A 57,671-nucleotide genomic window follows, 5' to 3' on the forward strand; every position below is an offset into this window, starting at 1 on the left:
GCGCCATGTCTAAGGTGGCTTGCTCCGAAGCATCGGCGTTCATGGTCAAACTGATAGTTGGAAAATCATGAGGGATTTTCGGCTGACCGACAAAGCGCACCACGCCGCCTTGATACAAACCCGCACACACTAAAATCAGGCTGATAAACAACATGATCAAGGTATAGCGGTAACCGACCGCACGAGTTAAACAAGGGCGATAAACATCGGTTATCAGCCAATTTAGACCCAGATTGACCTTAGCTTGCAGCCAGTTTACCAGCAGCCTTAGCCAGTCCAGCGGATTACGTGAGCCGGGACGCACTTGCTTCGGCGGTTTCATTGCGGCCAAATGGGCAGGCAAAATTAACTTAGATTCCACCAAGGAAAACAGCAAACACAAGATCACCACATAGCCGATGGCTTGACCAAAGGCGGCAGTCGGGCCGTCATCGAGCACCAAAGGCAAGAAGGCTGCAATCGTGGTTAACACGCCAAAGGTCGCGGGCATGGCCACGCGTTTTACCCCGCTGATCACGGCGTCAATATGATGGCCATGACGCTGGGTTTCACTGTGGGCACTTTCGCCCATCACGATGGCATCATCTACCACCACACCCAATACCAAGATAAAGGCAAACAAGCTCACCACGTTAATGGTGACGTCTATCATGCTCAAGGGCATTAAGAATAAGGTGCCCAAGAAACAAACCGGTAACCCCATCATCACCCAAAATGCTAAGCGCACCCGCAGGAATAACGCCAACATCAAGAACACCAGAACGGCACCACTTTTCATGCTGTCGAGCATGAGCTCTAACCGGCCCTCAAGATAGTATGTCATGTCTACCCAAGGCGCTAGCTCAAGGCCCTTAGGTAACTGAGTTTGCTTGGTTTCGATATAACGTTTAACCGTATCGGCCACCACGTTCAGGCTTTGATCTTCGGCGGCGCCGACGTAAAAGGTGACCGAGTTATGGCCGTTAAAACGCGAATAATGTAGGCCTTGGGCTAGGCCATCGGTGATGTCGGCGACATCACCTAAGGTGAGTACCGAGCCATCACGGTGAGTCAGCAAGGGAATATTGCCAAAATCGGCCGCGCTATAGGCTTGATTGGCAACACGTAAATTAATGTAACCATTTTGCGCACGAATGCCACCCGCCGACATATTGCCGGAATGACTACGCACCGCATTGGCTACTTGATTGAAACTTAAACCGTACTCTCTGAGTTTGTCCTTACTCAAGGCAATGGAGATTTCATCCTCCAAGCCACCGTAAAACTCGGTAATGCTCACGCCCGGCAGTTGGCGGATTTCATCAAAAATCAGCTTACCTGTGTGCTTCAACTCACGCGGGGAAAGATCGCCAAACAAACTGATATACATGACATCTTGGCGCATCTTAATGCGCTCAATTTGCTGGCCTTCCATCTCCGTTGGAAAGTTAGACACGCTATCAAACGCCGCCTTCACTTCGTCCAACACTAAGCTGGCATCATAGTCGTCATTGACCTTGATATAAGTGGTGGCATAACCCAAGTTGGCATAGGCGATAACGCGCTCTAAACCCTGCACTTGCTCGATGGCATCTTCAAATTTGGTGATGATGCCTTCTTCCACTTCTTGTGGCGCGGCACCGGGTAAGGCAGCGGTGAACTTGATCCAATTCACTTCGATTTGCGGAAAGAACTGCTTACGTATCGTGCCCGCTGTGAGCAAACCACCGACGACAATCATGATCATTAACAGATTGGCTGCGACACTGTTACGGGTAAACCAAGCAATGATCCCTTTGTTGGTATCTAGCATGATCAGCCCTCTACCGTCGTCGCACTGGCGGCATCGCCCGCGAGCTTAGTGTCAGGCTCAGGGTTTGGCTCTACCTGCTCTGCACCGCGCTCAGGATCATCGACCCAATCGAGCGGCATGCCCGGTAAGGCATAATCGAGTGCCGAGTTAATCACTTTATCGCCCTGCTCTAAACCTGCGGTGATCACGGCTTCACCGGCATTAAAGCGCAGCACTTCAACATCACGGTAAGCCAAAGTACGCTCCGGCGTTAATACCGCCACCTTGCCGTCGGTCACCAAATGACGCGGCAACACGCTCACCATACCCGCGTTGATACCTTCAATTTCGGCTGTCACATAGCTACCAAAGGGCAAGCTAGCCCCCCCCTTGCTGCGACCATAAGGGTCGGGGATTTCGGCCACCAAATAGGCCATGCGACTGGAATCATCGATGACGCCTTCGTTGCGCACCACCTTGGCATGGAAAATATCCTGACCTAAGGTCAACAGCACTTGGGCGCCCATCCCTTGATTGTCTAAGAAATTAAATTCTTGTTGTGCTAGCGGTAAGCGCACCTCAGCAAACTCGGTGCTTAAGATACGGCCCAATAACGCACCAGGCGCAGCATAACCACCAGGGCCAATATGACGACTAGCAATTAATGCGTCATAAGGCGCACGGATCACGGTGCGGTCAAGGTTACGCTGAGCTTGTTTGAGACTGGCCTCGGCTGACTTTAGACGGGCTTTTTCTTGCTCTAATTGCGGTTTACGCAGGCTCAACTCGGTTGGTAATTTGCTTTTAATATCTGACCATTGCTCCTTAGCCACCTTACCATAAGCCACTTCTTGTACTAACGCAGCTTTAGCGGCAGCCACATTGGCTTTGGCTTGAATTAACGCCACCTCATAATCACTGGGATCAATCTTGGCAAGCACTTGGCCCTGCTGCACCAAACCACCACGAATAAACTCAGGGGCAAGATAAGTTAGCTCACCGCCCACCTGCGCCACCAAATCGGTTTCATACTTGGCTTTAACCACACCGTAAGAGGCAACCGTTAGGGTCATCGGCTGAAATTGGTTTTCAACCACACTGACTTGCACCAATTTGGTTTCCGGCGGCTTTTGCTGCGGCGGTTGCTGCAAAGAAGCGAGGCCCATATAACCTGCAATGCCTAACCCTAACACCACGATAGGTAAAATTATCTTAAGCTTATTCAAAACCTTGTCCTTAAAGAGTTATCCATCCGCCATGCTGAATACGGTACACAGCCATTAAGTCATTCTACGGCTCAAGAGCGGGTTCTCAAGTAGCGAAAACAGCGTTTTAATAAGCTTCACAATTAACCTTAGCGAGCTCATTTGATGAGCTCGCCACGCTACAACCGTTATAACTCTATTGCTATTGGTAGGTGTAAACCCAAGTAACGCTGTATTTTATCAATATCACTAAAGCAATGTTTTTAAGTCACTTTCTGACCAATATCAAAGTAAATCTCACAAATAGCGAGATATTGTTCAGGCATTAAAAACAAAAATATCAAGGCGCTAACATGGTTAAGCCGCAATCGACGCCAGCCATATCAAATCAAGCATTAACAGCCTGGACCCAAGCAAACCAACAATTACATCAAGATTTAATGGCTAACTATGGCGACTTAATCAAAACGACCCCTTGGCCCGCCACCGCCATAGGTGAAGGTAAACCATGCCAATACTATGACAAGCAAGTCACCATAGGCGCGGCTCACTTGGACGGTTGCCCAATTGCATTATTCGACAAGCTAAAACATGAACACATCCATTGGTTAGTTAACACGATTTTAAATTTTCATCCCATTGCGGCTTTCAATGAGGGCATTGCCGTCGCTCTTGCCGATTGGCCAAACCGAGCGCGCAAACTAGGCTTTAATCAGCATCATCTTTGTCGCCAATTGCTATTGCAAAACGCCCTTATCCCGATGGATAAGCTAATTGAGGGCGTTGCCTATTTCGGTTTTCGCCACGATTTTAGGGTCGATGTACAATTTGGCTCTTTTTGCGGCTATTACCTAGATAAGCTCGGCCTCTATGATTGGTGTAAAACCTGTGCCACATTGAGCCAAACGATTACCCAGCAAGAAACCCTGAACTTACTCCAAACCCTGTTCGATGAATGGCAAACTATGCTCGCCACACACATTACCGACAACCTGAAATGCCAAACCTTTGTTGAACAACTAACGCTGGCCAATGAAATCGCATTTGGCCAATTACATTGCCCTCGCTGCTTATACCCTTTACAACAAGAAGCGGCTCAATGTCATCAGTGCCATAATGAGATAGATCAAGGCAGCTTGCCTTCATCTATCTGTATTTAAAATATCATGGCTTAACCAAACACCTGCATCGCCGATAGAAATTGGTACAGGATAAACACGGCCACCAGCAGCCATAAAGCCATCAGGCCCTTCCATAGTCGAATATTAAACCCCATATCGCCTCCTTAGTGACTCGGGAACACTTAAGCTTCGGGCTGCAAGCTGAGCAAGCCAGTATTATTCACCACCATCAAATAAGATTTGCCTAAGCTGGCTTGGCAAAGATCTAGGCTGTGCTCGCCTACCTTTAGACCGGTGGCGCAGTTGTTTACACTGACCATGGCGCTGACTTTGCCTTGTTCTAGGTTAAAGCTCACCGTATCTGCACCGTTTAAATAGACAGGCAGGTTATGGTGGCTGAAGATGCGAACCCGATAAACCGCATCTTGGTTATCCACCCGCTTCGCAAACGCCGTTATCTTATAAGCCTCCCCTTGCAACCAAGCGACCGCCCACACTGGCTTGCTTTGCTTTACTTTATAATCCAGATCGACATGGCCTACACCTTGTCGGGTTTGGCTGTTGCTATCTTGCACACCTAAGTGCAACTGTTTTTTTTGCGGTTGAAAGGTGTATTCATAGGTCGCCATGTCGCCGATATCGACCTGACTAAATCGGCGATTCTGGCTATTAAATACATATTCTTGATCTTTCGAATCCAGAGGATCATCATGCTTAGCATAAAACGCCACCACCTCATAGGTGGTGTTCACAAAGCTAATATCAGCCTTGCTACGGGTGATTTTTTTCACGTCTTCTTTTAACCCACTCGAGCCACATGCACTGAGCACTAAAGCACTTAGGGTTAACAACACTAATAACAAACTCTTTGTTATGACTTCAAACCGACTGAGTTGCATCTGACTATCCTTCCTTTGCGTTATCCATTTGGTTAATGTTCAGTAAGGAAAAGATATCGTTTTTTAATCAAGTTGAGTGTTAGCAATTGTAAGAATGGAAGGGGCTTTTGTAAGGAAGTACGAGGATTACTCTAGGACAGCTAGTTCACGCCAGTTGCTGTGCTAAACTGCCCTATCCAGCATCAACCATGAAGTTAAAAATATGATTAAAATAAGAAAAATGCAAAAAGACGATATCGAGGCTATCGCAACTATTCACCTCGATTCTTGGCAAGCCACTTACGCCAATCAGCTGCCGGTTGAATATATTGAGCAATACACCTTGGAGCGCAGAGCCCGAATGTGGAGCAATATTTACGCAACCTCCGTTGAGACCGTGTATGTCGCTGAAAAAGATAACGAGGTGGTCGGTTTCATCAATTATGGTCCGAGTTTCACTAACCAAGATAACCATGACCTAAAAGAGCTGAGATCGATTTATGTGGCCCCTAGTATGGTGAACCAAGGCATCGGCAGGCAGCTCATTGCAACCATTTCCGATGAACTAAAATCCACAGGTTGCAAAGAGTTAGTGCTTTACGTGCTCAGCACTCACCATCAGGGGCAAAAATTTTATGCCAAACTGGGTTTTAAGCCTACCGGCCACGAAGCCACTGAGATATTTCATGACCACACCATCACAGACCTTGAAATGAAGCTGACCTTTGACCGCCACTAGCTTAGCGCCTCGCCATTCACTCACCTTAGCTATAATACTTCGCCGCTAACTCAGGCAAGATGTTGAGCACATGCGCCATCACTGGGCCTCGGGTGATCGCGGGGGCATAGTAAGCAGCGATGGACATCTTGTATTCGTTTAATAATAAATTGGTGGTGAACGGCTTAATCAGGCCCATGTCAACATAGGGTTTAGCATAACAATGGGGCACTAAACCCCAGCCGACCTTGGCTAAGGTGCGACATAGCTCGTCATTATTCATTACCGCAATATAATTGGCGGAAATTCGCATGTATTCCACATTTTCATCATTGCGCACAATATTTTGATGCAGCACCTGGGGCTCTTGTCGCAAGATAAGCTTGTCTATCATCGCGTTTTCACTTAGTAAGCCTGTGGCTGAGGTATAAAACCCATAGGATTGAAAGCCCAGAAATTTCACATCAATCTTAATCGCACTAAAACTGCTTTTTTTGTTCGGCATAAAGGCGAAATCAACCTCGCCAGAAGCCACTTTTTTCATCGCACTGTTCCAATCATCCACCTGCCAATCCAGCTTTAAGCGAGGAAAGGTTTGGCTCAGTTCAGCCGTTAATTCAACGATCAACGCTGGGTTTAGCATGGGGTCGTACAAGATGGTAAAACTGGCTTCTTCTTGAGCGTGAATAGAGTCGACCAGTTCATTAAATGAAGCTAAATGGGATTGCAGTAATTTTGCTTGAAAGTGCAGCTTTTGCGCGTCGACGGTGGGGATAACTTTACGACCATCCACTTCAAACAGCACCAACGCAAGCTGATCTTCTAAGGTCATCACCAACTCTCTTACCGTGGTTCTGCTCTTGTTTAATTGCTTGGCTGCGGGACTGTAACCTTTTGTTTCATATACCGCGATAAACGCATTGATTTGATCTATTGAAGCCATAACTCTTTATCACGCTAGGAAAACCCGAACATAATTGTATTGCATGATTGAAAATTTAGCCATAGACTTGTCAGTAATTCAGTAAGGACGACTGCTGATGGACGCTGTTTTCGCTTTTATGAACCCTGTCAATACAGAGCATAAAACGCCTCAAGGATAGAGCCGCAACAAACACCGCCTCTCTACATGGATTAAGTAGACCGAATAATTAGTTTTAACTTCAAAAGGTCTCATACAATGAAAAAATTAACTCTAGCACTTGCATGTTCTTCTTTCGCCATCGCTCCTGCAGTATTTGCTGAGGAAGCCGAAGTCGTGACTTCTGCCGCTGGCTCTTCATACATCACAGGTAATGTGCAAATGCACGACCGTAAAGATTTCCACGGTTCTGCAGTAACATCAACTATCGAAGCGGGCCACACGTTCCGCACTGGCACCACAGTATTAGTGGAGTTTGACAATATCCACCTCGGTGACAACCCAAGCAATGGTGTTAATGCCAATTCACCTGTTTACACTACCTTAGGTATTGAGCAATCTTACCGCTTTGACAGCAACAGCTTCTTAGGCGATGGTCTATGGATTGCAGGTGGTTACCACCATGTATTGGCTGACGGCGACAGCATTCAATACCGTCCTTTGATTAAGGTCGGTTACGATTTCGACAACGGTATCTCTATCTCTAACCGTACGCGTTGGCACTTTGATGCTAAAGATGGCAGCAAGCTAGATGATGTTCGCATGGATAACGCCATCGCTTACACCTTTAAAGATATGCCGCTAAGCGTTAAATACAACAACGTATACATGCTTGATTCTGAAGGCTTAGACCACGAATTCCGCGCTACATGGACACGTAACGGTGTACAACCTTACGCTGAGTACCGTTACCAAGGTAGCAACCTAGACGGTGTCACACCTAACAACGCTTTCGTTATTGGTGCTTCTTACGGCTTCTAAACGAAGAAACAACAGAATTAGTCATGATTTACGCTCTGCCTCTAGCCTAGAGTCGTAAACCAAGCTAATAATAAGCCCCTGTGCCATGCATAGGGGCTTTTTTGTATTTGCTACACCTTAATTGAATAGCTTAGGTCGGTGACTTCATCACCCGTCATGCCGCGAAATCCCCACTGATAAGGTGCTTGCTCTTTGATGATCACTTCAATATCTACAGGCTTAATACCCAGCTGGCGCTCAATATCGGCAAACAAGGTTTTGATTAGGCGTTTTTGGGTAGCGATTTCTCGTCCCGCCATCAGGTTTATTTCGATGACAGTGTAGGCATCGGAGCGGCCTCCGGGCGCGTAAAAATCACTCTTATCCATGGGGATAAAACGATGCGCCCGTTTGTCTTCGGGCAGCCCTAACACGCTTTGCATTACGCCGTGGATCACATTGGAAAGCTCGGCCTTAATCGGGTTCAATTGGGTATCGATACCGTAGATAACAATCATTGTCCGCTTCCTTGCTAATGGGTTAAGCGCAAATATCGTGATATAGCTGATCTGCCAGCGCTTGCAGCGTATCAGCACCCGGGTGGGTATGAGCAAAAGTGCGTAAACCATAAATGCCCATCGCTAAATACCGCGCTAAATGGGCACTGTCTCGGCCTGAGGTGAGATCCCCTTGTGTCGCTGCGCGCACTAGGACTTGTTCTAACGCGGCCTGCCAGCGGGCAAGGTTATCGGCAATGATTTGCTGCACTTCAGCGTCTTGTTCGGCGACTTCATTTAACGCCTTAGTGAGCAGGCACGCCTGGCTGCTATCGCAACTTAAACACTGTTGCACCAAATCATCCAGATAGCTTTTTAACTGAGATAATACGGGTCTGCCATCCGCAAAAAACGCCTCGAACTCAACGCTGCGATCCAGACGATACTGCTCCAATGCTGCCAGCAACAAGCCGCGTTTATTGTCAAACGCACAATAGATAGAGCCAGGGTGTAATCCGGTTGCCGCTTTGAGATCCTGCATGCTGGTTTTAGCGTATCCCTTCTCCATAAAGGCAGTCATGGCGCTGCGCAGCACTTTTTCACGATCAAATTCAGCATTTCTCATGGGTTCTGCTCTTGTAATCCTTGATGAATGCAGTGTACTTAATTTTGAATGAGTGTTCAAAATAATGCTTGAACGATCATTCAAATAGCACTATCTTGAATGAGCATTCAAAAACTTTTCCTGATTGAGGCCACAATGACAGACAATCTTTTTCAACCTTTCGCACTCAATGACACCATCACCCTAAACAACCGTATCTTGATGGCACCATTAACTCGTTGTATGGCGGATGATAATCTAGTCCCAACCCAAGCCATGGCCGACTATTACGCTCGCCGTGCCGATGCCGGACTGATTATTTCAGAGGCCGTGATCATTCGCCCCGACGGCCAAGGCTACCCCAATACTCCGGGTCTATTTACTGCAGAGCAAGTAGCGGGCTGGAAGAAGGTGACCCAAGCGGTACACGAAAAAGGCGGGAAGATTTTTGCTCAGCTTTGGCATACCGGCCGTGTTGCGCATCCGCACTTTTATCGCGATGTCACCGGCAGTGATGCCGTGATGGCACCGTCGGCCATTGGCGTTGAAGGCACAGTACCGCGCATGCGTGAACTGGAATACCAAACCCCGACGCCGGCAAGCCATGAAGATATTGAACAATTAATTGAAGACTACGCCCAAGCTGCGGCTAACGCCATGGTAGCAGGATTTGATGGTGTGGAAATTCACGGCGCCAATGGCTATCTGCTTGACCAATTTTTACATCACGGCAGCAATCAGCGCAGCGATGAATATGGCCAAACCCCAGCAAACATGGCGCGTTTCCCCTTAGCCGTGGTCGATGCGATTTGCGCTGAAATCGGTCATCAACGCACCGCACTACGCCTATCGCCGGGTGCCTATTTTAATATGCCAAGCGACCCAAGGGATCGCGCCGTGTTTGACTACCTACTCAAGCAATTAGAAAGCCGTGACTTAGCCTTTATTCACGTTGGCATTTTTGATGATGCATTAGAGTTTGATTATCTCGGCGGCCGTGTATCTAGCTATATTCGCGCCCACTATAGCAAAACCTTAGTCGGCGTGGGCAGCTTGACCGCAGAAATGGGCAGTGCCGCGATTGCGGAAAACAAGTTTGATTTACTCGCCATCGGTCGCCCGTTTATCGCTAATCCCGACTACGTGGCCCGCATACGCGAGGGTAAAGAGCTAGTTGAATACTCAGAAGAAATGTTGATGAGTTTGGTGTAACACATACCAATTCGCGATTTAATAATCGCAGCATGATTGCTGCTCCTACAAGCCACTTTTGTGGAAGCCCCAGTGATGGGGCGATAAAAACTTGGTAGGAGCAGAGCTTTATCGAGGAAAATTATTCCAAAACCACATCTATGATATTGGTTTTGCCACGTGTGATGTCAACTTCACCCGTTGCGTAGGCTTTGGTGTCACTTGCACTCGCTTTCACATAGTACTTCCCTGTGTTCACAATTTTTTTGTCGCCATTTTGGAAAAACACATCGTCATCGATTAAAAAACCTTCTGGTGACACTGGGTAGATACGCGCGTGACTTTTCAAGTTACCACCACTGTCGAGATGAACAGAATTGCGATAAGCAATCTTAGTTAACCCTTGAGGGTTAGCAACCACTTCCACAACCATCACTTGCCCAACATCACGACTCGTGCGGGATGCTCGGTGAGTCTTAACGTCTACTCTCCCCTGCTTAGCGCTAGTAGAGATAGTGGTATCGCCAATCGTCGGTACAGATTTCGCAGTACTTGTTGTTGAAGAAGACGTTGTGGCGTCCAAAATACCACTTACCGCACCACGCGTTGCACTTTCTATTTGCGTGGAAGCACAGCCCACCAGACCAAACGTCAAACCCAATACCACAACCAACTTCTTCATTAAATGTTCCCTCTTAATTTACAAAGTGTTAAATCAATACCAATGAATCAATCATATCGGCGGGATTGTAACCAAAAAATCAAGGAATGATAAGGGAAAGGTATTAAGTGACTTGTGCATCACATCACGCTGATGTCTATCTCGGCAGATTTTACAGCAACTCCGCTTCGTCCTTTCAAATCAGAGTAATAGACAGCCCTGTGGGAGCCCCAATAATGGGGCGATAAATACGAGTGAGAACCTAAGCCACCCCATGCCCTTTGGCTGCGGTCCAAATGCGATACCATTGTTCGTGATTTAGATTGAGTTCAAGGGCTTGTAGCGCCAGTTTCACCCGCTCGATTTTGCCACTGCCAATAATAGGCACAGGATTCGCGGGTAGCTTCATTACCCAAGCGTAAGCGACTTGATCGATACAGCTTGCTCCTATCTCTTGGGCCACTTGGGCTAAGGTTTGTCTCACGCGCTGCGCTTGCTCAGACTCGCCATTAAACAACTGACCACCAGCAAGACAAGACCATGCCATCGGGCGCACTTTATATTGCTGCATTTGCGCTAAGGTGCCGTCTTCGGTGGCTTGCAGATTAAGGGGATTAATTTCAATTTGATTGGTTACCAAGGGCGCATCTAAGCGAGACTGCAGCAAGTCAAAATCGGCTGTATTAAAATTCGACACCCCAAAATGGGCAACCTTGCCCGCTCCTTGAAGCTGATTAAAGGCTTCTGCCACTTCATCGGCTTGCATTAAAATGTCGGGGCGATGGATCAACAATAAGTCGAGTTTCTCCACGCCCAAATTGCGCAGTGAATTGTCAACCGAGCCAATAATCTCTGCCTTTGAGCTATTGTAATGGGCAACCTTGTCACCTTGACCTGGAATAATGCCGCATTTGGAAATCACTTGTAACTGTTGGCGCAAGCTCGGCTCTAGGGCTAACGCTTCACCAAACAGGGCTTCACTTTGATACACGGGGGCGTGATCAACACAGCTCATCCCTAATTCCACATGCTGCTTAATAAAGCTCAAACGCTGCTGCGCCGTCATCTCCCAGTGCGCCATGCGCCAGTAACCTTGCACTAATGGTGATGCAAACGAAAATTCACTTTGACTCATAACAACCTCGGTTCAATATCTAGGGTTCATCCTGACATGCTATTACCCGCTCACTTCGAATTGAAGGGGCTTTAACAAACAAACTATTCGCTATATCAAACAATAACCACATCATCTTCGTTTCTAACGCATATATTTGTTAGATTGTTAGCTATATTGAACAAGCAGATTGAACAGGTGGATATTAGTGCTTAAGCCTCACAAACGTTTTGAACGTTATCATCTCTTTAGTGTGGTGGCCGACACGCTCAATTTTGCCCGCGCTGCCGATATGCTGGGCATTTCAAAAAGTTACTTATCAACCCAAATCAGTAACCTAGAGAAAGAGCTTGGGGTCAGTTTGCTGCTACGCACCACTCGCCATGTCAAACTCACCGCCGCGGGGCATCAGGTATTGCAGCGCATGCGCCAGGTAAATGCCTCGATGGCCGACTTGGAAAAAAACCTAGCGCAAACCGCGGGTGAGATAACGGGGGAAATCAGCATTACCGCGCCTGTGCTGTTTAGCCAACGCTTTTTACTGCCTATGTGCAGCGCATTTCAACAGCAACACCCTGCCATAAGGTTTGATTTAGACATAGGCTATCAAACCGAAAATCTGGCTAGCAGCCGCTTCGACTTTGCCATTCGCGCCACCAATACCCCGCCAGCTAATATGGTGGCGAAAAAGCTCCTTAGTTATCAACATATTTGCTGCGCCTCTCCCGAATACCTAGCTAAATTTGGTCAGCCCAAACAGCTTTCCGATCTAGCTCATCATCATTGCTTATCCGATCCCCATCTCACCCAGTGGCAATTTGAGCAACAAACCATTAATACCCAAGGCAATCTAGGGATAAATGATAACTTGTTATTGATCCAAGCCGCGGTGCAAGGATTGGGCATCATTAAATTACCCGACTTTGTGCTAACGCCGTTAATTACCCAAGGTAAGTTAGTGCAGGTCTTGCCTGACCAAAGTAGCAGCCAGCGCGATATTTATTTGGTGTTTCCACATCTGCCAAAGCGCAGTGCGAAATTACAGGCTTTTATCGAACACACCAACCAGTTTATGGCTAACCATCAAACTTAGCATTTGGAAAAGTTTCTCAGATACGCAGCCAACTTTACTTCTATACTCAGGTTATCTAACCACTAATATGCTTGTGTGATGGCGCTAAAGAAACCTTGCTGGGCCTTACTGTTGTTCGCTTGGGCATTGCTGGTCAATGCAAATGAGGCAGAACCCGTTTTTAGTTATGGCGAAAACTTGCCCGATCTCGATCCCTCATTACCCGCTATTCGCTTTGTCGGCGATCGAGACTATCCACCGATAGAATGGCTAGAAGACGGTCAAGCCAAAGGCATCTTTCCTTCCATTTTGCCTGCCTTGGCTCAAGCCATTAATCGTAGAATTGAATACCGATTAACGGATTGGAAGCAGGCGCAACAGATGGTCAAAGCCGGTCAAGCCGATGTGTTAACCGTGTTTAGCCCCAATTCTGAACGCATTCATGACTACGACTTCGTGCCTAGCTTTCTCGAATTTGAGATGAGCTTATTTGTCACCAGCGACAATGTGACCATTCATGGCTTAAGTGATGTTAAAGGCTTAAAGGTCGGCGTACCCAAAGGCAGTTTTTTGATTGATACCTTAAACCAACAAAGTAAAGCTGACATTGTCGAAGTCCCAGACCATCAAGCCGGGTTTGAAATGTTACTTGCCGGCCAGCTCAGCGCCTTTGCCACCAACAAATGGGTTGGCACTTACAGTATTCAAAAGATGGGCTTAACGGGCATCAAGTTCGTGAAACAGCCCATCTTAACTAAACCCACTCACTTAGGGTTAAAAAAGGGCAATGACCAGCTGGCTAAGCAACTCAACTCTGGGGTTCAAGAGCTTAAACTCAACGGTACCATCGCGCGCCTAACCCAAGACTGGGAAAAGCTCGAAGTTATTTACCTAACCCAAGGCCGGCTAGAAAATATTTACGTTTTGGTAGGCACGACCTTTGTAGGGCTATTACTGCTGATCAGCTTATTCACCATAGTGCTGCTGAAACGCCGAGTGAAGCAAAAAACCCATTCGTTAGTCGAAGCCAATCAACGTTTAGAGCAAACCTTACACTTGCTGCAACAAACCCAAGAGCAGTTAGTGCAATCGCAAAAAATAGCCTCTCTCAATGCCTTAGTCGTTGGCCTTTCCCACGAAATCAACACGCCCTTAGGTAATGCCATCACCCTGTCTAGCTTATTCAATGAGCAAACCAGCGCCTTAGACCAAGCGCTGAGCAAAGGCAAAGATGGCATTAAACTTAAACAAGTCATGCAAATAAGCGGTCAGCTAAATGAAAATACCGAACTGCTAAACAGCATATTGAAGCGTCTTGCCAGCTTAGTGAATAGCTTTCGCAGTGTGGCCCTCACCCAAGGCGATCAACACAGAGAGAAGTTCGACCTAGCCATACTGATCCAACAAGCCGTTGACAACCACAGCATCAAACTTGAGCAGCAAGGCGTCATAGTGCAGGTAAACGTGGCCGAGCCCATCGTGCTAGACAGCTACTGTGATTCACTGGCCTTGGTACTCGACCATCTAGTCCAAAACGCCTTAGTACACGGATTTGCTCAAACCGAACAGCCGCAACTTACCGTCAATGCCACCCTTGGTAATCGCCAAGCCATCATAGAGGTCGCCGATAATGGCAGTGGGATCCCAGCCGATGACTTGCCCAAATTATTTGATCCCTTCTTTACCACCTCCTTAGGTAAAGGCAGCTCAGGCCTTGGCATGTATATTGTTTACACCTTAGTCACCGGCTTATTGGGCGGCCAAGTCAAGGTCACTTCAGAGCAAGGATGCCAAGTCAAACTCACCTTACCTTTGTGTGCGCCCGAGGCAAATTAGCCTCTGCTAATTGTCACTCCTCCTCAAGGTAACTCGCTTATAGGCGGGCGATTCTTTGACACACAGCAATGAACAAAATGATATCTAAAAGATATTTTGTTTATAAAAACTTTTTCCGCTAACCTATGCACAAAAAAATCATTAACAACATCGTTTATATCGTATATATACCATTGTAAAAGGGAAAATCAGGTGAAATCTTTTAATCAAACCATCATAGCTACCATTATTGGCACCACGTTTTTAACCGGTTGTGCATCCAATAAACAAGAAGTTGGCACATTATTAGGCGCAGCAACCGGGGTGTTAGTCGGCAGCGCCTTTGGTAGCGGCAGTGGTAAAGTCGCTGCGATGATCATTGGTGGCGTAGCGGGCTCACTCATCGGTAACTACATTGGCGCTTCACTTGATGAACAAGATCGCCAAGCCATGGCGCGCCATTCTGCCCAAGCAATGAATGAATTAGAAGATGGCCAACCGACTGTTTGGAAAAGTGAAACGTCCAATGCCAGCGCCGTTATCACGCCAGTTGCGACGACCCAAAAAACCAAAACGATGAAGGTAGTAAAACTAAAGCAAGTTGAAGTATTACCTGTCAAAACCATGATCAGCCAGCCCTATCAAACCAAATCAAGCCTAAATGTCAGACCGACGCCAAGCACTGAACATCAAGCGGTAGGCGGCCTTAAACAGGGCGAAGTAGTTACCGCAGTAGGCGCAGTTGAAAATGGTTGGATCATGGTCGCCAAGAACAGTATTACCTTAGGTTATGTACACCCCGACTTTATTCAACCTTATGTCCCAGGCAATCACATCAACGAACAAGAGCGTGAAGTTGCTGCACAGCAAAGCATGCGCACGGCCATCGATCTTGACGCCATCGATACTCAGCAAACCAGCGCACAATTATCGCAAGATACCGGCTTTGATTTAGACAGCATTGAACTGACCGAGGATGAACTGGTCGCTACCACCGAATGTCGCACCATGGAAGCGAAAGTAACCAGCGACAAAGGGCAACAATCAACCGAAACCTTTAATGCCTGTAAAGCTGCCGATGGTGCGTGGGAGCTTGGTTAATGAAATACAGCATAGTGATAACCAGTGCTTCACTACTGCTGGCTCATGCCAGCTTTAGTGCCGCAGCCGAGCAAACTAGATTAGCGTATTCTAAAAAAGACCAAGTCGAAATATTTGCCGACCAACAACAGGGTAAATGGTGCCAAAAGGCGATCAGTCTGAATCTCGTATCAGATAGCCCAACAGAATTACAACAACAAACCGTCGACATCTTGTTAAACAAGCTAACAACCGTTGTTAATCGTGAATGCCCAACTGGCGAGGACATCGCCTTCAAGGTCACCGACCGACAAGAGCAGGTATTGTTTCAGGGTAGTCTATCCAAATCTCAGCAATGGCAACCTCAATATGTTACTGCCACCAACCCAGTAGCAAATACTTCCGTAGCGCCAGCCGCAGCTGAACAAGCCAAAGCCGAGCAAGCCGCTGCAGAACAAGCTGCAGCCGAACAAGCCAAAGCCGAACAAGCCAAAGCCGAGCAAGCCAAAGCTGAGCAAGCCAAAGCTGAGCAAGCCAAAGCTGAGCAAGCCGCAGCTGAGCAAGCCAAAGCTGAGCAAGCCAAAGCCGAGCAAGCCGCAGCTGAACAAGCCGCAGCTGAACAAGCCGCAGCTGAACAAGCCGCAGCTGAACAAGCCGCAGCTGAACAAGCCGCAGCTGAACAAGCCGCAGCTGAACAAGCCGCAGCTGAACAAGCCGCAGCTGAACTAGCCGCAGCCGAGCAAGCCGCATTATTTGAACTGGCGGGTTGGAAGCCTGAGCTAAGCAGAAAAGGATTTGTTTACCAAGGCGACAAACCCGACCAATTGATCAAAGATAAAACGGGGTGCCTGTTATATGCGCCAACTATCCGGGTCGAAGATCGACCCTATGTCAGGGTTACTCGCGAGGGGGGAGAATGTATCGATGGCCACCTTAACGGCGTTGCCAAGCTGAAGTTTAAACGTCAAGATGGTAAAAACCTTGGCAAGATAAAAGCGCACTTCCTCTACGGTTACCCGTTTAAATCCTTACCAAAGGATAAGGAACTCTATCCCGTTGCACGCATCAACCAAGGTCATGACATCCTATTAATGTGGCTGGGTTCCGATCCTAAGCTTAAGCAACACTACTTTGTCCCCGCCGTATATGCCTATAACGGCCTATTTCAATTATCGGAAAGTGCGGGTTATGTCATGACCAGCGAAACCGCGGCGTTTATGGATGAAGACTTATTCAAGCCCTTAATCGCAGAGAGCTTTCGCCCATTCACCGACAATTTAAGAACCCGCGACGGTTATACCGTGTATTTCGTAGACGGCTTCCCTGATGTGAATAAAATCCATGGCTACAGTGATGAGCATAAACTTTATAGCTATCGAGTTAATCATCATCGTAAAAAAGGCACTTATGTCAACTGGGATAGAACTAACAACTTCTATTTCGAGCGCACGCTCAAGCAGCAACAACAACTTGCCCAACAAAAAGCACGTGAAGAAGAGCAAGCCAAACGCTTAGCGGAACAAGAAGCTCGAGAGGCAGAGCGCAAGGCTCAGCAAAGGGCGCAAGAACAAGCGCGTATCGCGTTGGAAATGAACAACACTTATGAACGCTTAACCAAAGCAGACAAATGGACCCGGATTGCCGATGGCTTGCAGCAAGAGCTAAAACTGTTCCAACCTGCGATCTATGTTGCTCACAGCTACCAACATCGACCGCTAAATTCTCCTTACGGCTTTAATCTGGGTGAATTAGCAATGGCCAGAAAGCAACACAAAGGCACATTTGTGTTCAAGATTGATGAAAAAGAAGACGGTTATTACACCACAGGTGAGCCTTATCAAGTGCATGTACACAGTGAAGAACCACTGGAAGAAGGCCATTGGTATGGTGTCACCGCGTTTGTCGGGGCGAGTTACGATAAACTGGATGATAACCAATTATTTATCCCACAGCTTAACGTCGATGCCAGCTACCTTTGTCAGCAAGCCAAGTGTACCGAATTGGATGACCCCGTCATGATAGTGCGCAAACAATATTCCGCTCCACAATGGACGCCTGAATCAAGCAAGGAGGCGCAGTAATGAAGAATAAACTCATCATAGGTGTTGCCATCGCCGTATGCGCCATCATCGGCTGGCACTTCACCGCCCAGTCCATTGCCAAAAGCAAAATAGAAACCGCATTTAAGGAGCACCAGCTCGACCGCTTTATCAGCTACCGAGACATGAGCGTAAACAGCTTCACATTAGATGCCACCTTAGAAAAAGTGACCCTTAACATAACTTTGCCCCAGGTTTTTCGCAAAGCCGTGGTCATCAACCTAGAGGCTGACGCCATCGTGTTGCGTGATTTCAACAACGACGATGATGAGCTCAAACTTGATGCCAGCTTAAACGGGTTAAAGTTCGACTTTAATAGCCCAACGCATATGGCGTTACTGCAAAGCCTTGATTGGGTAGCCAAGCCCTTGCTTGATCTTGCTTACCAAGAGCTCACTCTAGATACAGAGATCGTTTTTTCGCTGGATAAAACAGGTGGTGAATCGAGTCTAGCCATCACCTTAAAAGACGAGAATAAGGCCACTGTTTTCCATCAGTTAACCGGTGAACAATGGCAAAGCTTACCCCTACTCGTAGAAGGAAACCCGTTACAAAACATGCACAAACTGGGTCAAATTGCATTTACCTCTGTGCAAGTTTCGGTGGAGGATCATGGCCTATTTGCACGAAGTTATGATTTATACAGCAAATCAATTGTCATCACCCCCGACGATGTACCCTCTCGTGAACAGCTAAAATTCACCCATGATTTTGAAAAGGCACAAAAAGAAGGCGAGCGTGATGGTATCAACATTGATGTCGCTGAAATCGGCGAAGCTTACGCTGATTTTATCGATGATCCAGACACCTTCGGCCTTAGCATCAGCGCTGATGAGCCTGTGGTCGTAATAGATATATTTAACCTCTTTGCGGGCAGGCCCAATGGGCAAGAAATCATCAAGCTAATCAATCAGCTTGACGTAGAGGTCATTCAATAATCCCAACAGCCCCGCCAATGCGGGGCTTGTTTTATACCCAAAGATTAATCCAACCGCTTAGCAAAGCGTAAACTGGCCACCACCAGCCCAACTAAGGTAAAGCCCAGCAGCCATAGGGCATCAAAGCTTAATTCCATCACCTGTGCATCACGCAGCACGATGGCGCGTGACATTCGCATAAAATGAGTGGCTGGCAGGGCTTCGGCTATCCACTGCGCGGCCACGGGCATGGCTTCGTAGGGGAACATAAAGCCAGATAATAAAATCGACGGTAACAGCACAAAAATGGTTAACTGCATCGACTGCAACTGGGTTTTGGCGATGGTCGAAATCACTAGCCCTAAGGTTAAACTAGCGCAAATAAACAACATGGAGGCCAGCGCCATGGAATCTAGCCCGCCCCGAAATGGCACATCAAATAACACATGACCAGCGCCCAAAATAATGCTGACTTGCACTAGCCCGACAACGACATAAGGCAATATTTTCCCTAACATTAATTCTATCGGGCGGATCGGCGTGGTGATTAAAAACTCCATATTGCCTTGCTCACGCTCACGCACGATGGCCGCCGAGGTAAACATCACCATGGTCATGGTTAAAATCACCCCCAATAAACCGGGCACAATATTCACCACGGAGCGCTGCTCGGGGTTAAAGTATTGTACTACCTCTAAACTTGCGACCGTGGCGCTAACAGGTCTGTCTAACACTTCATTGAGGGGCATTTGCCGCAGCGACTTAATGGTGGCCGCAACCACCGTGTCTGAACCATCCACCAACCATTGCGCCACAGGCCGTGCCAAGGGCTGCGCCGAAATAGGGAGTTCGGCTTGGCCTTGATTGGGAAAACGCAGCAAGCGCTCGGCAAAATCAGGCGGGATATACAGCACCGCTTTTACCTCACCTCGGGTTAGCGCGGCTTCGGCTTCCATCACATTGGCATAATTTCGTTTAAAGTCGACCACTTGGCTGGCTTGCACCGCATTAACTAAACGCGGTGCGTAAGCGCTAGCTGAAAGATTCACCACCCCAGCGGGTAAATGGCGGGCATCGGTATTAATGGCATAACCAAACAGCATAAGCTGCACCAAGGGGATCATCACTATCATGCCAAAGGTCATGCGATCACGAGACAGTTGACGCAGCTCCTTAACCACCACAGCAAATATTCTAAGCAACATCGCCATGCCTCCCTTGTCCGGTGCAAGTCACAAACACATCCTCTAAGTTAGGCCGCACCATTTCAATTTGAGTTTCGATTTGAACACCTGCACCTCGCGCTTCTTCCACCTTAGCCTGTAACCAAGCTAAAGGCTCGCTCACACTATTGGTCACCAACACCCTTAGCCGACTGCCTATTTGCGCGGCAGAAAGTACCTCAGGGAGTTTTATTAAGGCTTGTTTTAGGCTGCGTAAATCTTGCCCTGCAATTTCAAATACCTGCGCCGCCATTTGCTGCATCAATTGCTGCGGCGAGCCATCGGCTCGTTTGACCCCGCGCTCTAAAATCGCCAAACCATGACAGCGCTCGGCTTCGTCCATATAGTGGGTAGAAACCAAAATGGTGGTGCCTTGGTCGCACAAATCAAATAAACGCTCCCAAAACTCACGGCGGTTTTCCGGATCCACCGCCGAGGTAGGCTCATCTAAAAACAATAATTCAGGGTAATGTAAGGTCGCTGCGGCTAAGGCTAAACGCTGCTTTTGGCCACCACTCATCGAGCCTGCCAGCTGCTTTTCTCGTCCCACTAGATCGTATAACTGCAGCAGCTCGGCTAGACGTTGCTGGCGCTTGCGCCATGAAAAGCCGTAAATACGCGCGACAAAAGCCAAATTTTCTAGCACGGTGAGGTTTTCATAAAGAGAAAACTTTTGCGTCATGTAACCGATGCGACGGCGAATTTTATCTTCATTGCCCATTAAGTTCTCACCGAGAACTTTAATCTCACCGGCGCTTGGTCTAAGTAGACCCGTTAGCATTCGAATCGAGGTCGATTTGCCGCAGCCATTGGGACCAAGAAAGCCATAAATACTGCCGGCCGAGATGGCTAAATCCACCTGATCGACCGCCACTAAACCACCAAAGGTGCGGCTCATGCCTTGGGTTGAAATGGCTAACGGCGCACTCATGGCAACAACTCCACTTCAAGATTTAAGCCAGTGGGTAAAGCTTGCCCAGCCGCATCTAAATCGATATCGGTTAAGTACATTAACCTAGCGCGGTCACGCTCATTCAGGGCATAAAACGGGGTATAAGCCGGCTCACTGCGCACCTTTCGCACCGTACCGCTCAGGGCTTCTGTTCGGCCATCTACCAAAATGCGCACCGAGCTGCCAACGGTTACCCGATCAAGCCAAGTCGCAGGTACATATGCGCGCACATAAGGCCGCTGCGTCGCTAGCAAGCCCACTAATTGCGTACCCGCCATCACCCGATCGCCCACGCGCCATGGCATCACATCGACTATCGCGGCTTGCTGCGCCACTAAGGTCAAGTCGGCAAGATGCTGCTGTTCTACCGCTAAATTCGCCTGCGCCGCCGCGACTAACGCACGCCCCTGCGCCACTTGTTCGCTGCGGGTACCGTTGTGTAATTGCTGCCAGCTTTGCTGCGCTTGCGCTAATTTTGCCTGTGCCGTGGCTAAGGCGGCTTGCGCCTGATCGAGATCGGCCTTGGTTAACACCCGGGTTTTATATAAGCGCTGAATACGGGTAAAGTCTTGCTGCGCTTGAGTCAGATTGGCTTTGGCTTCGGCAATCACGGCTTCGGCGCGCTCGATTTCTTCACTGCGGGCGCCAGCTAATAACTCATCTAACTTGGCCTTTGCTTGGGCTAAATCGGCTTGTTTTTGCTGCACCCGAGCTTGCGCTATGGTGTCATTCAAGCGCAATAAAGGGGTGCCTGCTTCCACTTGCTGACCTTCACTGACCCAAATTTCGGCAATCTGCTCACCCACAGGGGCCGTCAAAGTCAGCCTATCGCGCTCAACCTGACCAAACACCCTAGGCTCACCCTCTTGGCAACCCAACAAAAATAGTCCCATAAAACATAACGCGAAAATTTTCATCACTGCTCCTCCTGAGCGTGGGGTTGCAGCAAGCCTTGCTGTAATACGCCCACATTGTGCTTCACCAAATCAGATAAAATATCGGGATTGATATCGACACCAAATTGCTTGATTAACACCGGCGGCGCAATCAAGGGAAACACCATCAAGCTAATCAAGCTTAAGCGTGCTAATTCAGGATTAACGCCCTCGCGTAACTGGCCTGATTTAACTAAGCCTTGAGCTAACCATTGCCGCGATAGGTCCATAATTTGGCTAAATACATCAAGCAAAATGCGCTGTTGCTCGCTTTGCTCTGGCTCGTGTAACACCCGCACTATCAGTCGCGGTAAGGCCGGATTGGGCGCCATCACTTGATAATAGGTCTGCATTAAACTGGCTAAATCTTGAGGCGCAGCAGCAGCGGGAATGCTTTTCAGGCTGGCAAGCACAGGTGCCAAGGTTTCACGCACCATGCTTTCAAACAAGCCGAGTTTAGAGCCAAAATAGTAGCGGATCATCGCCGCATCCACCTCGGCATGGCGCGCTAATTCACGCGTCGACACTTGCGCAAAGCTATTCGCACCAAACAACACCAATGCAGAGTTAATCAAGCGGTTACGCGCATCGGAATCGCCCTTTGGCCGCCCCGCTGCTCGCTCGGTAGTTGTCGCCATGTGCACACCTCATCAATAATTCATCTATTGATGAATATTAGTGAACTAAGTGCATAAAGGGGAGACTTTAAATTCCTCAATATCGGCTAAGTTGATGAATTCAGTAGGCGCCCCAGTGATGGTGCGACTTTGGTGGTTGTGTGGGAGCACCAGTAATAGTGCGATTTGGGGGCTATCTTTATCGCCGCATTACTGCGGCTCCCACAAACACCTCCCACAAGTTTAACTAAACAGGTTGGCGCTTAGCTCGTCGCCTAGCTCGCCAAGCAAACACTAAACTTGATAGCAAATAAGCCGGAATAATGGCTAGCGGGAAAAAGAACACTTGCCCCATATGGTGGTTAATCTTGTATCGAATTGGCCTAATTTGGTTGCCCGTTACTTGATAAGTCGAGGTGGCGCTGTAGGTATTCATGTAATTAAACTCGATTACCTGAGTCTCGTCCGTGGTCGATAACACCTGAATGTTGTGGATATCGCCAACATTAAGCACAACCTCTTGCTGATCCAAAAAATAGGTGAATTCAGCTTGCTGCTCGACCGCCTTTTGTAAGGTCAGCATTTGGTATTGATCGCCTTTTTTACCCAAAACATAAAAGCTGCGCGCCTGCTCGAAAAAATTGTCGGTGACTTCTGGCGGTGCGGTTAGCTTGGTGATAACTGGGATAAAGGCAAAAAAGAGCACGAGTGTAAGTAGCAATTTCATTTATTTACCAACCTAGGTGCCCTGAAAACCATGTCATTTCACTTACCCCAACGCCACATAATTTGGCTGCGAGGCAATACGTTGGCACCACGCTTGAATGGCTGGGTAGCGGTTAAGATCAAACCCGCCCTGCGCTGCCACATGGGTATAAGCATATAGGGCGATATCGGCAATGGTCAGGCTGTTGCCCACCAAGAAATCCGTTTGCTTTAGCTGCTGTTCCATAATAGCAAGGGCCTTGTTGCCACCGGCTTGCAACGATTCATATTCGGCTTGGCGAGCTTCTGGCATTCCAAGGTAGTGTTGAATAAAGCGCGCTACGGCGATGTAAGGTTCATGACTGTATTGCTCGAAGAATAGCCATTCGTACACCTTGGCCAACTGAAATGGCTCTTGTGGCAGCAAGGGCGTTCCCGCCGCTAAGTAACCCATAATCGCATTGGACTCAGCCAGATAACGGCCATCATCTAATGCCAACAAAGGGATCTTGCCATTGGCATTCATGGCCAAAAATTGCTCGGTTTTCGTTTCGCCAGCCAAGATATCCACATCGATCCACTGATAATCTTGTTGCAGTAATGACAACAACAATTTTACCTTGTAGCAGTTACCCGACTGCACATCACCATAAACACGCATCATTTGTCCTTTATATTAATAACTCAGCGCACCTTATCGGCCGTGGTTAATACCTTGTTGCTGTTAGAAAATCCGTGGCGCTGATACAAGCTGTGGGCATCGTTGGTGACGAGCATTAGTAGCTTGTCTCGCCAGCGGGGATCGCTGAGTGCCACGTCCACCAGCCACTTGCCTAAACCTTGGCCACGAAAGGCTTCATCGATTATCACATCGGCCAAATAGGCAAAGCTGACATAATCAGTCACCACTCGGGCAAAGCCTACTTGTAAATCCTGATGGTATAGAGAGAAGCATTCTGAATGAGTCACCGAGGTGGCGATGTCATCTAGGCTGCGCTCGGCCGCCCAATAGGACTGGGCTAACAACGCTTTTAGCCGCATTAAATCAACCTTATCGGCTTGATTGTAAATCACATATCCTTGTTTCTCGGCAATCATGCCTGCATCCTTCGGCGCTAAATAATGAGTCACAGCGTTCATCTTGGCTCAGCGAGCTTGCTGGACACATCATGTAAAAGAAATATAAAGCAAAATACCATTAACCCGCTCAGGAGTCATGTTAGAATCATCTCGCCCAATTTGAGATGCTAGACCGCGTTTGGTATCAAGTTAACCCATAAAAGAACCATTATGACCCGATCAATTTCTTTGCTATTACTGATTTGCAGCAGTGCCTGTTATGCCGTTGAGCCACTCATTGAAACACCCGCTGATCGCGAGCCCGACATTATAGATAACACCTTGTCCGTATTTGGTGCAGACGGCGGTTTCGATGACAGTAAAACCATCGACATGAGCTACTTGCCTACCGCGTTTTACACGCCCGAGAAGAAATTCGGTGCAGGGCTATTGGTGATAGGTTTGTACAAAACCCAGGGCGCAACCAAGCAAGAGCAGCCTTCGTCCTTGGTGATCAACTCCTTTGCTTCCAGTAATGGCTCTTATGGTGTTGAATTTGAAAACATGACCTTCTTTAACCAAGGTAAACACAGGCTGCTGTTTGAGATTGAACTGCACAATGAATCGGCGGTGTATTATGGCCAAGGTATAGACGCAGGCAATAATGACGCCAATAAACATGAATTTGATGAGCAACTCTATCGCTTTAGCCCCCGTTTTATGACCCGTGTGGCCGACCATTTCTTTGTCGGCATAGGTGCGGATGTCAGCCATGCTAAAGCCGATGATTTAAAACACGAGCCGACCAATACGCCAATTTCATCCAATCGCTTACTACCAAGCAATACCAGCACCGGCGTGGTTCTTAGCAGCAGTTATGATTCACGCGATTATCGCTTAAACGCATCAACAGGCTGGTTATTGCAACTGGATGCGGGTTGGTATCACAATAACGAATACAGTTCGTTTTCTACTTACAACGCCGAGATCGCAAATTATATTGATCTTAGTGGCACTGCGCCCGGCCTCATCGCTTGGCAAGTGCAGGGCCGTTTTAGCGATGGCGATGTGCCTTGGAATTATTTGCCAGATCTAGGTGGCTCGAGCGCTATGCGCGGCTATATCAAAGGCCGCTATCGTGACGAGCAAATGATGATGGCACAAATTGAATATCGCCTGCCGATTTATCATCGATTTGGCATGGTATTTTGGGGCGCGGGCGGCAGTGTAGCCCCCACCATCAGCAAGTTAAGCGATGAGCTGCTTGGCTCCTATGGCACCGGCTTTCGCTTTAACCTAAAAGACAACATTAATCTGCGCTTCGATGTCGGTGTTGGCAAGAACGACACTAACTTTTATCTCAACGTGAATGAAGTGTTTTAATAACCATGATGCGGCTGCGACTTAATCATAACAAGAAACGAACCAGGTGCTGGCAATATGGGTTGCCATTGCTATTCACCTTAGCCTCCTCGGTGCAGGCAATGCAGTCATGTCAGCGCCACAGTGAATTTGCGGTGTATTTAAATGGCATTCACACCGGCAGCATGGCGCGTACCGAGTCATGGCAAGGTAAGCAAGCGAAAATCAACACCACCAGCAAGGCGAGCATTTTAGGCATCAAAACTCAGTATCAGCAGCAAGCAAAGGTACAATGGTCTGATGCCGAACAAGGCTGGCTCACTCAAGAGTTTACGCAAAATGTCAGCGGCTTTCGCACGCGCAATATGCAAGTGGCCTTTGCCGCCGACGGGCTCAGCTCAGAGGTCGACTTAGATGGAAAGATCAACCGCTACCAATCTAAGTACATCCCACTACGAGATGTAGACACCTTGGCGATTCAGATTCGCCACTTAGTGATGCAAGGTAAAACCAAGTTTACTCTGATCCGCCAAGCCTCTGATGGCACAGAGCTATACCAATATCAACGGCAACCGCCAGCGCCACACACCATCGCCCCATGGGGCGAGCAAGCCTTGATCCCTGTGGTGCAAACCGGCGCAGAAGACATCACTTACTACTTCGCACCTGAGCTCGACTATCAGCTGTTCCGAGCCGATTATCACGGCTTGTTGCTGCAAGGCAAGGTATTGCTGACCCAGTATCAATCAAACTGCGCCAGCGAAGCTTGATCACTATTGCTTTGTCATCTCTTGCTGCCAACGTTTAGCTTTGCTCTTAGCACTTTGCTTTACCGCATCGCTTAGGGCATGTTTTTTCTCAAATTCGATACGATAACTCTGCGCCTTAGCTAACCCATTGTCTGCCGCTATGCTGAGCCAAGCGTAAGCGTCATCAAGGGGGAAAAAACTGGGAAAATTTAACGTTTCATATATTTTCGCCAGATACAATTGCGATGTTAAATCCCCTTGTTTCGCCGCTAATTTAAACCAACCTTCGGCGCGATAAAGGCTTTTATCCACACCGATACCATAAAAATAATACTCACCAAGGGCACGACAGGCTAAAGGGTGCTCTTGGTAAGCAGCCTTACGGTAAAGTTTGATGGCCTCGGCATACTTTTTGTCCTCTTCCTCTATCATGCCGCGCACATAATAAGCTTCGGCCGATTCCATGGCAGCCAGGGCCTGATAAAATACATTCGCCTCATTCACCCCAGCTATCCGTTTGGCCAAAAAATACAAGCGGGCTAACAATAAAGGATCGCCACTGGCATCAACCTCAGCCAAAAATGCTCTGGCCTTGGCCAAGTCGTAGAATTCGCCTTCTCGATCGGCATATAAAATCGCCAGGTTTGCCTTAGCACGATTGCTATCGTGCTCAGCCTGAAACAGGTAGTAGCTTAATCGTAATTGCGCCAAGCTGGGCTGTTCACCGCCTTGTTGTACCACCTTGTCCATTAGGGCAATGGCTTTTTCATGTCCCGATTCCACAGCTTGCTCAAGTAATGCCATGGCTTGCTCGGCACTGGCCTCACTCCCTATGCCAAAAATAGCAAACTCAATCAGCATAATATGAGCGGCTAGATAGCCTTGCTCTGCACTTTGCTGCAGCGACTCTCTGGCCAAGGTATCATCGCGTAACACGCCCTTGCCTTCGTAGTATGCCAACCCCAAAAAATACAGCCCGCGGGGATCTTGGTTGGCGGCTGCCAACTTGACTAAATGAATGCCTGACGGGATATCTTGCTCAACATAGCGACCATCAATTAAAAACGCACCATATAAAGCGCGTGCGGGGTCCCACGCATAACGTGCTGATGCTTGTAAGTATTGCATACCCCGATCAGGATCTTGCTCCACATACTCACCAAGTCGGTACAGCTCTGCAAGCACAAACAGGGCTTCAGGATTTTCCAGTTCAGCAGCTTCGTGAAGCAATACCAAGCCTTTGTCATCATCCTGCACGACGCCCTGACCAATAAAGTACATTTCGGCTAAACGCACTTTGGCTAAGGCATAACCTTGCTCACTGGCCAAACCAAACCATTTTGCCGCATCGGCTAAATTAGCTTGGCGTAACTCGCCTTGCACATGGGCCATGCCTAAACGATATTGAGCCTGAGCATCTCCTTGCTGCGCCGCTTGACGACATTGCTTCGCTTGCTGGGCACTCAAGCTGACTTCTAACGCCACATCACAGCGCCCTGAGTCGGCTAGGCGAGCGGCATTATCTGTGGTTGCACAAGCTGATAACAAGAGAGCCAAGGGCAATGCGGCAAGGCGAACACGAGACCAAAGAAAGGTGTTTTTCATCCATAAAACCTTATTAAGACGGCGATAAATGACGACGGCATTTATCCTTAAATTAAGGTCTTTATGTAACATACTTGACCTGCAAATAGCGAGTCATCGCAAAAATATTTCTACTCGTACCTAAGCCACTATTTTGGAAACCCTGAAAACGTTTGACTGGTTAACGCGGTGTCATACCAGCAAGCACGCTCCTCCCAGAAGATATGATCATCCACCGTGATATTAGGCTGACCATCTAAACTACCCGCCGGCACCACCAAAGCCTTCCCTGTGCCAGAAACATAGGGTAAGGAGCAACCACAGGCCTGACAGAAGCAGCTTGTAATAGCACGACCGTCTAAATCAAAGCGCTTAACCAAGTCAGCACCACTTAGCCACTCTATATTATCGACCGCCGTGAATAGATTAGCGGCATGAGCCGAGCCCGACGTTTTTTGACACTGCTGACAATGACACAAATGAAACTGGTTAAAGTTGTTTTCACAACTAAATCTCACAGCTCCACATAAACAGCTACCTTGAATGTTCTCCATATAGAAACCTTTCTAACCTCTTGCCTCAATGGCTTGCCAAATGCATTTGAGTGTACCCAACTACTGCCAAAAATACTTACGGATTTCCTCCTCGCGCTGAGCAGGATCTATCCCAATATCTTTTAGTTGATGCGAAGACAACTGAGCCAAGTGCTGCCTTGAGGTTCTTCTGTGTTGCCACAAATCATAAGTAGCACTTATCTTATTAACTAGCTTACCCCATCGCTGCCAAAACCCCATTGTTGATATATGCGCTAACCTACCTTCCATAGTAAAATCCCCCAAGCCATTAACTTGATAATTAATTTAGGCTTGACTGGCACCATAAACAAACGATAGATTTTTAACCAATCATAAGTAAAACTTATCTATTAATGCATTTACCTCCAATTATGTCATTGCGCTGCTTTGAAAGTGCAGCCAAACACTTGAGTTTTACCCAAGCTGCGCAAGAGTTATTTATCACCCAAGCCGCGGTGAGTCAGCATATTCGCAAATTAGAAGAACAGCTGGGTGCCCCCCTATTTATCCGTCACAATCGGCGCCTAACCCTGAGCGAACAGGGCCATGCCTTACTGCCCTATGTCAGCCAATCCCTCACGCTATTAACCGATGGGATAAAAAAGGTCACCTTAGGTAACACATCGGGGCCATTGAATATTTCTGCTTTACCTTCGTTTTGTTCACGCTGGCTGGTACCGCGGTTATGGCATTTTTCCCAGCAACACCCCGATATCGAAGTGCGCTTAACGCCTAGCTTACAGGTGGTAGACTTACCTCAGTCCGACTTTGATCTCGCCATTCGTTTTGGCTTAGGTGATTACAAGGGTTGTCAGAGCGAAGCGCTAATGAGCGATAGCTTGTTTCCGGTGTGTTCACCTAAACTATTGCAAACTAAGCCTATCACTCAGGTCACTGATCTGGCTAACATACCGATTATTCATGACTTTTTAACTAACACCAGTAATTGGCAAGGTTGGTTAGATGCAGCAGGTTACCCCGATTTAACCATGAGCAATAACCTGCGCATCAGCGATGCGAGCTTAGCCATCACCGCCGCCCTTTCAGGGCAAGGCGTCACCTTAGCCAGACAAAGTTTAGTGGGTGAAGAGCTCAACAATGGCCAGCTAGTGCGCCTGTTTGACACCAGCATAGCCTCAGATTATGGCTATTACCTAGTCACGCCAAGCAACCGCCCCCTTAACCCCAAGGGCGAATTGTTTAGGGCTTGGCTCGTCGATCAAATTGCCGCCGATAGCACCTTAAGCCCACCACAAGAAGCCGCTGTCTCAACTAGTCCTTCCTAGGGAATGCTGATGACAGCATCATCTATGATGGCGGCTATGACTTAGTAACCTCAGCGCCCAAAGCAACCGTCCCCTTAACCCAAAAGGCGAATTGTTTAGGGCTTGGCTCGTCGATCAAATTGCCGCCGATAGCATCTTAAGCCCACCACAAGAAGCCGCTGTCTCAGCTAGCCCTTCGCAGGGATTTGCAGATGATCTCGCCAGTAGTCGGTGACAAAGATTTGCTGAGGATCTAAACGCTCACGCAAGGCTAAAAAGTCGGCAAGCTTAGGGTATTGACGGCGAATATACGCCATGGTGTCTTGTCCATCGCGCTTATTGAGGAGAGGCAACATCTTGCCCCAGTGTAAACGGTACGGAATATTGCTTTCCTTAAATAAATTCCAAAACTGAGGGTAGAAGCGCTCGGCAGGATTTTCAGCAAAATCAACAAACCAAAGGGGCTCAAAACGCACCGCGCCATCGCGCCATTCATCTTGTTGATCTGAATAACCCATACTTAACCAAGCCTGACTTGCCTTGGCCATGTAGACCTCAATCATAAATAAGCCAGTTCGGTCTAACTTCTTATTTGGATCGGTTTCACTGTCAAAATAGTCTCGTAACATTTGCATCACTTGAGCGCTTCTGCCGACCGGAAACCAGAGCTCAGAAAATTCAATATCGAGAAACTCATCACTGGCTTCATTATCCATCGGCAGGCCCCAAGGCGCATGATCTTGAAATACTTGTGGATTCCCCGCAGATATACCCAAGCGATCACTGTCCAACGGCTGAAACACACTCACTATCTGGGCCAAAATAGTTGGGAGTTGTTCTTTGATCGTTTTCCTATTCGCAATAACAAATGCATTAAACGCATCGGATGTGGCCAAGGTGAGCAGTTCGACCAATTGCCTAAACATATCGCCAAATACACCGAATTGCTTATAGTCATGAATATTTTCAATCACCTTATGGATTGCTATATCACCGGCCTGAACCTTTTCATAGAGTCGAATCGGATTATCCAAATTACCTAGAATGGCATAAATAATACTGATCACTGGCTCAGCAACCTGTGGGTATGCGGTAAATTCTTGATATGGGCGCGGTGTAAAGCCCACCACCTGAGCCTGTCGTTGAGCCTGCCAAGGCACTAATCTTTCAATGCCTGGTTGGGGCCACCAGTTAATACGGCCATAATCAACATCATTAAAGAAGTCGAGCAATGAAGGCTTTTCCGCTGACTCGCCAAAAAAATCAAAAGCACATTGCTGATAGCTGACCGTTGCCTCTTGGCCACAAATATTAAACGCAGGCTCACATTGCAATTCTACTTCAACTATCACCCCAAGCAGGCCCATAGACACCAATACAGCATGAAACAAATCAGCATCTTTATCGCGATTGGCATATCGCAACTCACCTTCGCCATCGACAAAATGAATACCGACGATATTGTCATGAAATGAATATTTGAGTGAACCGCCCGCAGAACCCGTTCCCAAAAAACCGCCTAAGGTTTGATGAGTAATGCCTCCTAGCTCAGATACCGTCAGCTGGTATTGGTGCCACAGTAGATAAAGCAGGCTGTTTTCAAGGGTCGAGGTTTGGGTCACATCACTGGGATCATAACCTAGGTGGACGCCAGCCCCCGCTCTGACAAGATGATGTTGTACATCGTATAACTCAACATGATTAATTTTATCTAGTACCAAATTAAGCTCTTTTGATGTTGAAGGCGGTGGATCCAAGTTAGTTACGTTGGGTTGCATTAACACGGAGTTGGTATAAATCGCCCAACTCTGACTATGGGCGGCACCACACACTCTCACCTGCTGACCATTGCGATTCGCTTCGCGCACTAATGCAATCACTTCTTCAATCGATTCAGGACGGTAATAGTTTGATTGGATTTGAGAAACTGGCATAACCTTTCATTAACCTTTGATAAATGCGAAGCCTATTATTGCCATTTTAGTGACTTAAGACTAAGGTGAAACTCACAAAACGGTTTTAAATGTTAACAAGTTGTAACGAAGGTATGTGGTCTCGAACTGTCTTAGTTGTTGTCGTTGTGTTACTCAGTATCAGCTTGCCACTCACGGCATGGGCAGGTGCTCATTCGGCCATTATCGATGTTGCGAGCGCGACCAATACCGACGCGAGCTACGCCACATTAGCCGATCCAGATGCACAGTTTTCGATTAATGATCTACTTTATCATTCAAAGTCTTATCCTTGGCAAGCTCGCCAAGGTGACGTATCGCGCGGTGTGTTCGCCTACCCTTTGTGGATGAAGTTTACCCTTGGCAATTCAGATGCCAAGCAACAAAGGTACTTGCTGGAATACACAGATCCAGGCCCTTACCAAGTCGACCTATACGTGGTTGATCGACATGGGGGCATTGACCAAACATATCACTACAACCGTGAGCAGCCGCTAAGCCAAAAGCCATACCCCAATGCAGGAGCGGTTTTTCCTGTTGATGTCCCCTATGGTGAGCAATACACGGTTTATGCCCGCATCACACATAAGATGGGGGGCGTCTTTTCCCGGTTTGCGATTTGGCACCCTGCCCACTTCGTTCAATATGAAAGTATCGAAACCGCCCTTTACGGCGGTATCTACACGTCCTTTTTTATCTTCTGCTTTATCGCCTTGGTGATATTTTTTGCCACCAAAGAACGCAGCTTCTTGTTTTATTCCGGCCTCACTTTTACCTCAGCGATAAGCCTGATGCACCTTGATGGCCATTGGACTTTCTTGCAATTTGAGCATGGGGTGCCTGTTAATCATGCCGTGCTGTGGACCGGTGCTTATGTGTTTATGGCGCTCGGTTTTGCGCGCAGCTACCTTAACCTCAGCGAACAGCTTCCTTGGGCTGACAAGTTGGTTAGGAACGCAATGTGGCTAGGGTTAATTATTATTCTATTGGGCTTGTTGGACCATATTGAGGTCGCCGGTTTGCTCATGATGTTAAGCATGTTAGTTATCTTAATGGTGCCTTTCATCAGCGTGTATCTGATCTTAGCAAAGCAACAAAAAGTGCGGTTATTTACCTTGGCTTGGTTCATTTATGGCGGGGCCATTACGATTCAATTCGCTTTACGCCAAGTAGGCATCGTCCCTCACTTACCCATCACCACTTACAGTGGTGCGATAGGCGCCATGATTGAAATGGGTTTACTGACCATCTCGATGGGCTTTCGTGTACTGGATCTAAAACGCGAACGCGATCAAGTCAGAGACGCTCATGTGGCTCATTTAGAACAGTTTAACACCCAACTTGAAGCGCAAGTCAAAGCGCAAACGCAAGCGTTAGAGCAAGCGAAAACCAAAGCGGAACACGACGCTCGAACCGATCCCCTGACTCAATTAAATAACCGTCGCTCGTTTTACGAGCTGGCACCTAAGCTGATAAAAACCATGTTGCGTAGCCAAACGTCAGCCTGTGCTATCGCCATTGACATTGACCACTTCAAACAAGTGAACGACAACTATGGGCATGACGCCGGAGACTTAGTGTTAGTGCAAGTCACCAATGTGTTAGCGCAAAACATACGTGAAAATGATTTATTGGCGCGCCTCGGTGGCGAAGAGTTTAGCATCTTGGCTTTGACTCAAAGCCCAGCCCATGCCTCCGACTATGCAGAGCGAGTGAGAGCCGCGGTCGCCAATGGGGTGATCCATTTAGATAATGGTTTACGCCTTAATGTAACCGTCAGTATTGGGGTGTACCTGTTTAATCATGATGATAGCCTTTCTCAAGTACTCAATCGCGCCGACACCGCACTTTACAGGGCCAAACAAAATGGCCGCAATCAGGTTCACATGTGGCAACCCACGGCACAGTTGATCCATCCCTCAGGCCATGACTCATAAGCTAGGTTTTCCATTTTCATTGCTTTGTAACTCCTGTTGCAGCAACCTTGCCACATGCTCTGGCGATTGCGTATGACGCGCCATCAATTGATACATAGCGGGGATCACAAATAAGGTCACTAGGCTCGCAAAAGCCATGCCGGCAAAAATAACCGTGCCCACCGCCATCCGGCTTTCTGCCCCAGCGCCGGTTGATAAAATCAAAGGAATGGCGCCCACTAAGGTAGTAAATGCCGTCATCATGATCGGCCTTAACCGTCTTGACGCCGCAGCAACGACAGCCTGTTCAAACGCCATACCGCGATCCCTTAATTGGTTGGCAAACTCCACGATCAAAATGCCATTTTTGGTGACCATACCAATGAGCATGATCATGCCAATTTGACTGTAAATATTTAGACTGCCTTGGCTCAACCATAACCCCAATAAACCACCAAAAATGCCCATTGGCACCGTGAACATCACCACCAGCGGATTGATAAAGCTTTCAAATTGGGCAGCCAATACCAAGTATGCCACCAGCAAGGCAAGGCCAAACACAATTAATATATCACTTTGATTTTCTTTAAAGTCTTTAGACTCGCCACTGTAATCTATGCTGATATCGGGTGGCAGCATGGTACGCGCAGCTTGCTCTAAGTAAGCCAAGGCCTCCCCTAAGGTCACCCCAGATGCCAAACTGGCACTTAAGGTAATCGCTTTCTGTTTTTGCAGGTGGCTTAACCGGCGCGCCGAGGCCACTTCTTCCACTTCAGTGACCGCGTCTAAGGTCACTAATTCTCCACTTTGGCTACGCAAGTAGATTTGATTTAAATCGCTGGCATTATTAAATCGATTCTCATCCCCTCTGAGATAGACATCGTATTCTTCACCCCGCTCAATAAAGGTGGTTTCGGTTTGGCCCCCAAGCATCACTTCTAATGTATTGGCTATCTCTTGCACACTAATGCCAAGCTGCGCCGCGCGGGGACGATCGATATGCACCACTAATTCAGGGGTCGTTTCTGCGTAATCAAGATCGAGGCCGGTGAACAAACCACTTTGCTGCGCCACGTTTTGCAGCTCGCGGGCATGAGAAAATAATTCGTCGTAATCACTGCCACGCAGCACAAATTGCACCGGATCATTCGAGCCACCACGAAATCCCGGTAGCATAGGCATAATCCGCACATCGGGTATCCCCACCAGCGTTTGCTGCACTAACTTAAGCGCTTCACTAGCACTGGTATCGCGCTGCTGCCAATCTTCTAACTGCATAATGAAAAAGGCGGTGTTGTCCCCTGCGCGACCACCAAAAGCAGGCGCTTGCACACTGATAGAACGGATAACGCCTTGCCCAACTAAGGGCAATAGCTTGGCCTCGGCAAGCTCCACATTCGCGACCATGCGGTTATAACTGGTGCCTTCTGCACCTTTGACAAAAGCAAAAATCACCCCGCGATCTTCTTGTGGCGCAAGCTGCATGGGGACAACCTTAATCAGAGCGTAACAACCCGCTACACAAGCCAAGATAACCAAAGGTGATGCCCAAGCCCGCTTGACGGCGAGCTTTAATATGCGCTGGTACCCTTGCTCTAATCGCGAAAATGCTGCGTCCATTTTTAGTGCGATCGGTCTTTTTTTGGCTTTAGCTTTAAATAGCTTGGTCGCTAATACTGGCGATAAGGTGAGCGCCACTAAGGATGAAAAACTCACCGCGATAGCCAATAACACAGCGAACTCGGTAAATAAACGACCAACCATGCCCTCCATAAAGGCAATGGGCACAAATACCATGACCAAAACCAAGGTAGTGGCAATCACGGCAAACCCCACTTCGCGGCAGCCTTTATAGGCGGCAACCAAGGGCGTTTCACCTTGCTCTAAGTGATGAAATATATTTTCGATGACCACGATGGTGTCATCCACCACTAAACCAATCGCCAAGATCAGGGCCATTAAGGTCAATAAGTTAATCGAAAAACCAAAAAAGTAAGCGGCAATAAAAGCGGATATCAAAGAAACAGGGACGGTGATCGCTGGGATCAAGGTCGCACGGCCTTGGCCAATAAACAGATACAACACCAAGATCACTAAACCACCCGTGATCATTAAGGTAGAGTAGACTTCCTTAATTGAGCGGTCGATAAACAAGGTGGCATCGTAATCCACCGTCAGCTCAGTGCCCGCGGGTAAAATAGGTTGTAATTGCTCGACTTGAGCGCGCACTAATTGCGCCACGGTTAAAGGATTGGCATCCGACTGAACTATGATGCCCAAGCTTAAGTTTTGTACTCCGTTGCTTTTGTAGGTGGAATTTTCATTTTGTGCTCCCACCCAAACCTTAGCCACATCTTTTAAGTAGGTTGGCGTGGCGTTCGGGTTTTGCTTCACGGCAAGATAACCAAAATCCTCTGGCGTGGCATAAAGCCGACTGGTGCGCACCGCCATGGTCGTCACATCATTACGCACCTCACCCCCTGGAGTTTCCATGTTTTCTTGTCTTAAGGCATTGATGATGTCACTGGCTGTCACACCTCGCCCCGCCATCAGCTCGGGATCAAGCTGCACATACATGACGCGATACAAAGCCCCAGAAATACCAATATCACTGACACCCGAAATAAAACCAAAGCGATCGGTGAGCACCCGCTCGGCATAGTCGGTAAGCTGAGTGCGATCCATTTCTGATGAGGATAGGTTGATATACACGGCTGGCTCGCCCGAGCCATTGTCTTTAGAAACCACGGGATCATCGGCTTCATCGGGCAATCGACGTTGCGCCCGAGCTACCGCGTCGCGCACATCGCTCACCCCTTCGGTGATATCCCAATCCAGTAAAAAATTTACCGTGATCCGCGACATGCCGTTGCGGCTAACCGAGGTTATATAGTCGATACCACTGATTCCACTCAGCTGATCTTCAAGTGTTTTTGTCACTTGGCTTTCCATGATCGAGGCCGAAGCACCACTATAACTGGTACTGATAGTGACCACAGGGTTTTCCACCTCTGGCATTTCTCGTACCGACATTTTGCTAAATGACACTAAGCCAAAGATCACTAATAACAGGCTTAGCACAATGCCAAATACTGGGCGTTTGATCGCGACATCAGACAATAACATAGTGGTTTATTTCCTCATCTTAGCCGAGATCGTGATGGCTGACGTCATCGACCTTGCTCTTTGGAGTGAGATCCTTGATAGCAATGCCATCGCGCATATTAACTAAGCCCTGAACCACAATGCGCTCTCCCACCTCTAGGCCCGATTCGATCAAAACTTGATTGTTAACCCGTGTCCCCAAGGTGACTTGAGTACGCGCCACCGTACCCTCTGGCTGAACCACGTACACAAAGCGTTTAGTACCCGAATATTCAAGTGCTTGAACCGGAATGATAGGCGCAACTTGCTCGGGAAAAACCAAATCTGCAGACATTAACATGCCTGGCTTTAATAACTGCTGCGCATTATCGAGATGAACTCGCACGCGAACATTTAGGGTATTGGCGTTAACGCGCGAATCAATTGCAGCTATCTTGCCGACAAAGGGGCGGTCTGGCCAAGCGCGAGTGTGGGTCGCCACTTCCATGCCTGTAGACAATTGGCCGAGGTAGCGCTCAGGTACCAGCAAATCAAGCTGCATGGTATTGATGTTATCTAAGCTTAGCACTGGCTCACCCACGGCTTTCATGTCACCTAGGTTCACATCAATCAAGCCCAATTGCCCAGCAAATGGAGCGCGTAATTGGTATTCGTCTAACGCGGCTTGTGCCGCCGTCAATCTTGCTTGTGCGACCGCCACACTGGCTCGCTGCGCATCAAGCTCGGTTTGTGTCCCTGCGCCGCGACTAACAATGCGAACCAACTCGGTTAGCTTTCGTTGCTCCTCTGCAACGACAGATTTTGCCTCGACGACCGCAGCGCGTGCTTTATTATCATCGAGCTGTACTAAAACTTGAGCGGGCGCGACGAGCTGATTGGCTGATACTAAAATATTGGCCACCGGCGCAAATATTTGAAACCCAAGATCCACCGATTGTTGGGCTTGGAGGTTACCGACTAAGGTGAGCGCTTGGGCTACCCCTTGAGCATCCACCTTGGCGGTCACCACTTCAACTTGGCGACTGGCCGACGCGGGCGATATGGCCGTCGCTGAAGAGGGCGTGCTGACGTAATAGGCGATGACGCATAACAAACCCACCACGAATACCAATGACCACTTTGTCTTTGTCATCTACCTTGTGCTCCAACAATTCATCTACGGGAATTATACTGACCGTAAGCTAAGCCACGGTCAGTTAGTGTAAAGAAGGGTAAAGAGATTGCTGACTTAGCTCAATTGGGGCTTATGCATAGTCAGCGTTAACCAAGCTAGGGGGGCTGGCGCGATTAACGCAGTAGCCAAGACCGCAAGGGCGTTTTGCCCACCAAATAAATAAAGGCCAACGAACCAAAATAGGTGCCAAATAGCAGCACGCCATCGCGCGTTAAGCCCTCCAAAGCAAACATGCGCACCAGATTAAATAGCACAATAGCAATGGATAAATGGCACACGTAAATAGCAAGCGTATGTCGACTTAATCTATGCACCCAAGGTACATCACCAAAACGAGGGTTGGCCAACAGCCACATAAATAAGCCAACGCCCCACATGGCGCTAAAAAAGAGAAAGTCGTGACCCGCAAACGGCACACCTTGCGCATATAAATTAAAGGCTTCCGCAAAATGCCCCAGCAACCCTATCAAGCCAAGCAAAATGGCCTGAGCTGAGGTTAACGACCACCCCGAGCGGCGAATTTCAAAGCCGATTGCCACCATCAGCAAACTGAAGAAAGGCCCATTACGGGTAAAAATAGGCGCACCCCATTGTGATAAATCACTGTAACTGCCAGCTAACACGCCATAGCTATATAACACCAAAGCCAGCGGCAATAGCCAAGATTGACGCTGGTAGTGCAGCAACACCGCGATCATCGCCACCGCTATCACCAAGCTTGGCAAAAACCACAGGTGCACTAAACCGCCTTCAAACAAGGTATTGAGCGGGGTTTGCCATAAAAACTGCCAATACCCCATACGCTCGGCTAAATAGCCCTGCTCGGCCAACACATCAAACCGGCTCGGCAACAGTAAACAAATCACTGACCATACCAGCCATAATCGCAACAAGGGGCGGCTATAGGCTCTCATCACTGGGTAAGGGTTAGCGGCTAATTTAGGCTGAATGAAATAACCGGCGGTAAGAAAAAAGAAGGGCACCGCAAAGCGAGCTAACTGGTTAGCGATATCTGCCAGCCAAGGCTCCCCTGCGATAGGCGGTAAGTCGATAAATAACCGCACATGGATCACAATGACCGCAATCATGGCGATCACGCGCATTAGCTCTAGGCTAGCAATTCTTTGGTTGGGTTGTGGCATGGTTACCTTATCTATCACGTAAAACAACCTCATTCCCTGAATTGATATGGCCACCTTCCCTGCGGCATGGCAGATGCAAAGCACCCTGAATAACAAACACAAGGGTATCACCAAGGGGCTCGTCACATCCTTGACCCAAGTAGGATTTGCTCACAAAGATAGACTGAGACTTGGTCTACAAAGATATGAATTAAATTCACATTACAACTTAGGTTGACCTAGTGGTCATCACGATTGAGTTACATATAATTGATGTCATTCGATTCGGTTGGCAACTTCACGCAGTTTCGGTGCGTATCAGCAATGTTCAAGAGCGGGGATCTTCTTGTATCAGGGTGGATAAAGTAAAACACATTGCTGAACAACAAAGTGCAGTCCAACCATGCTCATTCACTTTGCCACTTTGGAACTTAAACCATGAAAAAAACATCTCTTGCACTTATCATCAGCTCGCTCATTGTCGCCCCTTCCGCTTTTGCCGAAGAGGATATGCACGCCTTTGACCCCCGCAACACCTCTGCACGTGTAGGTGCCACCGTCAACACAGATAACGGTGAGCTCAAAGCCTTTGCAGGCTATGGTGCAGCCAACCTGTATGACGCAGGAGAAGGCGAACAAACCCAAACCATCCTATTTGGCGAATACTTCACCGACTCAGACAATATGCGCGCGCGCATCGCACACTTTGACAGCCGCTTTGGCGGATTATACGGTGACTTTTTCTTTAGTGATTATGCCGATAGCTACACCGCAGGCTATATGCTGCCACTCGAAACAGCGGACGGAAAGACAAAATTATTCCCTTCTGTTAACTACAGTTACATCGACATAGATGATAGCCTCGCCGCGCGTGATATCAGCCGTAAAACAGGTTCTACCGAGGAAGAAATCCACAAGTTATTACTCGATGCTGGCGCCAAAGACGCGCACATGGCGAGCTTAAACCTGTATGCCTTACACGTTTGGAACGACACTCACTATACCGTAGTACAAGCCATGGCAGGGCAAGCGGTAGATGGCATTGACGATCTTAACTTTGTTGACTTAATGTGGGTGCAGGGCGTGCAAGCTTATGTGAAAGGCCAGAATATCAACATCTTTTTAGAAGGCCGTTACCATAATATTGAAACCGACGCGTTTAGAAATATGGGTAAACAGCGCAAAGAAGATGCGAAAGTATCCTTAGGTTTTGATTGGCGTTTTTAAGACCCCAGCCGCGGATCCTTTAGCGGCAAAAGGAGGCTACTCGCCTCCTTTACTAAGGGGATATTGAGCCCTATTGTTGGCCATATATTGAGTGAATCTGACCCTGTTCCTTGGCTCTCTCCAGGGCCAGCTCTATCTTATTCAGCAAGGCTTTATTCCCTTTTTTAACCACCATAGACACAGGCGTCCCTCCAGGGCTTAGACTTAACACCCGAAGCGGAATATGGTGCTTATCGGCCAAATACCTGCCGACTTGCAGCGGGGCGATCATGGCTTGGAACTGATTTTGCTTTAGCAAGATAATGGATTCTTCTTTACTTGTTGTTTTCTTATTTCGCACTTCAATATCATTCTTTTTCAGATAGTTATCAAAGTATGAATGGCGGTCGCCAACAATGGTTTGCTTGTTTAAGTCATTCAGTGTCTGGATCTCGGTATTCTCTGCCAGTACAAACACCGCACTGCGACGCTGATAAAATGGCTCACTAAAGTCAAAATACTTGCCTCGGGTTTGATCCCATTCCATGCCAATTACACAATCTAACTTGCCAAAGCGTAGCTCAGCGACCACATCGTCCCAGTCACCCACTTTAACCGTGAATGGCACATCCATTTCATTCACCATGGCCTGAAATGCAAGATAATCCAGCCCCTTGGGTTCGCCATCTTCACTGTACTGATAGGGGTAAAAACCTTCCGCCATGCCGCAGACATAAGCAGATTCAGCGGCAACAAAGCGACTCAGTAAACAGGCGAAAATGATCACGACGACTTTCAAACGAGAACCCCTATCCGATATATTCCCAATCAATCTGGAGATGTATTTAGAATTAAGTATATAACGCTAGGACTGAGCTGGATAATAAATTGATAATTCACGCCACAAAAATCAGCCCCGCAGAAGCAGGGCTGAAGGAGACTAGATTGAAAAGTTAATCAGCTAAATGAGCACAATCGGCTTGCATCACCTTGGCCCATGCCGCCACAAAATCCTTAATGAATTTCTCTTGGTTATCATCTTGGGCATAAACCTCAGCGTAAGCGCGCAAGATGGAGTTAGAGCCAAACACTAAATCGACTCGTGTGGCACTCCATTTCACTGTGCCCGTTGCACGTTCAACAATGTCATATTGGTTTTTGCCGGTTGGGCGCCAAGTGAAGTCCATGTCGGTGAGGTTGACAAAGAAATCGTTACTGAGCACACCAACACGGTCGGTAAATACACCATGCTGACTTTGGCCATAGTTGGTGCCCAGCACACGCATGCCGCCCACTAGCGCCGTCATTTCATGGGCGGTTAAGCCCATCAGTTGGCTGCGATCCAATAACAGTTCTTCAGGACTCACCACATAATCTTGTTTTAGCCAGTTACGAAAACCATCGTGGATCGGCTCTAAGACTTCAAATGAAGCCACATCTGTCATTGACTCGCTGGCATCACCGCGACCGGGCGCAAAAGGAACCGAGATAGAATAACCTGCCGCTTTAGCAGCCAACTCAATGCCAAGATTACCCGCTAAAATAATCACATCGGCAAGGCTGATATCAAACTGAGTCGCAATCGGCTCAAGCTTGGCAAGCACACGCGCTAGGCGATCTGGCTCATTGCCTTGCCAATCTTTTTGCGGCGCCAGACGAATGCGCGCGCCATTGCCGCCGCCGCGCTTATCTGAGCCGCGATAGGTACGAGCACTGTCCCATGCGGTGGCGATCATGTCGCTGCCACTTAATCCGGTACTGGCAATCGCCGATTTCACGGCTTCAACGTCATAGCTGGTGCGACCTGCAGGAACAGGATCTTGCCACAATAAGTCTTCTTTTGGTGCATCAGGGCCGATATAGCCGGTTTTCGGGCCAAGATCGCGGTGCGTCAGCTTAAACCAAGCGCGCGCAAACACTTCAGAGAAGTAAGCGGGATCTTGATGGAAACGCTCAGAAATTTTGCGATACTCGGGATCCATTTTCATCGCCATATCGGCATCTGTCATGATCGGCTGGTGACGTAGGCTAGGATCTTCGACATCAACTGGCTTGTCTTGCTCGTCGATAGCAACGGGCTGCCACTGCCAAGCGCCAGCAGGGCTCTTGCTCAACTCCCACTCATGATTGAGCAGCATGTCAAAATAGCCGTTATCCCACCGGGTTGGATGCGTGGTCCACGCCCCTTCAATGCCACTGGTTACCGTGTCTCTACCGATACCACGTGATTTTTTGTTAAGCCAACCAAACCCTTGATCTTCAATCGGACCCGCTTCTGGCTCAGGCCCCAATTGCCCCGCATCACCATTACCATGGGCCTTACCTACGGTATGACCACCCGCGGTTAACGCCACGGTTTCTTCGTCATTCATGGCCATGCGGGCAAAGGTTTCACGCACGTCTTTCGCCGTTTTTAGAGGATCTGGCTTACCGTCCACCCCTTCAGGGTTGACGTAGATTAAGCCCATCATTACCGCGGCTAATGGGTTGGCTAATTCACGATCGCCACTATAGCGGCCTTTACTGTCATCACTTGACGCTAACCATTTTTTCTCTGTCCCCCAATAAATGTCTTTCTCAGGATGCCAAATATCTTCACGACCAAAGGCAAAGCCATAGGTTTTTAGGCCCATTGACTCGTAAGCGACGGTGCCGGCATAAGCGATCAAATCGGCCCAGCTCAGTTTGTTGCCGTATTTTTTCTTCAATGGCCAAAGTAAACGTCTTGCCTTATCGAGATTGCCATTATCTGGCCAAGAATTGAGAGGAGCAAAGCGTTGGTTGCCAGTACTGGCGCCGCCACGGCCATCGGCAATGCGATAGGTGCCTGCCGCATGCCATGTCATACGGATCATTAAACCGCCATAGTGCCCCCAATCCGCGGGCCACCATGGTTGGCTTTGCGTCATTAACGCCATTAAATCTTGCTTTAAGCCTGCAAAATCCAGCTGCTTCACTGCGGCTTGGTAATCAAACCCGGCATCCATCGGATTGGTTTTGGTATCGTGTTGATGAAGTATGTCCAAATTCAGATTTTCGGGCCACCATGCCACATTCGACGTATTATTAGTCGTGACACCACCGTGCATAACAGGGCATTTATTCGCTGCCATAAGTGAAGCTCCTATCTAGATAGACTGGATTGTCTTAACGCTGTCGTGCCCACTTGGGCACAAAACAACCATTAAAGCATGGTGCAGAAACCAATAAAATCAATAACCAATACCGCATTCAGGCTAGGTTCAGATATAGCTGATTATTTTCGGCTTAAGGTGGCGTTATCTTGATAATTGAACATAGGTGGGAGCTGTATTTATACAGCGAAACAGCGCGTTAGGAATACGTTATGCGCCATTATGACAAAGCCGATAACAATCGCTGCAGATCATTTCTCGCCCATTGTTTACCAAGGCATTCTTCCAGATGCTGCTGCGCAAAACGCAAAAATCCCAATGCGGCTGGCGACAAGTGCCGATCGTTACGGGCGATAAAATACCAGTGACTTTCTATCGGGAAATCCGCCACATCTAGGGCCACAATACTCTGATCATGGGCGGGTAATACATGGCTCGACAACACCGCCAGCCCCATACCTGAACTCACGCCTACGCGGATCGCTTCATTACTGGCCATCTGTACACTGCTGGCCAAGGTTAAACCATGGGTTTGTAGCCAGCTTTCAAACAACATACGCGTGGCAGAGCCTTGCTCGCGCAATAAAAATCGCTGCTTCATTAAATCAGCAAAGGGAATATTTTGCTGCTGAGCCAGTGGGTGACTAGCAGGCGCAACTAAGGTGAGTGGGTTAAGCAGAAATCGTCCAGCACACGCATGCTCAAGGGACGGCGGATGACTAAACACATATAAGTCGTCTTGGCCTTGTTCAAAGCGGCGTAACACCTGCTCGCGGTTGCCAATTTCCAGCTTAATATCGACCGCTGGAAAGCGTTGACTAAATGGCCCTAATAAGCGTGGCAAAATGTATTGTGCAGTGCTCACCATGGCAATACTAAAATGGCCGCGCTGCCCCGCTTGAATCGAGCCAAGGTATTGATTGAAGTCGTTAAAATTACTTAAGGTTTGCTGGCAAATTCGGTACAGCTCTAAACCCGCATCGGTGGCGACCACTTGATTGTGCTCTAGGGTATAAAGGGGATCGCCCACCGCTTCACGCAGGCGTTTTAATTGCAACGACACCGTAGGCTGAGTCAGATGTAAGCGTTTGGCACTTTCACTGATTGAGCCGGTTTGAATGACATCAACATAGACCTGCAACAAGCGAAAAGTAAGGTGGCGAATATTCATAACAAATCCAACCATTGATAATTATCTATGGATTGTTATTAAGTTTTTTATTTCCGTCAATATTTAAACCATCCTAGAATCCGCTCGACAAATACACCATACGTTAATTAACACGAATAAAGGGAAGATAAATGCCAGATATCGTCGTCATGTTCTTTGTTTTAGGCCTGTTTGCTGGATTAGTACGATCGGACTTAACCATCCCTAAGGCCATGTATGACATGCTAAGCCTACTGCTGATGTTAACCATAGGTTTAAAAGGGGGCATGGCGCTGCATGGCAATATTAGCTGGGGCCTGCTGCCAGAGATGGCGACCGTGATGATGATAGGCGCCTTGATCCCTCTCACCTTTTTCCCATTACTTCGGAAATTCATCGGCTTAAACCTAGCAGACAGCGCCAGTATCGCTGCTCACTACGGCTCGGTAAGTGCGGGTACCTTTGCCGTCGCCTTGGCATATGCACAAAGCAAAGCGTTAGTAGTAGGTGCGGAAATCACCTTATATTTGGTGATGATGGAGCTACCCGCCATCATCGTTGGTTTGCTACTTTATCGCCACCACAGTGCGTCATTGCCTAATGCCCAACCGGTTTCCGTGGGCGCGTTATGGCACGAGGCCTTGACTAACAAAGGGGTTATCTTGTTGGTTGGCGGTGTGCTCATCGGCTTAATGTATGGCAGCACCGAAGGCGCGGCCGTGACTGACTTGCTAATGGGCGGCTTTAAAGCAGTATTAGCCTTGTTCCTACTAGAAATGGGTATTACGGCAGCGCAAACCCTGCGCCCCTTCCCAGTACATCAGTGGCGCTTAATGCTCTTTGCTCTGGTTGCCCCCCTATGTTTGGGCACCATAGGCGTATTGATCGGCGGCTTGTTAGGCCTAAGCGAAGGCGCGATTGTTATCCTTGCCAGCTTAACCGCGAGTGCGTCCTACATCGCCGCACCGGCCGCAATTAAAGCCGCGATACCAGAAGCTAACATCGGCCTCGCCATGCTCAGCGCCTTGGGATTAACCTTCCCATTTAACGTGTTAATTGGCATCGGCGTGTATCATCAGTTAGTGCCGGTTCTAACGTAACCGTTTTAACCTAACTGATTAATCTGATTAGCTAGTAAAGAGGGCTCGCCGTTAACAACAGCGAGCCCCTATTTATGCCACTATGGTTCGTTTATACGAATACCGCTCTTTTGACAGCGCCAATAGCGATAAAAATCTGCTTAGCTTGTTCTAAATCTTGCTGTTCACCATAAATAGCAAAGCGTGCTTGATGCAATAACGCGGTTTCAACGGGATACGGTTTTGCCAGTTCAAAGCCGGTTGCTAATTGTTCCTTTGCGACATCGAATTGGCCAAGCCCAGCAAAACACAGCGCCCCCGCCAAACAGGTGCGAGATTCTGCAATGTTGAGTTCCTTAAAGCGCTGACTGGCCGCCCGCCAATAAGACAAGCTTTGCTCGTATTGCTGCTGAGCCGATAAGATCAAAGAGAAAAACAAATCACAGTCAGCCCAGCCGCGTTTGGTTTGCGACTTTTCAACATATTGCAATGAGGTTTCACATGCGGCCCAAGCCTGCTGGTACTTGCCTTGCTCCAATAAAGCGTCACATAAGCCAATCCAGGCAATGCCTAAGTTGAATGGCTTATCCAATTCAACAAACAGATCGATGGCTTGTTGCTGATAGCGGACAGCCAGCTCAAAATCGCCATACTCTTGGTAAACACAACCTAAGTTAGACAGCGCCGCCGCTTTGAGCATAGGGTCATCTATGTATTGTTCATTGTCGATACAATAACGATAGCTTGCGATGGAAGCGGCTATTTCACCCCTAAAACTTTGTAAAGTGGCTTGATTTAACTTAGCGCGGATCAACACTCGCTGATGACCACTTTGCTCGGCAATATCCAGCGCCTGTTTTAAGTATTGTTCGGCTTTATCCAGTTGGCTTTGCCGCCAAGCTGAAATACAAAGATAGTTATAGAGTTGACCCAAAAGCGAGATAGGTAAATTGGGCTTTAGGCTGGCTCGGATCAACCCTTCAAGTAATTGCCAATTGCCACTTGGGCTAAGCAGCTCAGCCAAATTTTCTTGTTCAATCAATTGAGCGGCCAGCGCTTGCTGAGCAGGCGTTGAGAATTGCGCCGTTTCATCCCTCAATATCAATTGCTGCTCTTCACATGCCAAAACCGCGGCGAGCTTGCTTAAATTAACGGTTTTTATCTTCTTGGTTTGGCCAGTTAACCAACGACCGACGGTTTTTCTGTCAACGCCAATTTGATCGGCCAACCACCATTGTTTGAGGCCAAGCTGTTGCATGCGGTTATCAAAAAACACCACATTGAGTGTCACATTATCCACCTTGCCCATGCGCCATGTCCCCTAATGTCCCTTACCAACTCATTGCTAACCGAGTATAAAGACCACCACTTACTAGCTCAACTAAACTCACGCAGCAGCGAGGCCACAATATGGATAACCAACCAAATATAAAAGAAGATTTTCAGGGATTTATACATTATTGCTGGCGCCACCATGACACCGACGCCACTCAAGTTGCCGAGTTATTAGCCCAGCATACGGCTGAGATCGGCAATGCTAAACAGCTAAGCCAATATTGCTCGCTGATACTTCACGTGTTTGGAGGGCATTTGGCCACATGGCCGCGCGCGTTGCAGCTACTCACCCAACTAAATAACCAAAGCCAATGGCAGCAGCACCCAGTGCTAGCCCGGGCTTTTGCCGTGACAGCCTATTGCAATGCAAGTGAAGCCGAGTTTCAGCAATATACTAGCGATATGACCAAGGCAGATCTATGCCAAACTTATGCCCAAGTCGCTAATGAATTAAGCGCGCAAGGAAAGATGACACCAGCCCTAATCGCATTTAACCATGCAACGGCAGAATTGCCCGATGAGTTACCCAGCCAGCCCGAAGTGGCCAGATCCCTTGCCATCACTGCCAATAATTTAGCGGTTGCGCTGGCTGACCTGCCCGATAGAACCCTCGAACAAGACCAAGCCATGGTGGAAGCGGCGCAGCAAGCCTTAAGCTGTTGGCGTATTGCCGGTGGTTGGTTAGAGCAAGAGCGAGCAGAATACCGCTTAGCCCTGTGCTATTTAGCCGCAGATCAGCTCGACCTCGCTCGGCAACACGCGCAACTCTGCGAAGCCATCTGTTTAGCCAATGGCGCAGACAGCTACGAGTTATTTTTTGCCCATGAGCTATTACTGCAAATCCACAACGCTTATTGCCAGCATCATAAGGCCAAGGTCCCTGCTGAATATCAGGCTGATTGTGTTATATCGACACCATCAAGCCACTTATCCAATTAACTTTGAGAGCCCAAAGGGGGTTTAAACTAGGTCGGATTGATCAAGCCGACGCGCAAATCCGTTGCCTGATAAATCGCCTTGCCTTGATGTAATACCACACCATCGGCAATCGCCATGGCAAAGGGCTTAGTAAAGACCCGTTTAATGTGTAATTGATACTGGATTTCCCCGGCGTCTGGGTAAATTTGGCCACTAAACTTTACCTTACCCACACCAATAGCGCGCCCCTTGCCCGGCAATCCCAGCCAACCGAGGTAAACGCCTAATAGCTGCCATAAGGCATCCAATCCTAAACAACCGGGCATCACAGGATCGCCTTGAAAATGGCAGGCGAAAAACCAATGGTCGTGGTGGATCTTTAAGCTTGCCCTCACCTGGCCTTGCGAAAACTTCCCGCCTTGGCTCGATATATGTTGGATTTCATCCAGCATTAGCATGGCATCGTTGGGCAACTGAGCATTGCCTTGGCCGAAAAAAGCGCCGGTTGTCATTTGTTGGATCTCGGTGTGTGAATATTGCATTGCCTACTCCATTTCAAAACTGTCAATGCATTGTCGCCAGCCAAGATCAAAATGGATTGTAACAATCGGACATAAACCGTTTAAAAAAAGATTGAGGAGGAAGCAACAGGCGCTTTTTGAAATCATGGATCAAATGGGATTGGTCGAAATAGCCGAGATCATGGCGCGTTTGGTCGGCCATATACAGCTGACGACAAGCGGCTTGCAAACGAATAATGTCGGCAAAGACTTTGGGAGCAAGCCCAGTATATTGACGAAACCAGCGCTGAATTTGTCGGGTCGAGCATTGCCCTTGTTGCGCCAACTCAGCTATCGAAGCTCCTCCATTTGATTGCAAAATACGCTGCAAAGCCAAGCTAAATACATCATTGGGCCGTGGCTTATAATGCTTAAGTAACCAGCCTTGGCATAGCTGTGCGCGCTGAGCAAATGAGCGAGTTTGATAGATGGCTTCATGGAGTTGCGCCATATCTCGACAAGGGAAAAAATCGGCAGCGACGTGATGATCGGTTATCTCAGCCAGATCTAAGGCAAAGAAATGCCGTAACGCGCCAGGATGGAAGCGGATACCAAAGTACTCACCTGCAGGCAGTTTCAGCTCATTGATTTTCGTTTGCGCGCCGCCAATCAATATCCCCTTGGCAGAAATAAACAAGGCTTGGGTGCCATCTGGAATAACAGGGTAACAGGTTGCTACCACAGCATTCACTTGTAAGTAAGAATGGACTAAAGCCCCCAAAGGCGGGGTGGGCCTGACTTGTTGAAGTGTTAGCCCAAACTTGGCCAAGCCTTGCTCGGTGAGCGTAGGTTGAAATGATTTAAAGTGGTTTTTAGCGGAATACATTTTTCACCATACTAGTAGCAAAATCAAATCACCCCGGCCTCACGCTGCATAATGCGTTGTAGCCAGCAACTCCACGCAAGCAATACAGGCCCCCAAAAAATGGAACTGCCTAAATAAGACAATAGGCTATATCCTATTGCGTGCTCCATCCCTGGATATGAATTCTGCAAGAAGATACCCACCAGCAACATAGATGGAAAAGACAGCACAAAGAGCAATAGAAATAAGGTGGCGGCGTTACTTAGATTGAGTATCAACAAAACGCAGGCGTTAGCCCACCAAGTTCGAGCGATGTACAGCAATAAGCCCAGTAGCAAGCTTGGCAAGCCGACCGTGACTAAGGCAACCAAGACATAAATAATATTAACACTAAACAGTGTTTCGGGTTTGCTATCAGCCAAAAATAGGCCACCAAGGCAAATAATAAACGGTAAGATTAAGCGAAACAGTAACATACCCTATCCCTGCAAAATAACAGCCTCAAGTGTAGCTAAAAAACAATCAATAAAAAATCAATAAAACATTTATACACTTAAAATTAGGCTTACTTTTTCAAATGTCGCCCCATGCGATCAGTAAGGCGCAACATTTTGTTAAATTAAGGGAATTGGAAATGATTAGACTCATCGTTCGCGCAGCATAGTGGCGCATCTCAGCTTTGGTTTGGGCGTCTATTGAATGGCGATTATCTTGAATTAACTAGATAACCATGGCTGCGCGATCTCATGAGCGCCAGCCATCATGGTGTTTTGTCTGAGCAAAGAACAATTAATATGTCAGCTTGCTATATTCCTGCTGTAACTGGGCCGCATTCGCCTTAGCAGCATCCGATAATGGGTTTTGCGTTAAGGTAATCTCAGCATTTTTGTCATTAATATTAGCTAAACCGGTTGGGAGCAAAGTCAGCTGATTATTCGATAGGTTAAGGATTTGCAAACTTGGGTTATTAGTCACATCTAAATCCGTTAACTTTGCATTGGCTAGCTGAACATTGTTCAACTTTACGTTATTGCTTAAGTCCATGTAATCAATATCATTGTTGCTTAGCGCCAAAAACGTGAGCTCGCTTAGCGGGCTCACATCCATGGCGGTGACTTGGGTATTGGCAAGGCTTAGATGAGTCAGCTTGGTATTATGGCTCAGATCAACCTGCATCAATGGATTATCAAATAAGTACAGCTTTTCTAAGTCTTTGTTTACGCTTACATCCAGTTGCGCTAGTTGGCCGCGCACTAACCAAAGTTCCGCTAAGTTGCGGTTATGTGAAATATCTATCGTAGCCATCTCGGTAGAAAGTAGCCTTAACACACGTAGATTACTCAACTGACTGAGATCCAATGAGGTCAGCTGATTATTTTGAATCGTGAGCTCTGTTAGCGACCAATTAGCAGATAAATCCACCGTCGTCAGGCGATTGTGAGCCAAGGTCAAACTCGCTAACGCAATAAAGTCATCCAACCCCGTCACACTATCGATAAGGTATTGATTACACTTAACCTCTGTGACTTCATGGGCGTAAGTTTGGGTCAGGTTGGTGGTTAAACACTGCCTTAAGTTTTCGTTGGGTACTTTAGCGATAGCATCCGCTAAAGGAAGCTTGGCTGCGCAGTTAACACGAAGCGACGGTAATAGCTTGTCAGTTTCAACTGGGCTTAATAAACAAACTTGCTCGCCCTGCTCAACCAACTGCGCGCTAAAAGGAGCGCTGTTGGCATCCACATCCAAATCAAAACTGCCATCGGTATCTAGGGTCACTTGCTGGCCAAGTACTTCTATTGTAATGGGCTCAACCAACCCTTGAATTTGGCCCGTAATACGTTGTTTTTCGGCATCAACAAGGTCATCCACCAGCTTGCTTGCTGAGCCGCCGCCACACCCCGCCAGCGCAACAGCACATAACAATAAAAGAGAAGAAGATTTTAAAGGAATGTGCATTACCATAAATTTAGTCTCAACTATTTAATGCTTAGACCTAGCTAACCATTGAAAAAACCAAACTATCACTCAAAATAAATCAATAGCTTAGAAATAAAACAACAAGCTAACAAAGCATCAAAGTATTAGCAACGCTAAATAGCAATAATTATCAATATTAACAAATGAGATAATAGTAAAGCTGTTGATTGAAAGCGCCATAACTGGTCAAGACGGATAGACTTTGCCACAATGCCCCCCCATTTAGGTTAAGTTGACCAATTGAATCTATGCTCGGTTTATTTGTTTATGGCACCTTGCGGCCCAATGAGATTAATCACCACTATCTTAAAGACCTCAATGGCGATTGGCGCAGCGCCCACATCCAAGCCACCCTTTATGAAACCGGCTTAGGCCCTACTTCCGGCTTTAAGGTGGTGGATTTATCTCAGCCTACTCAATCCATTGAAGGCATGATCGTATTCAGTGAAGCGTTGGAACAAGCTTGGCCCGCCCTCGATGAATTTGAAGGAGAAGGCTATGTTAGGCAACTCACCACAGCCATAGATAACGAAGACAAGGAGCACCAAGTCTTTGTTTATGCCCTTGATGAAAAATACTTTTATCTAAGACCTTGATGATAACTTACTCGCTTTATACCTAAGGACAGCCCAGATGACAGGAATAACGGATCTAACCGAACTACTAAGCTCCATGCAGCCTGAATTGCAACCCAGTGAATTTGTTTTTTGTCATGTCTCTGGAGAATTATCGCAACATTTAACCCTCAACCCCATCGCCACCTTTATTGAGGCAGAAGGCTTAACCTTAGTGCTGGAAAAAACATCGGCCGAACAAGCCGGGATCCCCTTTGATGGCAGGTTTAAACAGATCACCCTCACGGTTCATTCAAGTCTTGAGGCGGTAGGGCTAACCGCTGCCGTATCCGGCCAGTTGGCAAACAAAGGCATCAGTGCAAACGTCATTGCCGCCTATTATCACGATCATATTTTTGTACCTGCCGACCAAGCAGAGGCCGCTCTGGCTGCACTATCTGAGTTAAGTCGCTAATCGTCTTGATAAATTCACTAAGGAAAACACCATGGTTATTTTTTATGCAACATTCACCTTGCTCGGTATTGCGCTTCCCTACGGCGCACTGATACCTTGGCTGATGGACCACGGAGTGGATCTCCCCTTACTTGTTTCACACGCAATGGCCAATCCCATCAGTTTATTGGCTTGGCTTGATGTCATCATCGCAGGAATCGTGTTGTTGGTGTTTATTGTGACAGAAAGCCGCAAGCATCAGATTAAGTATTGGCCCCTGGCTGTCTTCGGCACTCTCACTGTCGGAGTGTCTTGTGGGCTGCCTTTGTTTTTATTATTGAGAGAGTTAGCAACAAAAAAATCGGTCACTAACTGAGTTAGGATCCAAGTCATTTGAGTCTAGCAATGAGAAAGCTAAAGAGATGTTGAGATCACTACTTACCATACTCAGACGAGATAAAAAACGCACACCTGAATATCCTGCAAGCGTGATTGTCAACGAGCTCGATGCAGCAGACACAGAAATTGTCGAACAATGGGCAAGGGTGTGTGAGCGCGAGCATCAAGATCTGTTTGCGGTTTATGCCATACGCCTTGATGACGACGCCACCCCGTGGCAAGTGATCTTTTCGGCCGGAGAATTGATTCGTGAAGAGCCGTGGGCATCTAACCTAAGTCATGCCATTCATCATGCCCTATTGTCTGTTACTGGTGTAGACAAAGCCTGGCACGATGATACCGAGAAATTTGTGATATCAGGCAACCCTGCTGGTATAGAGCTAGTAGAAAAGGTAGCCACTGCAGTCGACGGCTTTATGCGAGCCAACCTTACTCAATGGCAACGTCATAACCAACAATCCTGATAAATCCCACCTATCTCTTCACTCCACTACTTGATAATGAATATCAAACACAATAGTATTGTTATAATATAACATAACTTAAACAAGGATGATTATGGCAACCGCCAACACCCCCACTCAACCATTTGCCGATAAGTTAGGCATGATCTTTTCCGGGCTTTGCTTGGGCCATTGTTTGCTTACCCCCGTCGTTATCTTATTAATGGGAGCAGAGATATTTGGCTTTGCTTTAGCTTCTGAGTGGCCTCATCGGGTTTTACTGGTGCTTGCTTTAGCGATGGCCGCATGGAGCTTGCCTAAAACTTGGCGACAATCGCGTAACAAAGCCTTGCTTAGTCTTGCTCTCGTTGGTGCCATCACGTTACTTGCAGGGGCATTTGTCCATGGACCGATGGAGGTCGCTTTTACTCTAATGGGCTCAATCAGCTTGATCTTGGCGCATATTCTCAGTATGCACCTGACTCGTAGCTACTTAGCTAACGCCATCGCCACATCAGTCTCTCCAGCAACCCCGCAAAGTGAGTCATAATATGCTTGCGCCCCTATCGACTTATGCCGCTTCAAGCCCAACCAGTTTTACTCTAGGTGCTGATCCCGAGGTATTAACTGACATCTTTAAACCCGAGTTCAACTTGGTCAATTGGCAACGTCCATTACCTGCCGAACTAACTCGTTATGTAAATTGGTTACAGCAAAACCCGTTAAACTTTGCCAGAACCTTAAGCCCAACTGAGGTGGTCCAAGTCCTTGCCGAGCAATTACCCAATGGCGTAGGCAAACAGCAGCTTTGCACCGATGTGGCATTATTGGTGGATATGTTTAGCTGCTTGATGGATTGCGAACATGTAGGCGTGCGCCTAACCACCTTAAGCTCTGCCATGTGTCCGCGCTTTCACACCGACAAGGTTATGTGCCGCTTGGTGACGAGCTATAGCGAAATCGGCACCCAGTGGTTAGATAATGCCAGTTTAGATCGCAGCAAATTAGGCTGGGGCAACCAAGGCAAAGCCGATGAGGAGTCCGGTTTATTTCAGTATCCCACGGATATTTATACCGCCCAAGTTGGCGAGGTGTTATTACTCAAAGGCGAAGCCTGGCCCGATAACGAGGCCAAAGGCGTAGCCCATCGCTCCCCTAACCTTAAGCCGGGAGCCAAGCGTTTAGTGCTGACCTTAGATCCGGCTTAAGAAAGACAAGAACACAATGCGCAATTGAGGACACGTTTAATCAAGGTGGCGCTGGCAAGCTAAGCTCACAACCAAACCAGCGGACTAATAACCATGCACAGCAAAGCCACCCGCCATCACAACTTCCACACTCATAAGCTGAGTCTTATCTTAACCCTCATGCTGCTAGTAGGCAGTAGCCAAAGCCAAGCAGAATCGACAGTACCGGCCAAGTCAGGCCAATGGCACTATCAAATTATGTTTGATAAAGCCCCTGTCGGCAGTATGCAAATCGCCTATCAAGTTAATAACGATCGCTACTTGTTCGAGAGTCAGTCACAGCTAACCATTTCAAGTTTTTGGGGTGATACCCAATTACAAAGCCGCTTATCAGAAACCCATTTAATGGATGGCACCTTAATTCAAGCCGACAATTTGCTCAATCAAGATGACAACACCCACTGGACCAAGATTGAACTGAAAAACAATGAATACCTTACCATGGGATCGCAGCTTCCCACGCTAGGCCAACAAGAAATAGCCGAGTTGACCGACCTAGTAAAACAAGCAGTGATCCAGATGGTTCCCAATGCGGGACATGTGATCACCTTAGGTGAGGTGCTCTTGACTGACGAAAACAACGCCATGAATAACAGCCGTTTATCCAAGACCGATTTTGATACCAGCTTCGCCGCCTTGCCACTGTACTGGCAGCAACACGGTTATACTTTACCTAAGCAACTGACAGTGTTTGATACAGAAAACATGCTGCTGTTTCATGCAACCAGTCAATTCATGGGCGAGGAAATCTTAGTCACCCATGCTGGTGAGATACCCAGCTATCACTATCAGTTAACCCTTGAAGACAAATCCAGCCTGCACTTATGGTTGGCAAAATCCAACCAAGATGTCAGCTTCTTTGCCCAAATCAAGGGCCAAGATAATGGCAATGACTACACCGTCAGTTTGGCGAAATAAATCATGGCCACAACCTGCTTCTTTTTGTGAATCAGCCCATGTTGTAATGACCCTAGTTCGGCTATGCTTGCTGCGTAAATGTCGCGTTGTAGTTAATACCAATCAAAGCAACAAGGGGAACCGGTGATGATAGAGCAGCAGATTGACGCGCTAATAGATGAGGAGCTGCAAGGCTTAAACCATATCGACGCCACGGATTTACAGTGTTTTATCGAACACCGAATTCAGCCTAGCTTGATCGAACTCAGCCTTGATACCTCGGGTAAGAAATGGAAGAGCTGTTACCTGCTCACCGAGCATAATGGCGTAAATGATTCAGCTTACCGCGCCGCTTTTGACCCCGAAACGGGTCACTTTGTGCGCGAGCTAACCCTAGCCGATGGCACGCCACATTACCTCAATCGCCACAGTGATCTTGAGGCCATTATTGACGCTTTCGCTAGCTAGGGCCGTCTTTTACGTGATGCGATGGCGGTTACAGGCCAAAACCGCCGTCAATATCGATATGCGCATTACGCAAGCCAATACTGCTATCAGACAACAAGTAATCGATCGCAGGCACTAAATCTCTTGGTTCTAACACTCTGCCCACGGGAATACTACTCAAGGATGCAAAAAATGCCGCTATGCTCGCTTCATCCATGCCCGCCTTAGCTTGGATTTCCGTAGCCGTTACGCCGGGTCGAATCGTATTAATGCGAACGCCTCGCTCGGCCAGCTCGACATTCAACACACGAGCCAGCCCCTCAAAGGCCGCCTTACTCGCACTGTAAACGCCCGCCGTCGCAAACGCCTTTAACACCGCCACACTCGACACAAACACCACGCTGGCCGGCTGATTTAAACAAGGTAACAAGGCTTGCAAGGTAACAGCCGGGCCGGTGAAATTCACCGCCATGGTGGTGGTGATATTTTCTAAACTGGTTTGCTCAAATGCCTCAGGGTAAAACACCCCGGCATTGAGTAGCACCCCATCTAGTTTGATTTGATCGCGTTGTAATTGCGCCGCCATTTGCTGAATTTGTTCGACATTGGCACTATCACACAACACGCCAATAACACTTTGCTTATGGGGTTGCACGGCTAAGGCTTCTAGCCTTTGGGTTGCTTGCTGCAAACGCCCCTGATCCCGCCCGGTAATCACTAGGCTCGCGCCCTGCTCGATTAAAGATTGCGCCGCGGCTAACCCTATCCCTGCGGTGGCGCCGGTGATCAAGATCGCTTTACCCTGAAATTGTGCTGACATATTTGCTCTCCTGTTTGATTAGTTGACCCTAGAGAGCATACGCTGGAGAATAGGTGCAAATAAGACACCAATAAAGAAACATATTGTTGCCATAAAGGAACGAAAATGAATTTAGATGCAACCACCCTGCACTTACAACTGCCTAATTTATACTTGTTTCGTCGTGTCACCCAACTTGGCAGCTTTCAGGCCACCGCCGATGCACTGCAGCTACCGCGATCTTCGGTCAGTAAAAAAATCGCCCAGCTTGAACAGCATTTAGGCCTGCGCCTGTTGCAACGCAGCACTCGGCAGTTAAATCTAACCGAAGCTGGCCAACAATTACTGATCATTACCGATTCGCTCACCGAGATGCTCAGTAATACCGCGAAACTCACCGAGCAAGCCCAAGCCAAGCCCAGCGGTCGCGTTAAGATCAGCAGTTCAACCATCATAGGTCAACGTTACTTACTGCCACTGCTGCCTAAACTCAAACGGCTTTATCCCGACATTGTTATTGAAATCAATTTAGATGATCGCGTGGTCGACCTGATTGAGCTGGGCATAGACATAGCCCTAAGAGTTGGGCAACTACCCGACTCGTCTTTAGTCGCTCGCCAAGTTGGCACTAAGTCTTGGGCTTGTTTCGCCAGTCCAGACTACCTACAACAAGCCCCCACACTAGCGCAACCGAGTGATCTTCACGCCCATCAATGCCTGATCTTTCGCCATCAAAAATTGGCCATGGACCATTGGCATTTTCGCGCACCCAGCGGTGAGGTCGAAAGCCTACATATTATCCCTAGCGCCGCGTCAGATGATGGTCGCACTTTGGTTGAGCTAGCATGCATGGGCATGGGGGTGATTCGTGTCGATCCCTTGTTAATTCAGCCCGAATTAAAAGCGGGGAAATTAGTGCCAATATTAAGCCAATGGCACCACCCCGACGCCGCGCCGATCCACTTGGTTTGTTTAGCTAAGGAGGCCCGCAGCCGAGCAGTCAATGAAGTATGGCAATTCTTGAGCCAGCACTTAAGTGAAGCCCTCGAACAAGCAAGGTATGAGTAGCCATCGAGACATGCGGCTATATGCTCTGCTTCTTTCTCATCCATTGATTCACCAACCAGCCATTGATCGGTAGCAAAATAACCGCGCCGACCAGCCACATCACATCATCAAGATAAGGCAAAAACACGCTGCTTCTATATAAGATCAAGCCAAAAACCGTTTCCATTAAGGCACTTATCATCAACAAGATAAGATACAAAGGGAAATACACCACAGAGATAAGCCATTGTAGCGGCTCCCATGTAACCATGTCGTTATGTAACAAGTAGGCCGCATACGC

General features: G+C 47.9%; 57 protein-coding genes (2 of these 57 cut by a window edge). 25 read left to right on the plus strand and 32 right to left on the minus strand.

Annotated features, from left to right (window positions below; genetic code table 11):
- Positions 1-1,792: the 5' portion of an efflux RND transporter permease subunit gene (locus tag K6Y21_RS06515; protein ID WP_233070972.1), read on the minus strand. 1,412 nt of this gene lie to the left of the window's left edge; 1,792 of the gene's 3,204 nt are visible here — the first part of the coding sequence; its start codon is at positions 1,790-1,792; the stop codon falls past the left edge of the window.
- A 2-nt stretch (positions 1,793-1,794) separates the two neighbouring features.
- Positions 1,795-2,997, minus strand: coding sequence for an efflux RND transporter periplasmic adaptor subunit (locus tag K6Y21_RS06520; protein WP_233070973.1), 1,203 nt, complete (start codon positions 2,995-2,997; stop codon positions 1,795-1,797).
- Positions 2,998-3,329: 332 nt separating this feature from the next.
- Between K6Y21_RS06520 and K6Y21_RS06525 the strand changes: the two genes are divergently transcribed.
- On the plus strand, positions 3,330-4,136 hold the full coding sequence (locus K6Y21_RS06525) for a hypothetical protein (RefSeq protein ID WP_233070974.1): 807 nt from the start codon (positions 3,330-3,332) through the stop codon (positions 4,134-4,136).
- 143 nt (positions 4,137-4,279) lie between these two features.
- Here K6Y21_RS06525 and K6Y21_RS06530 read toward each other — a convergent pair whose 3' ends face one another.
- Positions 4,280-4,996 (minus strand): hypothetical protein, encoded by a 717-nt coding sequence (locus K6Y21_RS06530; RefSeq protein ID WP_233070975.1) that lies wholly within the window; start codon positions 4,994-4,996, stop codon positions 4,280-4,282.
- A 202-nt stretch (positions 4,997-5,198) separates the two neighbouring features.
- On the opposite strand from K6Y21_RS06530, the gene K6Y21_RS06535 reads away from it, so the two are divergent.
- On the plus strand, positions 5,199-5,714 hold the full coding sequence (locus K6Y21_RS06535) for a GNAT family N-acetyltransferase (RefSeq protein ID WP_233070976.1): 516 nt from the start codon (positions 5,199-5,201) through the stop codon (positions 5,712-5,714).
- Between the two features lie 25 nt (positions 5,715-5,739).
- Here K6Y21_RS06535 and K6Y21_RS06540 read toward each other — a convergent pair whose 3' ends face one another.
- Entirely contained in the window at positions 5,740-6,636 is an 897-nt protein-coding gene (locus K6Y21_RS06540; protein ID WP_233070977.1) for a LysR family transcriptional regulator, read from the minus strand.
- Positions 6,637-6,873: 237 nt separating this feature from the next.
- Between K6Y21_RS06540 and K6Y21_RS06545 the strand changes: the two genes are divergently transcribed.
- On the plus strand, positions 6,874-7,596 hold the full coding sequence (locus K6Y21_RS06545) for an oligogalacturonate-specific porin KdgM family protein (protein ID WP_233070978.1): 723 nt from the start codon (positions 6,874-6,876) through the stop codon (positions 7,594-7,596).
- 110 nt (positions 7,597-7,706) lie between these two features.
- Here K6Y21_RS06545 and K6Y21_RS06550 read toward each other — a convergent pair whose 3' ends face one another.
- Positions 7,707-8,093, minus strand: coding sequence for a tautomerase family protein (locus tag K6Y21_RS06550; RefSeq protein WP_233070979.1), 387 nt, complete (start codon positions 8,091-8,093; stop codon positions 7,707-7,709).
- A 22-nt stretch (positions 8,094-8,115) separates the two neighbouring features.
- Complete coding sequence (locus K6Y21_RS06555; RefSeq protein ID WP_233070980.1) at positions 8,116-8,697, minus strand: TetR/AcrR family transcriptional regulator; 582 nt, start codon at positions 8,695-8,697, stop codon at positions 8,116-8,118.
- A 135-nt stretch (positions 8,698-8,832) separates the two neighbouring features.
- Here K6Y21_RS06555 and K6Y21_RS06560 point away from each other — a divergent pair, with 135 nt between their 5' ends.
- Entirely contained in the window at positions 8,833-9,888 is a 1,056-nt protein-coding gene (locus tag K6Y21_RS06560) for an alkene reductase (RefSeq protein WP_233070981.1), read from the plus strand.
- A 121-nt stretch (positions 9,889-10,009) separates the two neighbouring features.
- Here the strand turns inward: K6Y21_RS06560 and K6Y21_RS06565 are convergent, their stop codons facing one another.
- Both K6Y21_RS06565 and K6Y21_RS06570 read right to left on the minus strand, forming a co-directional pair.
- Positions 10,010-10,549: a hypothetical protein gene (locus K6Y21_RS06565; RefSeq protein WP_233070982.1), complete on the minus strand. Its 540-nt coding sequence runs from the start codon at positions 10,547-10,549 to the stop codon at positions 10,010-10,012.
- Between the two features lie 241 nt (positions 10,550-10,790).
- Entirely contained in the window at positions 10,791-11,663 is an 873-nt protein-coding gene (locus K6Y21_RS06570) for an aldo/keto reductase (protein WP_233070983.1), read from the minus strand.
- A gap of 187 nt (positions 11,664-11,850) precedes the next feature.
- Between K6Y21_RS06570 and K6Y21_RS06575 the strand changes: the two genes are divergently transcribed.
- The 5 genes from K6Y21_RS06575 (at position 11,851) to K6Y21_RS06595 (ending at position 18,646) form a co-directional block, all read left to right on the plus strand.
- Positions 11,851-12,735 (plus strand): LysR family transcriptional regulator, encoded by an 885-nt coding sequence (locus K6Y21_RS06575; RefSeq protein ID WP_233070984.1) that lies wholly within the window; start codon positions 11,851-11,853, stop codon positions 12,733-12,735.
- A gap of 78 nt (positions 12,736-12,813) precedes the next feature.
- Positions 12,814-14,550 carry an ATP-binding protein gene (locus tag K6Y21_RS06580; RefSeq protein ID WP_233070985.1) on the plus strand — a complete coding sequence of 579 codons (1,737 nt, stop codon included), beginning with the start codon at positions 12,814-12,816 and terminating at the stop codon, positions 14,548-14,550.
- 192 nt (positions 14,551-14,742) lie between these two features.
- Positions 14,743-15,630 (plus strand): SH3 domain-containing protein, encoded by an 888-nt coding sequence (locus K6Y21_RS06585; protein WP_233070986.1) that lies wholly within the window; start codon positions 14,743-14,745, stop codon positions 15,628-15,630.
- Entirely contained in the window at positions 15,630-17,690 is a 2,061-nt protein-coding gene (locus tag K6Y21_RS06590; RefSeq protein WP_233070987.1) for a hypothetical protein, read from the plus strand. The genes K6Y21_RS06585 and K6Y21_RS06590 overlap by 1 nt, the downstream gene beginning before the upstream one ends.
- A complete protein-coding gene (locus K6Y21_RS06595) occupies positions 17,690-18,646 on the plus strand; it encodes an aq_1923 C-terminal domain (protein ID WP_233070988.1) in 957 nt (318 codons plus the stop codon). Before K6Y21_RS06590 ends, K6Y21_RS06595 begins: the two co-directional genes overlap by 1 nt.
- Positions 18,647-18,690: 44 nt before the next feature.
- On the opposite strand, the gene K6Y21_RS06600 is transcribed toward K6Y21_RS06595, so the two are convergent.
- The 7 genes from K6Y21_RS06600 to K6Y21_RS06630 all read right to left on the minus strand — a co-directional run bounded on the left by K6Y21_RS06600 (position 18,691) and on the right by K6Y21_RS06630 (position 24,197).
- Positions 18,691-19,830, minus strand: a complete 1,140-nt coding sequence (locus tag K6Y21_RS06600; RefSeq protein ID WP_233070989.1) for an ABC transporter permease — start codon at positions 19,828-19,830, stop codon at positions 18,691-18,693.
- A complete protein-coding gene (locus tag K6Y21_RS06605) occupies positions 19,820-20,779 on the minus strand; it encodes an ABC transporter ATP-binding protein (protein ID WP_233070990.1) in 960 nt (319 codons plus the stop codon). Before K6Y21_RS06605 ends, K6Y21_RS06600 begins: the two co-directional genes overlap by 11 nt.
- Positions 20,776-21,717: an HlyD family secretion protein gene (locus tag K6Y21_RS06610; protein WP_233070991.1), complete on the minus strand. Its 942-nt coding sequence runs from the start codon at positions 21,715-21,717 to the stop codon at positions 20,776-20,778. Before K6Y21_RS06610 ends, K6Y21_RS06605 begins: the two co-directional genes overlap by 4 nt.
- Positions 21,717-22,373 carry a TetR/AcrR family transcriptional regulator gene (locus K6Y21_RS06615; protein ID WP_233070992.1) on the minus strand — a complete coding sequence of 219 codons (657 nt, stop codon included), beginning with the start codon at positions 22,371-22,373 and terminating at the stop codon, positions 21,717-21,719. The genes K6Y21_RS06610 and K6Y21_RS06615 overlap by 1 nt, the downstream gene beginning before the upstream one ends.
- Before the next feature lie 226 nt (positions 22,374-22,599).
- Positions 22,600-23,079: a hypothetical protein gene (locus K6Y21_RS06620; RefSeq protein ID WP_233070993.1), complete on the minus strand. Its 480-nt coding sequence runs from the start codon at positions 23,077-23,079 to the stop codon at positions 22,600-22,602.
- Positions 23,080-23,121: 42 nt separating this feature from the next.
- The gene (locus tag K6Y21_RS06625; RefSeq protein WP_233070994.1) at positions 23,122-23,718 is read right to left on the minus strand and encodes a glutathione S-transferase family protein; all 597 of its coding nucleotides are present in this window, start codon (positions 23,716-23,718) and stop codon (positions 23,122-23,124) included.
- Between the two features lie 23 nt (positions 23,719-23,741).
- Positions 23,742-24,197: a GNAT family N-acetyltransferase gene (locus tag K6Y21_RS06630; protein WP_233070995.1), complete on the minus strand. Its 456-nt coding sequence runs from the start codon at positions 24,195-24,197 to the stop codon at positions 23,742-23,744.
- Positions 24,198-24,347: 150 nt separating this feature from the next.
- On the opposite strand from K6Y21_RS06630, the gene K6Y21_RS06635 reads away from it, so the two are divergent.
- Together K6Y21_RS06635 and K6Y21_RS06640 are read left to right on the plus strand one after the other, a co-directional pair.
- Complete coding sequence (locus K6Y21_RS06635; protein ID WP_233070996.1) at positions 24,348-25,499, plus strand: BamA/TamA family outer membrane protein; 1,152 nt, start codon at positions 24,348-24,350, stop codon at positions 25,497-25,499.
- A 101-nt stretch (positions 25,500-25,600) separates the two neighbouring features.
- Positions 25,601-26,248 carry a hypothetical protein gene (locus K6Y21_RS06640; protein ID WP_233070997.1) on the plus strand — a complete coding sequence of 216 codons (648 nt, stop codon included), beginning with the start codon at positions 25,601-25,603 and terminating at the stop codon, positions 26,246-26,248.
- Between the two features lie 3 nt (positions 26,249-26,251).
- Here K6Y21_RS06640 and K6Y21_RS06645 read toward each other — a convergent pair whose 3' ends face one another.
- The 3 genes from K6Y21_RS06645 to K6Y21_RS21455 form a co-directional block, all read right to left on the minus strand.
- Positions 26,252-27,832 (minus strand): tetratricopeptide repeat protein, encoded by a 1,581-nt coding sequence (locus K6Y21_RS06645; protein ID WP_233070998.1) that lies wholly within the window; start codon positions 27,830-27,832, stop codon positions 26,252-26,254.
- Positions 27,833-27,960: 128 nt separating this feature from the next.
- Complete coding sequence (locus K6Y21_RS06650; protein ID WP_233070999.1) at positions 27,961-28,365, minus strand: GFA family protein; 405 nt, start codon at positions 28,363-28,365, stop codon at positions 27,961-27,963.
- 60 nt (positions 28,366-28,425) lie between these two features.
- The gene (locus K6Y21_RS21455; protein ID WP_432757980.1) at positions 28,426-28,635 is read right to left on the minus strand and encodes a DUF1127 domain-containing protein; all 210 of its coding nucleotides are present in this window, start codon (positions 28,633-28,635) and stop codon (positions 28,426-28,428) included.
- A gap of 104 nt (positions 28,636-28,739) precedes the next feature.
- Here K6Y21_RS21455 and gcvA point away from each other — a divergent pair, with 104 nt between their 5' ends.
- Positions 28,740-29,672: a transcriptional regulator GcvA gene (gene gcvA, locus K6Y21_RS06655; RefSeq protein WP_233071000.1), complete on the plus strand. Its 933-nt coding sequence runs from the start codon at positions 28,740-28,742 to the stop codon at positions 29,670-29,672.
- A 167-nt stretch (positions 29,673-29,839) separates the two neighbouring features.
- Here the strand turns inward: gcvA and K6Y21_RS06660 are convergent, their stop codons facing one another.
- Positions 29,840-31,585 carry a D-arabinono-1,4-lactone oxidase gene (locus K6Y21_RS06660; protein WP_233071001.1) on the minus strand — a complete coding sequence of 582 codons (1,746 nt, stop codon included), beginning with the start codon at positions 31,583-31,585 and terminating at the stop codon, positions 29,840-29,842.
- 113 nt (positions 31,586-31,698) lie between these two features.
- Between K6Y21_RS06660 and K6Y21_RS06665 the strand changes: the two genes are divergently transcribed.
- Positions 31,699-33,540 (plus strand): sensor domain-containing diguanylate cyclase, encoded by a 1,842-nt coding sequence (locus K6Y21_RS06665; protein WP_233071002.1) that lies wholly within the window; start codon positions 31,699-31,701, stop codon positions 33,538-33,540.
- Here the strand turns inward: K6Y21_RS06665 and K6Y21_RS06670 are convergent.
- The 3 genes from K6Y21_RS06670 to K6Y21_RS06680 form a co-directional block, all read right to left on the minus strand.
- Positions 33,535-36,645, minus strand: a complete 3,111-nt coding sequence (locus K6Y21_RS06670; protein WP_233071003.1) for a multidrug efflux RND transporter permease subunit — start codon at positions 36,643-36,645, stop codon at positions 33,535-33,537. The genes K6Y21_RS06665 and K6Y21_RS06670 overlap by 6 nt on opposite strands.
- Before the next feature lie 19 nt (positions 36,646-36,664).
- Positions 36,665-37,756, minus strand: coding sequence for an efflux RND transporter periplasmic adaptor subunit (locus tag K6Y21_RS06675; RefSeq protein WP_233071004.1), 1,092 nt, complete (start codon positions 37,754-37,756; stop codon positions 36,665-36,667).
- A 155-nt stretch (positions 37,757-37,911) separates the two neighbouring features.
- Positions 37,912-38,958, minus strand: a complete 1,047-nt coding sequence (locus K6Y21_RS06680; RefSeq protein ID WP_233071100.1) for an acyltransferase — start codon at positions 38,956-38,958, stop codon at positions 37,912-37,914.
- A 399-nt stretch (positions 38,959-39,357) separates the two neighbouring features.
- Here K6Y21_RS06680 and K6Y21_RS06685 point away from each other — a divergent pair, with 399 nt between their 5' ends.
- Entirely contained in the window at positions 39,358-40,146 is a 789-nt protein-coding gene (locus K6Y21_RS06685) for a hypothetical protein (protein ID WP_233071005.1), read from the plus strand.
- 70 nt (positions 40,147-40,216) lie between these two features.
- Here the strand turns inward: K6Y21_RS06685 and K6Y21_RS06690 are convergent, their stop codons facing one another.
- The 3 genes from K6Y21_RS06690 to K6Y21_RS06700 all read right to left on the minus strand — a co-directional run bounded on the left by K6Y21_RS06690 (position 40,217) and on the right by K6Y21_RS06700 (position 44,430).
- Positions 40,217-40,924 carry a transporter substrate-binding domain-containing protein gene (locus K6Y21_RS06690; RefSeq protein WP_233071006.1) on the minus strand — a complete coding sequence of 236 codons (708 nt, stop codon included), beginning with the start codon at positions 40,922-40,924 and terminating at the stop codon, positions 40,217-40,219.
- A gap of 154 nt (positions 40,925-41,078) precedes the next feature.
- Positions 41,079-43,238, minus strand: coding sequence for a catalase/peroxidase HPI (katG, locus tag K6Y21_RS06695; RefSeq protein ID WP_233071007.1), 2,160 nt, complete (start codon positions 43,236-43,238; stop codon positions 41,079-41,081).
- Positions 43,239-43,479: 241 nt separating this feature from the next.
- A complete protein-coding gene (locus K6Y21_RS06700) occupies positions 43,480-44,430 on the minus strand; it encodes a LysR family transcriptional regulator (protein ID WP_233071008.1) in 951 nt (316 codons plus the stop codon).
- A 131-nt stretch (positions 44,431-44,561) separates the two neighbouring features.
- On the opposite strand from K6Y21_RS06700, the gene K6Y21_RS06705 reads away from it, so the two are divergent.
- The gene (locus tag K6Y21_RS06705; protein ID WP_233071009.1) at positions 44,562-45,509 is read left to right on the plus strand and encodes a sodium-dependent bicarbonate transport family permease; all 948 of its coding nucleotides are present in this window, start codon (positions 44,562-44,564) and stop codon (positions 45,507-45,509) included.
- 91 nt (positions 45,510-45,600) lie between these two features.
- Here K6Y21_RS06705 and K6Y21_RS06710 read toward each other — a convergent pair whose 3' ends face one another.
- Positions 45,601-46,797 (minus strand): tetratricopeptide repeat protein, encoded by a 1,197-nt coding sequence (locus K6Y21_RS06710; RefSeq protein ID WP_233071010.1) that lies wholly within the window; start codon positions 46,795-46,797, stop codon positions 45,601-45,603.
- A 101-nt stretch (positions 46,798-46,898) separates the two neighbouring features.
- Here K6Y21_RS06710 and K6Y21_RS06715 point away from each other — a divergent pair, with 101 nt between their 5' ends.
- Positions 46,899-47,762 carry a hypothetical protein gene (locus tag K6Y21_RS06715; RefSeq protein ID WP_233071011.1) on the plus strand — a complete coding sequence of 288 codons (864 nt, stop codon included), beginning with the start codon at positions 46,899-46,901 and terminating at the stop codon, positions 47,760-47,762.
- A gap of 26 nt (positions 47,763-47,788) precedes the next feature.
- On the opposite strand, the gene fabA is transcribed toward K6Y21_RS06715, so the two are convergent.
- The 4 genes from fabA to K6Y21_RS06735 form a co-directional block, all read right to left on the minus strand.
- Positions 47,789-48,283, minus strand: a complete 495-nt coding sequence (gene fabA / locus K6Y21_RS06720; protein ID WP_233071012.1) for a bifunctional 3-hydroxydecanoyl-ACP dehydratase/trans-2-decenoyl-ACP isomerase — start codon at positions 48,281-48,283, stop codon at positions 47,789-47,791.
- 46 nt (positions 48,284-48,329) lie between these two features.
- Positions 48,330-49,127 carry a helix-turn-helix domain-containing protein gene (locus tag K6Y21_RS06725; protein ID WP_233071013.1) on the minus strand — a complete coding sequence of 266 codons (798 nt, stop codon included), beginning with the start codon at positions 49,125-49,127 and terminating at the stop codon, positions 48,330-48,332.
- 23 nt (positions 49,128-49,150) lie between these two features.
- Entirely contained in the window at positions 49,151-49,582 is a 432-nt protein-coding gene (locus K6Y21_RS06730; RefSeq protein ID WP_233071014.1) for a hypothetical protein, read from the minus strand.
- A 313-nt stretch (positions 49,583-49,895) separates the two neighbouring features.
- A complete protein-coding gene (locus K6Y21_RS06735) occupies positions 49,896-51,068 on the minus strand; it encodes a leucine-rich repeat domain-containing protein (protein WP_233071015.1) in 1,173 nt (390 codons plus the stop codon).
- A 263-nt stretch (positions 51,069-51,331) separates the two neighbouring features.
- Between K6Y21_RS06735 and K6Y21_RS06740 the strand changes: the two genes are divergently transcribed.
- The 8 genes from K6Y21_RS06740 (at position 51,332) to K6Y21_RS06775 (ending at position 55,545) form a co-directional block, all read left to right on the plus strand.
- Positions 51,332-51,679, plus strand: a complete 348-nt coding sequence (locus K6Y21_RS06740; RefSeq protein WP_233071016.1) for a gamma-glutamylcyclotransferase family protein — start codon at positions 51,332-51,334, stop codon at positions 51,677-51,679.
- Positions 51,680-51,716: 37 nt separating this feature from the next.
- The gene (locus K6Y21_RS06745; RefSeq protein WP_233071017.1) at positions 51,717-52,112 is read left to right on the plus strand and encodes an ACT domain-containing protein; all 396 of its coding nucleotides are present in this window, start codon (positions 51,717-51,719) and stop codon (positions 52,110-52,112) included.
- Positions 52,113-52,143: 31 nt separating this feature from the next.
- On the plus strand, positions 52,144-52,467 hold the full coding sequence (locus K6Y21_RS06750) for a DUF2834 domain-containing protein (RefSeq protein ID WP_233071018.1): 324 nt from the start codon (positions 52,144-52,146) through the stop codon (positions 52,465-52,467).
- A gap of 46 nt (positions 52,468-52,513) precedes the next feature.
- Positions 52,514-52,954, plus strand: coding sequence for a hypothetical protein (locus K6Y21_RS06755; RefSeq protein ID WP_233071019.1), 441 nt, complete (start codon positions 52,514-52,516; stop codon positions 52,952-52,954).
- Between the two features lie 94 nt (positions 52,955-53,048).
- The gene (locus K6Y21_RS06760) at positions 53,049-53,483 is read left to right on the plus strand and encodes a MerC domain-containing protein (RefSeq protein ID WP_233071020.1); all 435 of its coding nucleotides are present in this window, start codon (positions 53,049-53,051) and stop codon (positions 53,481-53,483) included.
- A 1-nt stretch (position 53,484) separates the two neighbouring features.
- Positions 53,485-54,141 (plus strand): DUF1826 domain-containing protein, encoded by a 657-nt coding sequence (locus tag K6Y21_RS06765; RefSeq protein WP_233071021.1) that lies wholly within the window; start codon positions 53,485-53,487, stop codon positions 54,139-54,141.
- Positions 54,142-54,234: 93 nt separating this feature from the next.
- The gene (locus K6Y21_RS06770; RefSeq protein ID WP_233071022.1) at positions 54,235-55,098 is read left to right on the plus strand and encodes a hypothetical protein; all 864 of its coding nucleotides are present in this window, start codon (positions 54,235-54,237) and stop codon (positions 55,096-55,098) included.
- Between the two features lie 126 nt (positions 55,099-55,224).
- Positions 55,225-55,545 carry a hypothetical protein gene (locus tag K6Y21_RS06775; protein WP_233071023.1) on the plus strand — a complete coding sequence of 107 codons (321 nt, stop codon included), beginning with the start codon at positions 55,225-55,227 and terminating at the stop codon, positions 55,543-55,545.
- A 28-nt stretch (positions 55,546-55,573) separates the two neighbouring features.
- Here the strand turns inward: K6Y21_RS06775 and K6Y21_RS06780 are convergent, their stop codons facing one another.
- Positions 55,574-56,344, minus strand: coding sequence for an SDR family NAD(P)-dependent oxidoreductase (locus K6Y21_RS06780; protein WP_233071024.1), 771 nt, complete (start codon positions 56,342-56,344; stop codon positions 55,574-55,576).
- A gap of 105 nt (positions 56,345-56,449) precedes the next feature.
- On the opposite strand from K6Y21_RS06780, the gene K6Y21_RS06785 reads away from it, so the two are divergent.
- Complete coding sequence (locus tag K6Y21_RS06785) at positions 56,450-57,391, plus strand: LysR family transcriptional regulator (protein ID WP_233071025.1); 942 nt, start codon at positions 56,450-56,452, stop codon at positions 57,389-57,391.
- A 16-nt stretch (positions 57,392-57,407) separates the two neighbouring features.
- Here the strand turns inward: K6Y21_RS06785 and K6Y21_RS06790 are convergent, their stop codons facing one another.
- A protein-coding gene (locus tag K6Y21_RS06790) for a hypothetical protein (protein ID WP_233071026.1) crosses the window boundary here: on the minus strand, positions 57,408-57,671 show its 3' portion. 51 nt of this gene lie beyond the right edge of the window; only the last 264 of its 315 coding nucleotides appear in the window; its start codon lies off the right edge, out of view; it ends in the stop codon at positions 57,408-57,410.

The organism is Motilimonas eburnea (assembly GCF_021295345.1).
GTDB lineage: Bacteria > Pseudomonadota > Gammaproteobacteria > Enterobacterales > CBDFNC01 > Motilimonas > Motilimonas eburnea.

Bases quoted from the DNA above. Each gene is read 5' to 3' on its own strand.
- K6Y21_RS06525 (WP_233070974.1), top strand. From the start codon at position 3,330: ATGGTTAAGCCGCAATCGACGCCAGCCATATCAAATCAAGCATTAACA.
- K6Y21_RS06530 (WP_233070975.1), bottom strand. From the start codon at position 4,996: ATGCAACTCAGTCGGTTTGAAGTCATAACAAAGAGTTTGTTATTAGTG.
- K6Y21_RS06535 (WP_233070976.1), top strand. From the start codon at position 5,199: ATGATTAAAATAAGAAAAATGCAAAAAGACGATATCGAGGCTATCGCA.
- K6Y21_RS06540 (WP_233070977.1), bottom strand. From the start codon at position 6,636: ATGGCTTCAATAGATCAAATCAATGCGTTTATCGCGGTATATGAAACA.
- K6Y21_RS06545 (WP_233070978.1), top strand. From the start codon at position 6,874: ATGAAAAAATTAACTCTAGCACTTGCATGTTCTTCTTTCGCCATCGCT.
- K6Y21_RS06550 (WP_233070979.1), bottom strand. From the start codon at position 8,093: ATGATTGTTATCTACGGTATCGATACCCAATTGAACCCGATTAAGGCC.
- K6Y21_RS06555 (WP_233070980.1), bottom strand. From the start codon at position 8,697: ATGAGAAATGCTGAATTTGATCGTGAAAAAGTGCTGCGCAGCGCCATG.
- K6Y21_RS06560 (WP_233070981.1), top strand. From the start codon at position 8,833: ATGACAGACAATCTTTTTCAACCTTTCGCACTCAATGACACCATCACC.
- K6Y21_RS06565 (WP_233070982.1), bottom strand. From the start codon at position 10,549: ATGAAGAAGTTGGTTGTGGTATTGGGTTTGACGTTTGGTCTGGTGGGC.
- K6Y21_RS06570 (WP_233070983.1), bottom strand. From the start codon at position 11,663: ATGAGTCAAAGTGAATTTTCGTTTGCATCACCATTAGTGCAAGGTTAC.
- K6Y21_RS06580 (WP_233070985.1), top strand. From the start codon at position 12,814: ATGGCGCTAAAGAAACCTTGCTGGGCCTTACTGTTGTTCGCTTGGGCA.
- K6Y21_RS06590 (WP_233070987.1), top strand. From the start codon at position 15,630: ATGAAATACAGCATAGTGATAACCAGTGCTTCACTACTGCTGGCTCAT.
- K6Y21_RS06595 (WP_233070988.1), top strand. From the start codon at position 17,690: ATGAAGAATAAACTCATCATAGGTGTTGCCATCGCCGTATGCGCCATC.
- K6Y21_RS06600 (WP_233070989.1), bottom strand. From the start codon at position 19,830: ATGTTGCTTAGAATATTTGCTGTGGTGGTTAAGGAGCTGCGTCAACTG.
- K6Y21_RS06605 (WP_233070990.1), bottom strand. From the start codon at position 20,779: ATGAGTGCGCCGTTAGCCATTTCAACCCAAGGCATGAGCCGCACCTTT.
- K6Y21_RS06610 (WP_233070991.1), bottom strand. From the start codon at position 21,717: ATGAAAATTTTCGCGTTATGTTTTATGGGACTATTTTTGTTGGGTTGC.
- K6Y21_RS06615 (WP_233070992.1), bottom strand. From the start codon at position 22,373: ATGGCGACAACTACCGAGCGAGCAGCGGGGCGGCCAAAGGGCGATTCC.
- K6Y21_RS06620 (WP_233070993.1), bottom strand. From the start codon at position 23,079: ATGAAATTGCTACTTACACTCGTGCTCTTTTTTGCCTTTATCCCAGTT.
- K6Y21_RS06625 (WP_233070994.1), bottom strand. From the start codon at position 23,718: ATGCGTGTTTATGGTGATGTGCAGTCGGGTAACTGCTACAAGGTAAAA.
- K6Y21_RS06630 (WP_233070995.1), bottom strand. From the start codon at position 24,197: ATGAACGCTGTGACTCATTATTTAGCGCCGAAGGATGCAGGCATGATT.
- K6Y21_RS06635 (WP_233070996.1), top strand. From the start codon at position 24,348: ATGACCCGATCAATTTCTTTGCTATTACTGATTTGCAGCAGTGCCTGT.
- K6Y21_RS06640 (WP_233070997.1), top strand. From the start codon at position 25,601: ATGCAGTCATGTCAGCGCCACAGTGAATTTGCGGTGTATTTAAATGGC.
- K6Y21_RS06645 (WP_233070998.1), bottom strand. From the start codon at position 27,832: ATGAAAAACACCTTTCTTTGGTCTCGTGTTCGCCTTGCCGCATTGCCC.
- K6Y21_RS06650 (WP_233070999.1), bottom strand. From the start codon at position 28,365: ATGGAGAACATTCAAGGTAGCTGTTTATGTGGAGCTGTGAGATTTAGT.
- K6Y21_RS21455 (WP_432757980.1), bottom strand. From the start codon at position 28,635: ATGGAAGGTAGGTTAGCGCATATATCAACAATGGGGTTTTGGCAGCGA.
- gcvA (WP_233071000.1), top strand. From the start codon at position 28,740: ATGCATTTACCTCCAATTATGTCATTGCGCTGCTTTGAAAGTGCAGCC.
- K6Y21_RS06660 (WP_233071001.1), bottom strand. From the start codon at position 31,585: ATGCCAGTTTCTCAAATCCAATCAAACTATTACCGTCCTGAATCGATT.
- K6Y21_RS06665 (WP_233071002.1), top strand. From the start codon at position 31,699: ATGTGGTCTCGAACTGTCTTAGTTGTTGTCGTTGTGTTACTCAGTATC.
- K6Y21_RS06670 (WP_233071003.1), bottom strand. From the start codon at position 36,645: ATGTTATTGTCTGATGTCGCGATCAAACGCCCAGTATTTGGCATTGTG.
- K6Y21_RS06675 (WP_233071004.1), bottom strand. From the start codon at position 37,756: ATGACAAAGACAAAGTGGTCATTGGTATTCGTGGTGGGTTTGTTATGC.
- K6Y21_RS06685 (WP_233071005.1), top strand. From the start codon at position 39,358: ATGAAAAAAACATCTCTTGCACTTATCATCAGCTCGCTCATTGTCGCC.
- katG (WP_233071007.1), bottom strand. From the start codon at position 43,238: ATGGCAGCGAATAAATGCCCTGTTATGCACGGTGGTGTCACGACTAAT.
- K6Y21_RS06700 (WP_233071008.1), bottom strand. From the start codon at position 44,430: ATGAATATTCGCCACCTTACTTTTCGCTTGTTGCAGGTCTATGTTGAT.
- K6Y21_RS06705 (WP_233071009.1), top strand. From the start codon at position 44,562: ATGCCAGATATCGTCGTCATGTTCTTTGTTTTAGGCCTGTTTGCTGGA.
- K6Y21_RS06710 (WP_233071010.1), bottom strand. From the start codon at position 46,797: ATGGGCAAGGTGGATAATGTGACACTCAATGTGGTGTTTTTTGATAAC.
- K6Y21_RS06715 (WP_233071011.1), top strand. From the start codon at position 46,899: ATGGATAACCAACCAAATATAAAAGAAGATTTTCAGGGATTTATACAT.
- fabA (WP_233071012.1), bottom strand. From the start codon at position 48,283: ATGCAATATTCACACACCGAGATCCAACAAATGACAACCGGCGCTTTT.
- K6Y21_RS06725 (WP_233071013.1), bottom strand. From the start codon at position 49,127: ATGTATTCCGCTAAAAACCACTTTAAATCATTTCAACCTACGCTCACC.
- K6Y21_RS06730 (WP_233071014.1), bottom strand. From the start codon at position 49,582: ATGTTACTGTTTCGCTTAATCTTACCGTTTATTATTTGCCTTGGTGGC.
- K6Y21_RS06735 (WP_233071015.1), bottom strand. From the start codon at position 51,068: ATGGTAATGCACATTCCTTTAAAATCTTCTTCTCTTTTATTGTTATGT.
- K6Y21_RS06740 (WP_233071016.1), top strand. From the start codon at position 51,332: ATGCTCGGTTTATTTGTTTATGGCACCTTGCGGCCCAATGAGATTAAT.
- K6Y21_RS06745 (WP_233071017.1), top strand. From the start codon at position 51,717: ATGACAGGAATAACGGATCTAACCGAACTACTAAGCTCCATGCAGCCT.
- K6Y21_RS06750 (WP_233071018.1), top strand. From the start codon at position 52,144: ATGGTTATTTTTTATGCAACATTCACCTTGCTCGGTATTGCGCTTCCC.
- K6Y21_RS06755 (WP_233071019.1), top strand. From the start codon at position 52,514: ATGTTGAGATCACTACTTACCATACTCAGACGAGATAAAAAACGCACA.
- K6Y21_RS06760 (WP_233071020.1), top strand. From the start codon at position 53,049: ATGGCAACCGCCAACACCCCCACTCAACCATTTGCCGATAAGTTAGGC.
- K6Y21_RS06765 (WP_233071021.1), top strand. From the start codon at position 53,485: ATGCTTGCGCCCCTATCGACTTATGCCGCTTCAAGCCCAACCAGTTTT.
- K6Y21_RS06770 (WP_233071022.1), top strand. From the start codon at position 54,235: ATGCACAGCAAAGCCACCCGCCATCACAACTTCCACACTCATAAGCTG.
- K6Y21_RS06775 (WP_233071023.1), top strand. From the start codon at position 55,225: ATGATAGAGCAGCAGATTGACGCGCTAATAGATGAGGAGCTGCAAGGC.
- K6Y21_RS06780 (WP_233071024.1), bottom strand. From the start codon at position 56,344: ATGTCAGCACAATTTCAGGGTAAAGCGATCTTGATCACCGGCGCCACC.
- K6Y21_RS06785 (WP_233071025.1), top strand. From the start codon at position 56,450: ATGAATTTAGATGCAACCACCCTGCACTTACAACTGCCTAATTTATAC.